The 56,334-nt window shown below is 68.5% G+C and carries 56 protein-coding genes; 22 read left to right on the top strand and 34 right to left on the bottom strand.

Annotation, left to right across the window (positions count from 1 at the left end):
- Positions 1-35: 35 nt before the first annotated feature.
- The 6 genes from B7R24_RS04960 to B7R24_RS04935 form a co-directional block, all read right to left on the bottom strand.
- Complete coding sequence (locus B7R24_RS04960; RefSeq protein WP_253259274.1) at positions 36-992, bottom strand: phosphatidate cytidylyltransferase; 957 nt, start codon at positions 990-992, stop codon at positions 36-38.
- Positions 993-1,021: 29 nt separating this feature from the next.
- A complete protein-coding gene (gene frr / locus B7R24_RS04955; protein WP_116417874.1) occupies positions 1,022-1,576 on the bottom strand; it encodes a ribosome recycling factor in 555 nt (184 codons plus the stop codon).
- 72 nt (positions 1,577-1,648) lie between these two features.
- Positions 1,649-2,374, bottom strand: coding sequence for a UMP kinase (gene pyrH / locus B7R24_RS04950; RefSeq protein WP_116417873.1), 726 nt, complete (start codon positions 2,372-2,374; stop codon positions 1,649-1,651).
- Between the two features lie 105 nt (positions 2,375-2,479).
- A complete protein-coding gene (gene tsf, locus B7R24_RS04945; RefSeq protein WP_116417872.1) occupies positions 2,480-3,307 on the bottom strand; it encodes a translation elongation factor Ts in 828 nt (275 codons plus the stop codon).
- A gap of 100 nt (positions 3,308-3,407) precedes the next feature.
- A complete protein-coding gene (rpsB, locus tag B7R24_RS04940; protein ID WP_116417871.1) occupies positions 3,408-4,460 on the bottom strand; it encodes a 30S ribosomal protein S2 in 1,053 nt (350 codons plus the stop codon).
- A gap of 233 nt (positions 4,461-4,693) precedes the next feature.
- Complete coding sequence (locus B7R24_RS04935; RefSeq protein WP_116417984.1) at positions 4,694-6,205, bottom strand: sugar porter family MFS transporter; 1,512 nt, start codon at positions 6,203-6,205, stop codon at positions 4,694-4,696.
- A gap of 170 nt (positions 6,206-6,375) precedes the next feature.
- Here B7R24_RS04935 and B7R24_RS04930 point away from each other — a divergent pair, with 170 nt between their 5' ends.
- Positions 6,376-7,095 carry a M23 family metallopeptidase gene (locus tag B7R24_RS04930; protein ID WP_116417983.1) on the top strand — a complete coding sequence of 240 codons (720 nt, stop codon included), beginning with the start codon at positions 6,376-6,378 and terminating at the stop codon, positions 7,093-7,095.
- A 154-nt stretch (positions 7,096-7,249) separates the two neighbouring features.
- Here the strand turns inward: B7R24_RS04930 and B7R24_RS04925 are convergent, their stop codons facing one another.
- The 10 genes from B7R24_RS04925 to B7R24_RS04880 all read right to left on the bottom strand — a co-directional run bounded on the left by B7R24_RS04925 (position 7,250) and on the right by B7R24_RS04880 (position 15,622).
- Positions 7,250-8,245 (bottom strand): tyrosine-type recombinase/integrase, encoded by a 996-nt coding sequence (locus B7R24_RS04925; protein ID WP_116417870.1) that lies wholly within the window; start codon positions 8,243-8,245, stop codon positions 7,250-7,252.
- 31 nt (positions 8,246-8,276) lie between these two features.
- Positions 8,277-9,203, bottom strand: coding sequence for a phosphodiesterase (locus tag B7R24_RS04920; protein WP_116417869.1), 927 nt, complete (start codon positions 9,201-9,203; stop codon positions 8,277-8,279).
- 37 nt (positions 9,204-9,240) lie between these two features.
- On the bottom strand, positions 9,241-10,605 hold the full coding sequence (dprA, locus tag B7R24_RS04915; protein ID WP_116417868.1) for a DNA-processing protein DprA: 1,365 nt from the start codon (positions 10,603-10,605) through the stop codon (positions 9,241-9,243).
- Positions 10,602-12,137 carry a YifB family Mg chelatase-like AAA ATPase gene (locus B7R24_RS04910; RefSeq protein ID WP_116417867.1) on the bottom strand — a complete coding sequence of 512 codons (1,536 nt, stop codon included), beginning with the start codon at positions 12,135-12,137 and terminating at the stop codon, positions 10,602-10,604. Before B7R24_RS04910 ends, dprA begins: the two co-directional genes overlap by 4 nt.
- Positions 12,134-12,490, bottom strand: a complete 357-nt coding sequence (locus B7R24_RS04905; protein ID WP_116417866.1) for a YraN family protein — start codon at positions 12,488-12,490, stop codon at positions 12,134-12,136. Before B7R24_RS04905 ends, B7R24_RS04910 begins: the two co-directional genes overlap by 4 nt.
- Positions 12,491-12,590: 100 nt before the next feature.
- Positions 12,591-12,914: a DUF2469 domain-containing protein gene (locus B7R24_RS04900; RefSeq protein ID WP_104244363.1), complete on the bottom strand. Its 324-nt coding sequence runs from the start codon at positions 12,912-12,914 to the stop codon at positions 12,591-12,593.
- 12 nt (positions 12,915-12,926) lie between these two features.
- Complete coding sequence (locus B7R24_RS04895) at positions 12,927-13,646, bottom strand: ribonuclease HII (protein ID WP_116417865.1); 720 nt, start codon at positions 13,644-13,646, stop codon at positions 12,927-12,929.
- On the bottom strand, positions 13,643-14,407 hold the full coding sequence (lepB, locus tag B7R24_RS04890) for a signal peptidase I (protein WP_116417864.1): 765 nt from the start codon (positions 14,405-14,407) through the stop codon (positions 13,643-13,645). The genes B7R24_RS04895 and lepB overlap by 4 nt, the downstream gene beginning before the upstream one ends.
- 160 nt (positions 14,408-14,567) lie before the next feature.
- Positions 14,568-14,915 (bottom strand): 50S ribosomal protein L19, encoded by a 348-nt coding sequence (gene rplS / locus B7R24_RS04885; protein WP_116417863.1) that lies wholly within the window; start codon positions 14,913-14,915, stop codon positions 14,568-14,570.
- A gap of 212 nt (positions 14,916-15,127) precedes the next feature.
- Positions 15,128-15,622: an MFS transporter gene (locus tag B7R24_RS04880; protein ID WP_116417862.1), complete on the bottom strand. Its 495-nt coding sequence runs from the start codon at positions 15,620-15,622 to the stop codon at positions 15,128-15,130.
- A gap of 76 nt (positions 15,623-15,698) precedes the next feature.
- On the opposite strand from B7R24_RS04880, the gene map reads away from it, so the two are divergent.
- A complete protein-coding gene (gene map, locus B7R24_RS04875) occupies positions 15,699-16,466 on the top strand; it encodes a type I methionyl aminopeptidase (RefSeq protein WP_116417861.1) in 768 nt (255 codons plus the stop codon).
- 238 nt (positions 16,467-16,704) lie between these two features.
- Here map and B7R24_RS04870 read toward each other — a convergent pair whose 3' ends face one another.
- From B7R24_RS04870 to rpsP, 5 genes are read right to left on the bottom strand one after another with little or no spacing between them, the layout of a single operon-like run.
- A complete protein-coding gene (locus B7R24_RS04870) occupies positions 16,705-16,977 on the bottom strand; it encodes a hypothetical protein (protein WP_116417860.1) in 273 nt (90 codons plus the stop codon).
- 46 nt (positions 16,978-17,023) lie between these two features.
- A complete protein-coding gene (gene trmD / locus B7R24_RS04865; protein WP_116417859.1) occupies positions 17,024-17,740 on the bottom strand; it encodes a tRNA (guanosine(37)-N1)-methyltransferase TrmD in 717 nt (238 codons plus the stop codon).
- A 22-nt stretch (positions 17,741-17,762) separates the two neighbouring features.
- Positions 17,763-18,491 carry a ribosome maturation factor RimM gene (rimM, locus tag B7R24_RS04860; RefSeq protein WP_116417858.1) on the bottom strand — a complete coding sequence of 243 codons (729 nt, stop codon included), beginning with the start codon at positions 18,489-18,491 and terminating at the stop codon, positions 17,763-17,765.
- The gene (locus B7R24_RS04855) at positions 18,448-18,684 is read right to left on the bottom strand and encodes an RNA-binding protein (RefSeq protein WP_116414116.1); all 237 of its coding nucleotides are present in this window, start codon (positions 18,682-18,684) and stop codon (positions 18,448-18,450) included. Before B7R24_RS04855 ends, rimM begins: the two co-directional genes overlap by 44 nt.
- Positions 18,685-18,687: 3 nt before the next feature.
- Complete coding sequence (rpsP, locus tag B7R24_RS04850) at positions 18,688-19,122, bottom strand: 30S ribosomal protein S16 (protein WP_116417857.1); 435 nt, start codon at positions 19,120-19,122, stop codon at positions 18,688-18,690.
- 237 nt (positions 19,123-19,359) lie between these two features.
- On the opposite strand from rpsP, the gene B7R24_RS04845 reads away from it, so the two are divergent.
- Complete coding sequence (locus B7R24_RS04845) at positions 19,360-20,496, top strand: glutamate--cysteine ligase (protein ID WP_116417856.1); 1,137 nt, start codon at positions 19,360-19,362, stop codon at positions 20,494-20,496.
- A gap of 112 nt (positions 20,497-20,608) precedes the next feature.
- Here the strand turns inward: B7R24_RS04845 and B7R24_RS04840 are convergent, their stop codons facing one another.
- The 3 genes from B7R24_RS04840 to ftsY all read right to left on the bottom strand — a co-directional run bounded on the left by B7R24_RS04840 (position 20,609) and on the right by ftsY (position 24,028).
- Positions 20,609-21,430, bottom strand: coding sequence for an LLM class F420-dependent oxidoreductase (locus B7R24_RS04840; RefSeq protein ID WP_116417855.1), 822 nt, complete (start codon positions 21,428-21,430; stop codon positions 20,609-20,611).
- A gap of 90 nt (positions 21,431-21,520) precedes the next feature.
- Positions 21,521-23,113 (bottom strand): signal recognition particle protein, encoded by a 1,593-nt coding sequence (gene ffh, locus B7R24_RS04835; RefSeq protein ID WP_116417854.1) that lies wholly within the window; start codon positions 23,111-23,113, stop codon positions 21,521-21,523.
- Positions 23,114-23,152: 39 nt separating this feature from the next.
- A complete protein-coding gene (ftsY, locus tag B7R24_RS04830) occupies positions 23,153-24,028 on the bottom strand; it encodes a signal recognition particle-docking protein FtsY (protein WP_116417853.1) in 876 nt (291 codons plus the stop codon).
- Between the two features lie 128 nt (positions 24,029-24,156).
- Between ftsY and B7R24_RS04825 the strand changes: the two genes are divergently transcribed.
- A complete protein-coding gene (locus B7R24_RS04825; RefSeq protein ID WP_116417852.1) occupies positions 24,157-24,468 on the top strand; it encodes a hypothetical protein in 312 nt (103 codons plus the stop codon).
- A gap of 4 nt (positions 24,469-24,472) precedes the next feature.
- Here the strand turns inward: B7R24_RS04825 and smc are convergent, their stop codons facing one another.
- Together smc and B7R24_RS04815 are read right to left on the bottom strand one after the other, a co-directional pair.
- Positions 24,473-28,084: a chromosome segregation protein SMC gene (gene smc, locus B7R24_RS04820; RefSeq protein ID WP_116417851.1), complete on the bottom strand. Its 3,612-nt coding sequence runs from the start codon at positions 28,082-28,084 to the stop codon at positions 24,473-24,475.
- Between the two features lie 138 nt (positions 28,085-28,222).
- The gene (locus B7R24_RS04815) at positions 28,223-28,468 is read right to left on the bottom strand and encodes a hypothetical protein (protein ID WP_116417850.1); all 246 of its coding nucleotides are present in this window, start codon (positions 28,466-28,468) and stop codon (positions 28,223-28,225) included.
- Between the two features lie 82 nt (positions 28,469-28,550).
- Between B7R24_RS04815 and B7R24_RS04810 the strand changes: the two genes are divergently transcribed.
- Positions 28,551-29,780, top strand: a complete 1,230-nt coding sequence (locus B7R24_RS04810) for a ThiF family adenylyltransferase (RefSeq protein ID WP_116417849.1) — start codon at positions 28,551-28,553, stop codon at positions 29,778-29,780.
- Between the two features lie 50 nt (positions 29,781-29,830).
- Here B7R24_RS04810 and B7R24_RS04805 read toward each other — a convergent pair whose 3' ends face one another.
- Genes B7R24_RS04805 through moaA form a run of 3 tightly spaced genes read right to left on the bottom strand, consistent with a single transcriptional unit; the run spans position 29,831 to position 31,952 of the window.
- Positions 29,831-30,550 (bottom strand): 3-keto-5-aminohexanoate cleavage protein, encoded by a 720-nt coding sequence (locus B7R24_RS04805; protein WP_116417848.1) that lies wholly within the window; start codon positions 30,548-30,550, stop codon positions 29,831-29,833.
- 12 nt (positions 30,551-30,562) lie between these two features.
- Positions 30,563-30,853, bottom strand: a complete 291-nt coding sequence (locus tag B7R24_RS04800; protein ID WP_116417847.1) for a MoaD/ThiS family protein — start codon at positions 30,851-30,853, stop codon at positions 30,563-30,565.
- A gap of 1 nt (position 30,854) precedes the next feature.
- The gene (moaA, locus tag B7R24_RS04795; RefSeq protein ID WP_253259285.1) at positions 30,855-31,952 is read right to left on the bottom strand and encodes a GTP 3',8-cyclase MoaA; all 1,098 of its coding nucleotides are present in this window, start codon (positions 31,950-31,952) and stop codon (positions 30,855-30,857) included.
- Between the two features lie 108 nt (positions 31,953-32,060).
- Here moaA and B7R24_RS04790 point away from each other — a divergent pair, with 108 nt between their 5' ends.
- From B7R24_RS04790 to B7R24_RS04765, 6 genes are all read left to right on the top strand, one after another.
- Complete coding sequence (locus tag B7R24_RS04790; protein ID WP_172582709.1) at positions 32,061-33,587, top strand: molybdopterin molybdotransferase MoeA; 1,527 nt, start codon at positions 32,061-32,063, stop codon at positions 33,585-33,587.
- Entirely contained in the window at positions 33,580-34,131 is a 552-nt protein-coding gene (moaC, locus tag B7R24_RS04785; RefSeq protein ID WP_116417844.1) for a cyclic pyranopterin monophosphate synthase MoaC, read from the top strand. The genes B7R24_RS04790 and moaC overlap by 8 nt, the downstream gene beginning before the upstream one ends.
- Positions 34,128-34,625 (top strand): MogA/MoaB family molybdenum cofactor biosynthesis protein, encoded by a 498-nt coding sequence (locus B7R24_RS04780; RefSeq protein WP_116417843.1) that lies wholly within the window; start codon positions 34,128-34,130, stop codon positions 34,623-34,625. The genes moaC and B7R24_RS04780 overlap by 4 nt, the downstream gene beginning before the upstream one ends.
- A gap of 100 nt (positions 34,626-34,725) precedes the next feature.
- The gene (locus tag B7R24_RS04775; protein WP_216363617.1) at positions 34,726-35,187 is read left to right on the top strand and encodes a molybdenum cofactor biosynthesis protein MoaE; all 462 of its coding nucleotides are present in this window, start codon (positions 34,726-34,728) and stop codon (positions 35,185-35,187) included.
- Between the two features lie 167 nt (positions 35,188-35,354).
- Complete coding sequence (locus B7R24_RS04770) at positions 35,355-36,158, top strand: FAD binding domain-containing protein (RefSeq protein ID WP_116417841.1); 804 nt, start codon at positions 35,355-35,357, stop codon at positions 36,156-36,158.
- Between the two features lie 28 nt (positions 36,159-36,186).
- Positions 36,187-39,228, top strand: a complete 3,042-nt coding sequence (locus B7R24_RS04765; protein ID WP_116417840.1) for a molybdopterin-dependent oxidoreductase — start codon at positions 36,187-36,189, stop codon at positions 39,226-39,228.
- A 30-nt stretch (positions 39,229-39,258) separates the two neighbouring features.
- Here the strand turns inward: B7R24_RS04765 and B7R24_RS04760 are convergent, their stop codons facing one another.
- Positions 39,259-40,632, bottom strand: a complete 1,374-nt coding sequence (locus B7R24_RS04760) for an XdhC family protein (protein ID WP_116417839.1) — start codon at positions 40,630-40,632, stop codon at positions 39,259-39,261.
- A 54-nt stretch (positions 40,633-40,686) separates the two neighbouring features.
- Here B7R24_RS04760 and B7R24_RS04755 point away from each other — a divergent pair, with 54 nt between their 5' ends.
- A complete protein-coding gene (locus B7R24_RS04755) occupies positions 40,687-42,108 on the top strand; it encodes an amidohydrolase family protein (protein WP_116417838.1) in 1,422 nt (473 codons plus the stop codon).
- 42 nt (positions 42,109-42,150) lie between these two features.
- On the opposite strand, the gene B7R24_RS04750 is transcribed toward B7R24_RS04755, so the two are convergent.
- Positions 42,151-43,116 (bottom strand): PDR/VanB family oxidoreductase, encoded by a 966-nt coding sequence (locus B7R24_RS04750; RefSeq protein ID WP_116417837.1) that lies wholly within the window; start codon positions 43,114-43,116, stop codon positions 42,151-42,153.
- A gap of 125 nt (positions 43,117-43,241) precedes the next feature.
- On the bottom strand, positions 43,242-43,871 hold the full coding sequence (locus B7R24_RS04745; RefSeq protein ID WP_116417836.1) for a helix-turn-helix domain-containing protein: 630 nt from the start codon (positions 43,869-43,871) through the stop codon (positions 43,242-43,244).
- 266 nt (positions 43,872-44,137) lie between these two features.
- Here B7R24_RS04745 and B7R24_RS04740 point away from each other — a divergent pair, with 266 nt between their 5' ends.
- The 8 genes from B7R24_RS04740 (at position 44,138) to B7R24_RS04705 (ending at position 51,983) form a co-directional block, all read left to right on the top strand.
- The gene (locus tag B7R24_RS04740; RefSeq protein ID WP_116417835.1) at positions 44,138-45,400 is read left to right on the top strand and encodes an amidohydrolase family protein; all 1,263 of its coding nucleotides are present in this window, start codon (positions 44,138-44,140) and stop codon (positions 45,398-45,400) included.
- Positions 45,401-45,407: 7 nt separating this feature from the next.
- Entirely contained in the window at positions 45,408-46,193 is a 786-nt protein-coding gene (locus tag B7R24_RS04735; protein ID WP_116417834.1) for an ABC transporter ATP-binding protein, read from the top strand.
- The gene (locus B7R24_RS04730; RefSeq protein WP_116417833.1) at positions 46,190-47,074 is read left to right on the top strand and encodes an ABC transporter permease; all 885 of its coding nucleotides are present in this window, start codon (positions 46,190-46,192) and stop codon (positions 47,072-47,074) included. Before B7R24_RS04735 ends, B7R24_RS04730 begins: the two co-directional genes overlap by 4 nt.
- A gap of 89 nt (positions 47,075-47,163) precedes the next feature.
- A complete protein-coding gene (locus tag B7R24_RS04725; protein WP_116417832.1) occupies positions 47,164-48,333 on the top strand; it encodes an ABC transporter substrate-binding protein in 1,170 nt (389 codons plus the stop codon).
- Between the two features lie 4 nt (positions 48,334-48,337).
- The gene (locus tag B7R24_RS04720) at positions 48,338-49,099 is read left to right on the top strand and encodes an SDR family NAD(P)-dependent oxidoreductase (RefSeq protein WP_116417831.1); all 762 of its coding nucleotides are present in this window, start codon (positions 48,338-48,340) and stop codon (positions 49,097-49,099) included.
- 54 nt (positions 49,100-49,153) lie between these two features.
- The gene (locus tag B7R24_RS04715; RefSeq protein ID WP_116417830.1) at positions 49,154-49,957 is read left to right on the top strand and encodes a creatininase family protein; all 804 of its coding nucleotides are present in this window, start codon (positions 49,154-49,156) and stop codon (positions 49,955-49,957) included.
- Between the two features lie 56 nt (positions 49,958-50,013).
- Complete coding sequence (locus B7R24_RS04710; protein WP_116417829.1) at positions 50,014-51,363, top strand: FAD-binding oxidoreductase; 1,350 nt, start codon at positions 50,014-50,016, stop codon at positions 51,361-51,363.
- Positions 51,363-51,983, top strand: a complete 621-nt coding sequence (locus B7R24_RS04705; protein WP_116417828.1) for a pyridoxamine 5'-phosphate oxidase family protein — start codon at positions 51,363-51,365, stop codon at positions 51,981-51,983. The genes B7R24_RS04710 and B7R24_RS04705 overlap by 1 nt, the downstream gene beginning before the upstream one ends.
- Here the strand turns inward: B7R24_RS04705 and B7R24_RS04700 are convergent.
- Positions 51,980-53,077, bottom strand: a complete 1,098-nt coding sequence (locus B7R24_RS04700) for a methylenetetrahydrofolate reductase C-terminal domain-containing protein (protein ID WP_301182460.1) — start codon at positions 53,075-53,077, stop codon at positions 51,980-51,982. The genes B7R24_RS04705 and B7R24_RS04700 overlap by 4 nt on opposite strands.
- A 53-nt stretch (positions 53,078-53,130) precedes the next feature.
- Here B7R24_RS04700 and allB point away from each other — a divergent pair, with 53 nt between their 5' ends.
- Entirely contained in the window at positions 53,131-54,528 is a 1,398-nt protein-coding gene (gene allB, locus B7R24_RS04695) for an allantoinase AllB (protein WP_116417826.1), read from the top strand.
- 10 nt (positions 54,529-54,538) lie between these two features.
- Complete coding sequence (gene pucL, locus B7R24_RS04690) at positions 54,539-55,447, top strand: factor-independent urate hydroxylase (RefSeq protein ID WP_116417825.1); 909 nt, start codon at positions 54,539-54,541, stop codon at positions 55,445-55,447.
- A 39-nt stretch (positions 55,448-55,486) separates the two neighbouring features.
- Here pucL and B7R24_RS17275 read toward each other — a convergent pair whose 3' ends face one another.
- The gene (locus tag B7R24_RS17275) at positions 55,487-56,137 is read right to left on the bottom strand and encodes a hypothetical protein (protein ID WP_116417824.1); all 651 of its coding nucleotides are present in this window, start codon (positions 56,135-56,137) and stop codon (positions 55,487-55,489) included.
- Between the last annotated feature and the right edge of the window lie 197 nt (positions 56,138-56,334).

The raw sequence follows: 56,334 nt of genomic DNA, 5'->3' as shown, positions 1-56,334 counted from the left end.
CGGGGCTCGCCGCGGGGCTGGAACAAGCCGCGGGGCTAGGAGAACACGATGAAGAGCACGTAGGCCGCCGCAGCCGACGGCAGCATCGAGTCGAGGCGGTCGAGGAACCCGCCGTGGCCGGGCAACCACGTGCTCATGTCCTTGATGCCCATGTCCCGCTTCAGCAACGACTCGGCGAGATCGCCGAAGGTCGCCGTCAGCGTGAGTACGGCACCGAAGATCAGTCCGAACCACCACGGCTGGTGCAGCATGAAGATCGAAAGGAGAACGCCGGCGACGAGGGCGACCAGCAGGGCACCGGCGAAGCCCTCCCAGGTCTTCTTCGGGCTGATCCGGGGCGCCATCGGGTGCTTCCCGAAGTTCAGGCCGGCGGCATAGGCACCGGTGTCGACGCAGATGACGACGAGCATGAACGCCAGAACCCACCAGCGGCCATCGGGCTGGGCGACGAGCAGGATCGAGATGCTGGCGAGGAAGACGACATAGGTCTGCACGAGAACGGCCGCAGCGAGGTCGCGCAGCAACTGCTTCGCGTCTGCGCGATGGGCAGGGTTTGCGAGCATCCCGAGTCGCCAGACGAGCACGAGACCCGTTCCGGCGAGCAGAGTGAGCCACTGGCCGGATGCGCCCGCGTAGAACGAGGCGATCGACACTCCGGCGGCCGAGATCACCGAGGGAATGACGGGCACGTATCGCCCCGACCGTTTCAGCGCACCGACCAGCTCCAAGGTACCGATGCAGGCGATCAGCCCGACGAACACGAGGAACAGCTCGGTCACGAACAGCAGGCTCACGAACATCAGGCCGCCGAGCACCAGGCCGATGGCCACGGCGCTCAGCAGGTTACGGCCCGAGCGGGCGGTGATTCGTTCGTTCGCCTCTTCGAACTGCTCACGGCGGGCGCGAACGCGATCTTCGAGTTCGGCCCGCGAGATGCCCGCAGAGGCACGCCTCTGTTTCGACGGGCCTCGCGAACCCGAGTCGTCTGTCACGACCGCTCCCCTGGGACTCTGCCGACCCTCTAGATCTCCAGCAGTTCTGATTCCTTGCGCTTCAGTGCGTCGTCAATGGCGTCGACGGTGGCCCTGGTGCTCGCCTCGAGCTCCTTCTCGGCCCGGGCGACCTCGTCGTCGCCGACCTCGCTCTTCAGGGCGTCGAGGTCGTCTTTCGCCTTCCGCCGGATGTTTCGCACCGAGACTTTGCCGTCTTCGGCCTTGCCCTTCACGACCTTCACGAACTCCCGGCGTCGCTCCTCGGTGAGGTCGGGCAGCGTGACGCGGATGATCGTTCCATCGTTGGTCGGGTTTGCCCCGAGGTTCGGCATATCGCGGAGAGCCTGCTCGATGTCGCGCAGGGCACCCTTGTCGTAGGGCGTCACGAGAATCGTGCGGGCCTCGGGATTCTGCAGCGAGGCGAGCTGCTCGAGCGGCGTCGGCGAACCGTAGTAGTCGACCAGGAGCTTCTGGAAGAGGGCAGGGTTCGCTCGCCCGGTGCGCACGGTCGCGAAGTCGTCTTTGGTCGACTCCAGCGCTTTGCGCATCCGCTCGGCGGCATCGGTCAGTACATCGGCAATCACAGTAGCTCCTTCAAGATCTGGGCCCAGTTTAGTTCGAAGAGCGCGGGGCACCCGACCCCGGCACCGGCCCCGTCACTCATGCGAGGTGTGAACCAGGGTACCGATCCGCTCGCCGAGGATCGCCTTGGTCACATTGCCCATCGGCTCCATGCCGAACACCATCATGGGCATGTCGTTGTCCATGCAGAGGCTGAACGCGGTGGAGTCGACGACCTTGAGTTCGCGCTGCAGAGCATCGATGTAGGTGAGCCTGTCGATCTTCTTCGCGTCAGGGTTCGATCGAGGGTCGGAGTCGTACACGCCGTCGACCCCGTTCTTCGCGACGAGAACCACGTCGGCGCCGATCTCGAGGGCCCGCTGGGCGGCGACCGTGTCGGTGGAGAAGTAGGGCAGGCCGGCGCCTGCACCGAAGATCACGACACGCCCCTTCTCGAGGTGGCGCTCAGCGCGGCGCGGGATGTACGGCTCAGCGACCTGGGTCATCGAGATGGCCGACTGAACCCGGGTCGCGGCGCCGGCCTGCTCGAGGAAGTCCTGCAGGGCGAGGGCGTTCATCACGGTGCCGAGCATGCCCATGTAGTCGGCGCGGCCTCGATCCATGCCGCGCTGGGAGAGCTCCGCGCCGCGAAAGAAGTTGCCGCCGCCGACGACGATCGCGATCTCGACCTGCTTGGCGGCCTCGGCGATCTCGCGGGCGAGTTCGCCGACCACGTCGGGGTTCACGCCGAGCGAACCCCCGCCGAAGGCTTCACCCGAGAGCTTCAGCAGAACCCGTCGTCGTCCGGTTGCTTCTGACATGTGGTGGTGTCCCTTCGTTCGTTCGCTGTTCAGGCTACCGGTAAACAAAAAGCCCCGACGCCGGGAAGGGCGTCGGGGCTTTCGTTCGTCAGGCGTCGGTGCCGGTCAGGCGCCGACCTTGAAGCGGGCGAAGCCGGCGACGGTCAGACCGGAGTCTGAGAGCACCTTGGCGACGGACTGCTTGTTGTCTTTCGCGTAGTCCTGGTCGAGCAGGGCGACCTGCTTGAAGTAACCGGTCAGGCGGCCTTCGATGATCTTGGGCAGCGCCGCGGCGGGCTTGCCCTCGTTCTCGGCGATCTCGGTGACGATCTTGCGCTCGGCGTCGACAGCCTCGGCAGGAACCTCGTCGCGGGTCACGTACTCGGGGTTCGCGAAGGAGATGTGCTGCGCGATGCTGCGGGCGGTGTCTGCGTCAGAACCGGCGTAGCCGACGACGACACCGACCTGCGGGGGCAGGTCTTTGCTCGTGCGGTGCAGGTAGATGGCGAAGTGCTCGCCGCTGATCTTCGCGACGCGGCGCAGCTCGAGCTTCTCGCCGAGGATTGCGGCCTCGTCGGAGATGAGCTCGCCGACGGTCTGCGATCCGGCCGAGGCGACAAGCGCCTCGTCGACGGTCGAGGCGCCGGAAGCGGTGACCGCCTCGAGCACCTTCTCGCTCAGGTCGATGAAATTCTGGTTCTTCGCGACGAAGTCGGTCTCGCAGGCGAGCTCGATGAGCGTGGCGGTGTCGCCATTCTCCTTCGCGGCGACGAGGCCCTCACTGGTGGCGCGGCCCTCGCGCTTCGCGACGCCCTTCTGGCCCTTGAGACGCAGGATCTCGATCGCCTTGTCGATGTCACCATCGGCCTCTACGAGGGCGTTCTTGCTGTCCACCATTCCGGCGCCGAGACGGTCGCGCAGAATCTTGACATCGGCAACGTTGAAGTTTGCCATAGTGCTTCTCTTCTCCTAGCTGAATAGCTCTGCCCGGGCCTGTGGCGAAGACGCCGCAGTTCCCGGGCAGTGCATGGGTGTTCTGGATTACCGGAAAGGGCTAAACGGTCTGCTCGGGGTCTTCCGTGCGGGCCTCGGCGACCGGGTTCGCGATAGGGTCACCGATGTTCTTGCCGACGAGCTGCGCGTCAGCGTCGTTCTCCTCGGTGGGCTCCTCGACCTCGGTCGCGTCGGCGGCGGGTGCCTCAGCCGCGGGTGCCTGAGCGGCGGGTGCTTCAGCGGTGTCGTCTGCCGAAGCGGTGGCCGCAGCATCCGGAGTCGTCGTGGCGGCGTCATCGGTCGACGCACTGTCGGTCGATGCGCTGTCGGTCGATGCACTGTCGGTCGATGCGCCGAGCAGCTCGCGCTCCCACTCGGCCAGGGGCTCGACGGCCGACACGTTGCCGGTCTCCTCGGGCTTCTGGTGGCGCTGGATGAGGCCCTCGGCGGCAGCGTCGGCGATGATACGCGTCAGCAGGCCGACCGAACGGATGGCGTCGTCGTTGCCCGGGATCGGGTACTGCACTTCATCGGGGTCGCAGTTGGTGTCGAGGATGCCGATCACGGGGATGCCGAGCTTCTTCGCCTCGTCGATCGCGAGGTGCTCCTTCTTGGTGTCGACCACCCAGAGCGCCGACGGGGTCTTCGCGAGGTTGCGGATGCCACCGAGGCTCTTGTGCAGCTTGTCGAGCTCGCGCTTCTTGATGAGCAGCTCCTTCTTCGTGAAACCGCTCTTCGCGGTGTCTTCGAAGTCGAGCTCCTCCAGCTCCTTCATGCGCGCGAGGCGCTTGGAGACCGTCTGGAAGTTGGTGAGGAGGCCACCGAGCCAACGCTGGTTGACGTAGGGCTGGCCGACGCGGGTCGCCTGCTCGGCGATCGCTTCCTGGGCCTGCTTCTTGGTGCCGACGAAGAGGATGGTGCCGCCGTGGGCGACCGTCTCCTTGACGAAGTCGTAGGCCTTGTCGATGAAGCCCAGCGACTGCTGCAGGTCGATGATGTAGATGCCGCTGCGCTCGGTGAAGATGAAGCGCTTCATCTTCGGGTTCCAACGGCGGGTCTGGTGCCCGAAGTGCACGCCGCTGTCGAGCAGCTGGCGGATGGTTACGACGGCCATGAGCCGTTCTCCTGTTCTCTCAGCCGGCGCGCACGGATGCGCGGCTCAGCCGAATCGGTTCTTCAGCGACGATCGGATGATCGTCTCTCCTGGTGCCCGGCGCAGACCCGCCCGTTCCCCTAAGAGGAACAAGACCGAATGGGAGTGGTGGCCGAATGGGCACGCGTAGTCACCGCGACGAGCGCGGTGCTACGAAAAGAATAGCACCGATTGAGGGAGCCTCGACCTGTGCGCTAGGCCGACGCCTTGAGGGCCGCGGCCGCCTTGGCCGCCCGTCCCCCGCGATCGACCTTGAGATCGTCCATGCTCTCCAGCGAACGCCCCTTCGTCTCGGGCACCGCGAAGAAGACGAACACGAACGACACCAGAGCGAAGAACGCATACATGCCATAGGTGAAGGGCAGCGAGAAGGCCGACAGCGCCGGGAAGGTCTCGGTGATGGCGAAGTTCGTCAGCCACTGGGCCGCAGCGGCGATGCCGAGCGCCTTGCCGCGGATGCGGTTCGGGAAGATCTCGCCGAGCAGCACCCACACCAGTGGGCCCCAGGTCGCACCGAACGAGATCACGAAGAGGTTGGCGGCGACCAGGGCGATCGGCCCCCAGGCACCGGGCAGCGACGGGTTGCCGTCGACCTGTACGGACTGCGCGAAAGCGAGCGCCATGACGCCGAGACTCACGAACATCCCGATCGACCCGATGAGCAGCAGCGGCCGGCGGCCCGCCTTGTCGACAGTGAAGATCGCGACGAAGGTGACCAGAACGTTCACGACGGCGGTCACCACCGAGATGGTGAGGCTCGTGCCGGCGTTCCCCGTGTCGAAACCGACCGAACTCCACAGTGACGTCGAGTAGTAGAAGATCACGTTGATGCCCACGAGCTGCTGGAACATCGACAGCAGGATACCCACCCACACCACAGGCAGCAGGCCGAACAGCTTGCCGCGAAGACTGGCCGTGCGAGCGTTTTCCTTGTCCTCCTTGAGCGACTGCTCGATCTCGGAGAGGGCATCGTCGACCTGCGCCTTCGGCATCACGCTCGCCAGAACGTCACGCGCATCCTCGTGGCGCCCCTTGCCCGCGAGATACCGCGGTGATTCGGGCAGGCGCCAGGCCAGCACGCCGTACACGATGGCCGGGATGGCGCAGACCACGAACATCCACCGCCAGGCATCCGCGCCGAAGAAGAGCGGGCTGTTCGCATCGCCGGCAGCGTTCGCCAGAATGGCATCGGAGAGGAGGGCCGCGAAGATGCCGAGAGTGATGGCGAGCTGCTGGAGCGACCCGAGGCTGCCGCGCACCGCCTTGGGAGCGATCTCGGCGATGTAGGCCGGAGCGATGACGCTCGCGATGCCGATCCCGAGGCCGCCGAGCACCCGCCAGAGGATCAGGTCGGTGACCGAGAAGGCGAACGCCGAGCCGATGGAGCTGGCCAGAAAGAGGCCGGCGCCGATCAGCATGACCGGAATGCGGCCCAGCCGGTCGGCGATGCGCCCGGCGAAGTACGCGCCGACCGCGCAGCCCAGCAGGGCGGATGCCACGGCGAACCCGCTCAGGAACGGCAGGTTGTCGAGGCCGAAGTCGGTCTTGATCGCGTCGACCGCGCCGTTGATGACCGACGAATCGAACCCGAACAGGAACCCGCCGAGCGCTGCGGCGATCGACAGCGCGATCACCTTTCGATTGAGACGCTTCTGCAGAGTCTGCTCTGACTCCTGCTTCGACGAACTTCTGGCTGTTTCAACCATGGCGTGCCCCTTTGGAACGTGAACATCGCGGCCCTGTGTGGTCGTGACCCGTGGGTTCGTTTCTCGGCCGCCGTGGGCGAGCACTCCCTCACACCTACGATCTTGCCACCGTTTCCCACAGATGAAGCTATTGCGACGGGGACTTGCGCACGAACCGCAAGGCTGCCCTCATGTACAGACTCACACCATTCGCGCTGCTGCTCGTCGTGCTCATCGTGCCCGTTCTGGTCGTTCCCGGCCCCGGGTCGGGTGGCGTGGGGGCGGGCGGCGCTGGCGCGGGTGGCGGTGGTGCGGGTGCGGGTGCGGGTAGTGCTGGTGTGCGTGGTGTTGGTCTGGGTGGTGCTGGTCTAGGTGGTGCTGGTCTGGGTGGCGCTGGTGTGGGTGGCGCGGGTGTGGGTGGTGCTCCTGGGGGGCGCGTGCCCTCGATCGTCGCCGTGTGGCCGACGGAGGCTCCGCACGCCGTTCTCCGCCCCTTCGAGGCCCCCGCCACGAGATACTCCGCCGGGCACCGCGGAATCGACATCGCGGCCACCCCGGGCCAGCCGGTCTACGCGATCGCCGCCGGCACCGTCTCCTTCGCCGGCACCGTCGTCGACCGCCCGGTCGTGTCTGTCGTGCACGCAGACTCCCTCGTCTCCGCTGTCGAACCGGTCACCCCCAGTGTCGTCGCGGGCCAGACGGTGGCGGCGGGCGACCAGATCGGCGTCGTCGCCTCCTCCACCCACTGCGAACTGGGCTGTGTGCACCTCGGCCTCCGCCTTCGGGGGGACTACGTCTCTCCGCTGTTGCTCCTCGGTGGCATCCCCCGCGCCGTCCTGCTCCCCTCCACCCCGGCTGAAGCCTGGCGCGCACTGCCGCCGTCCGTGCTGCTCCCTCTCCACCCCGGCTGAAGCTTCGCGTGCACTGCCGCCGTCTGTGCTGCTCCCCCTCCACCCCTCTGAAGTCCCGCGCGCTCAGCCGCCGCCCGTGCTGCTCCCCCTTCACCACTCTGAAGCGGGGCGCTCTGACGCGGGTCGGGCTGGGCCGGGCCCGGCGCAAAAGCCGTCAGGCGCGCGGGTGGGCCCCGAGGTAGGTCGCGCGCAGGCGCTCCGTCGTCACGTGGGTGTAGATCTGCGTCGTGCCGAGGCTCGAGTGCCCGAGCATCTCCTGCACCGCCCGCAGGTCGGCTCCTCCGTCGAGCAGGTGCGTCGCTGCTGTGTGCCGAAACGCGTGCGGACCCGCCGGCCCCGACCCCGGTACCCCCGCGAGCACCTCAGACACGATCGAATAGACCGATCGCGTGCCGAGCCGAGCACCGCGCGAGTTGAGGAAGAGGGCCGCCGACACGCGCACCTGCGAGGCCTCCCTCGGCGCTGTGTGCACGAGAAGCTCCCGCCGGCCCAGGTCCCGGTACTCGATGATCGCCGCGAGCGCCGGCGCGCCGAACGGCACCACCCTCTCCTTCGAACCCTTCCCCATCACCAGCACCGTTCTGCGTTCGACGTCGAGATCGTCGAGATCGATGCCGACGATCTCCGACACCCGGAGCGCCGACGCGTAGAGCAGTTCCACGATCGCACGGTCGCGCTGCGCGATAGGGTCTCCATCCTGCGCCCGTTGCTCCAGCACATCGAAGATCGACTGCATGGATGCCCGGCTCAACACCCGGGGAAGGGACCGTTCAGGGCGCGGAGCCCGCAACCGCACCCCCGCGTCACCCGACTGCCGCTGGGTTCGGGAAAGCCAGGCCGAGAAGCTCTTCGCCGTCGCGGAACGCCGCGCGAGCGTAGCTTTCGACAACCCCTGGTTGGACGCCGCCCACAGCCAGTCCCGCAGAAACCCCAGCGTCAGTGAGTGCCCACCTCCCCCGTAACCCTCGCCCGCGCCGTCCGTTTCGCCCGCGGCCTCCGTTCCACCCGCGCCATTCGCTCCGCCCGCCGCGGCCGCAAACGCACACAGGTTCGCGAGGTCGGCGCGGTAGGCGCGCACCGTGTTGGGCGAGTAGCCCCGCTCGAGCTCGAGGTGCGACAGGAAGTCGCGCGCATCCTGTTCGAGGCTCATGGTGTCAAGGATGCCTCAGCCGCACCGCAGCTCACGACGTCGTCGGGGCGTGGCGGGAGAAGGCCTCGCGGCGGCCCTCGGGGCTCAGCGCCTCGATGCGCTTCACCTGGTCTACGGGAAAGTCGTTCACGAACGCGTGATCCCCGATCGGAACCACCGAGTGCACCACCTGCTCCGGATACAGATGCACCAGGTTGAACGACTGCCCGCCGCCGACTCCCGCCAGTCGGTGGGGCCCCGCGGTGAGATCCATCACGTAGCAGGTCGCGGCCGCCACCGAGATCGGCACGCCCGCGAAGAGTGAGGTGGTCGAGTAGTGCAGGTGCCCTCCGAGGATGCCACGAACGTCCGTTCCCCTGATCACCGCCGCAAGCAGCTCCTGCTCCTGCAGCTCGAGGATCGGCATGAGCGGCAGGCTCGTCGGGATCGGCGGATGATGCAGCGCCACCACCGTGCCATGCGCTGCCGGGGTCGACAACTCTGCCGCCAGCCACTCGAGCTGTTTCGCCGTCAGTTCGCCGTGATGGAATCCGGGGACCGAGGTGTCGAGCGCGATCATTCGCAGACCATTCAGATCGAACACCCGGTCGACGGGCTCGTCGCCCTCACCTTCGGCGTCGCCCTCACCGTCGGCCTTGCCCTCACCGAGCAACTCGACCCGCATGCGGCGCCTCGAGTCGTGGTTGCCCATCACCCAGACCAGCTGCGCACCCATCCGCGCCGCGGCCGGCTCGACGATCGCCCTGATGCGCTCGTAGGCGTCCCGCTGGCCGAGGTCGGTGATGTCGCCCGTGAACACCAGCGCATCGAGCGCGATTTCGGAGCGTTCGAGCTGCGCAAGCGCCCGAGCAAGCGTCGAGTCGGTGTCGACCACTCCGTAGAGCCTGGCCGAGTCGGCGAGGAAGTGGGTGTCGCTCAGGTGGGCGATGACGTGGGTGGGAGCGCTCGAGTCGACCATGTCTCCATCCTGCCAAACACATCCGACCCTGAGGCGCTCACCCCGAACCTCCTGAGCACCAGCCGCCCTCGCGCTCATGAACTGCACCATCCACCCCGAGCGTGCCGAGGGCCGCCTGCGTCACGGCGACGCTGAGCCCCGACCGTCTCGCGATGTCGACCGCCCTTCGGGGCGTGCGACGACTGACGGCATCGAGTACGCGCACCTGTTCCGCCGAACGGTGCGTGTCCCTCGGAGGCCCTCCTGCCGCCGACGAAGCACGGGCGCCGACCAGCAGCGGCTCACCGGGAGGCTTCGCCGGGTCGAGAGCGAGCCTCGGCCGCTGGTGAACGCTCGGCCCGATCATCTCGATGACCTCATCGGCCGTGGTGACGCAGGTCGCATCGAATTCCCGCAGTAGGCGATGACACCCGGCCGACGACAGGGAGGTCACCGGCCCCGGCACCGCTCCGAGCGGTCGGCCGAGCGCCGCAGCGTGCGCGGCCGTGTTCAGCGAACCGCTGCGCACCCCGGCCTCCACGACCACCGTGGCCCGGGCTGCAGCCGCGATGAGTCGATTGCGCTGCAGGAACCGCCATTTGGTCGGCGCTGAACCGCAGGGCAGCTCGGAGAGCACGACCCCGACCTCTGCGATGCGGGAGAGCAGGGCGTCATGGCCGCTCGGATAGAAGCGGTCCACCCCACCGGCGAGAAAGGCGAATGTCTGCCCCGAACTCGCGAGCGCCGAGCGGTGGGCCATGCCGTCGACGCCGTACGCGGCACCGGAGACGACTCCGTACCCCCGGTCGGCGAGCCCCGCCGCGATCTCCATGGCCATGTGTTCGCCGTACCCCGTGGCCGCCCGGGCGCCCACCACGGCGATCGAGTTCGACAGACCGCCTGCGGCATCGGGCCGGCCGCGCATCCACAGAGCCAGGGGCTCGTGCGGACCGAGGTCGCCGAGAGCCTCCGGCCACTCCGGATCTCCCGGCACGACGAGGCGAGCGCCGCAGCGAGCTGCCAGTCTCAAGGTGGTGAGTGCCGAGGAGGAGATCAGCCGTGGCCGCCACCGCTCGAGTGCCCCGTCGAGATCTCCCACCGGAATGCCCTCCGCCCCGGCCTCGGCCAGCGCCACAGAGAGCTGGGTAGAGGTTCGATGTTCAACGAGTGCGCTGAGCGCCGCGCCGGCGCCCAGCGCACGCACCAGCAGCCCGGCGAGCGAGTCACCCGGCTCAGCGATGCCGCTCCAGGTCGCGCGCGCGAAACGCTCCGCGACCCGCACCGTGAGCTCGTCATCGGCTGGCGGGCCGTCCCGTTCGTCGCCCGCCACTCCGTCACCCCGCGCCCCGCCACCGGCCAGGTCGGGGCTCACCGAGACGACGGCCTCGACGACCACAGTTTCATCAAGCGAGAAGATGCTCATGTCGACAGGGACTTTCTGAGGTAGAGGGCACGGCCGATCTGGTCGGCGGTGGGGCGGTCGACGCCGTCGAGATCGGAGAGGGTCCAGGCGACCCGGAGGATGCGGTCGTAACCGCGCATGGTGATGAGGCCCCGTTCGAGAGCCCGATCGAGGGCGTCGGTCGCACCTCTCGGCAGCCGCTCGGGACCGGTTCGCAACCACGTTCCTAGAACCTCGCTGTTGAGCCGCCACGGAGTCGCCGCGAGCCGGCGCGCCATGCGCCCACGCGCCTCCACAACGTGTTCGCGGGCGGCCGTCGTTGTCAATCGGGTCTCGCCAGCGCCCATCCGGAGCTGGGCTGCGGTCACCCGCCTGACCTGCACCTGGATGTCGATGCGGTCCAGGAGCGGACCCGACAGTCGGGCCAGGTAACGGCGACGGGTGTTCGGCGTGCAGAGGCAGTTCAGTTCGGCCGTGCCGTACTGCCCGCACGGGCACGGATTGGCCGCGAGTACGAGTTGGAAGCGCCCCGGGAAACGAGCAATGGCATTCGCGCGGTGGATGCTGATGACGCCGGACTCCAGCGGCTGCCGGAGGGCGTCGAGCGCACTCGTGGCGAATTCGGGGGCCTCGTCGAGAAAGAGCACCCCGTGCGACGCCCGGGCGGCTGCACCGGGACGGATCTGCTTCGAACCCCCACCGACGAGCGCGGCCGCAGAGGCCGTGTGGTGCGGACTCTCGAAGGGCGGCCGCACAGCGAGCGAGCGCGGCACAGACGCACCCGACAACGAGCGCACCGAACTCACCTCGAGTGCCGCCGACGTCTCGAGATCGGGCAGCAGCCCCGGCAGACGCATCGCGAGCATGGTCTTGCCCGCACCCGGAGGCCCGAGCATGAAGATGTGGTGACCACCCGCCGCCGCCGCGACCAGCGCGAGCACCGCGTCGTCGTTGCCGATCACGTCGGCGAGTTCGTGGTGCGGCTCGCTCGAATCGCGGGCCTCCGTACCCTCGATGACATCGAGCGGAATCGGTTCGAAGCTCGCTCCGTGGTGGATCGCGGCATCCCGAACCGAAATGACCGGCACAATGCGAACGCCGGGCACGAGTTCGGCCTCGTGCCGGTTGCCCGCCGGCACGACGAAGGTGCGGAAGCCCTCGGCAGCGGCAGCAGCAATGGCGGGCAGCACCCCGTTCATCGGCCGCAGCCGACCGTCGAGGCTCAGCTCACCGAGGTGCACGACGTTCTCGATCGACTCTGCAGAGATCGTTCCGGCGGCCGCGAGAATGGCCATCGCGATGCTGAGGTCGAAGGTCGAGCCGTGTTTCGGCAGCGCCGCCGGGGACAGATTCACCGTGATCTTGCTGGTGGGCAGCGGGCACCCCGAGTTCGCGGCGGCCGCTCGAACGCGATCCCGGGCATCAGACAGTGCCGTGTCGGGCAGACCGATGATCATCAGCGTCGGGAGCCCGTTGCCGATGTCTGCCTCGACCTCGACCATCGACCCGGTCATCCCGAGCAGGGCGACGGAGTGTGTGCGCGACACCATCAGAAGATGCCCGTGAGATGCTCGATCAGCACGGGCTGACGAGGGGCCGCGACCACACCGATGGCGTCGATGCGAATGCGTCGCCTCTTCGACTCGGCCTTATCGCACCAGGCACTCGCGAGGCGTCTCAACCGGGCGAGCTTGGCGATGGTGATCGCCTCGAACGGATGCCCATACCTCAGACCCGAGCGCGTCTTCACCTCGACGAACACCGTGACACCCTCGTGCTCGGCGATCACGTCGATCTCGCCCTGGCGACAGCGCCAGTTGCGCTCCAGGATCGTGTACCCGTGTTCGACCAGGTAGTCGGCGGCGAGTGTTTCGCCGCGTCTGCCCAACTCGTCTTTCGCTCTCATTTCGACCTCCGCCACCAGCGTGGCCGAGCCGGAACGAAGCGGAAGGAGCGATGTCTACATCTGTGGAGAACGCCTACGCAGGAGCGATTGTGAGGGAGTGCTACTCGTCGAGCGCGAGTTCCTTCGGCAGCTCGAAGTCCTTCGACGACAGCTCTTCGATGTTCACGTCTTTGAAGGTGAGCACGCGCACCGACTTCACGAAACGGTCGGAACGATACACGTCCCACACCCAGACGTCGCTCATCGTCAGTTCGAAGTAGAAGTCATGCTCGGTGTCGCGCCTGACGAGGTCGACATCGTTTGCCAGGTAGAACCGGCGTTCCGTCTCGATCACGTACTTGAACTGCGACACGACGTCACGGTATTCGCGGTAGAGGGCCAGCTCGACCTCACGGTCGTAATCCTCGAACTCATCTTCTTCCATGGTGAGCCAAGTCTACCCGCCCGACCCCTCGAGCATCCGCTCGCCCTTCAGCCAGGTACGCCGGTGGTGGTCGGTCGCGCCGAGAAGGTCGAGCCCCTCGAAATGCGCGGCGCTCGCGTACCCCTTGTTGCGGGCCCAGCTGTACCCGGGCGCGACAGTGTCGAGCTCGATCATGATGCGGTCGCGGTGTACCTTGGCGACGACGGATGCCGCGGCCACAGACGCGCAGTCACGATCGGCTTTGATCCGCATCACCACCCGGGCATCGTGGGCCACGTGTGTGGCCAGCCAGTTGTGCGACCCGTCGAGCAGGATCACGGAGCCGCCGGTCTGCACACCCAGGGCAGCGAGCTGAGCGAGCGCGCGGGCGCCGGCGAGCCCGAGGCAGGCGATGATGCCCAGCCGGTCGACCTCGTCGGCACTCGCCAGCCCGACTGCGGAGGCACTGGCCCAGGCCGAGGCGAGGGGTGCGAGCTGTTCCCGCTTGGCTTCCGAGAGCATCTTCGAGTCGCGGAGCCCCGCCGGGAACGTACCGCGCCGATGGGGATCGATCACGCACATACCTACAGCGACCGGGCCGGCCAGGGCTCCGCGGCCGACCTCGTCGACGCCGATGACGAGGCGCGCGCCATCCCGACCGAGCCTCCGCTCATGGCGAAGAGAGGGGTCGCACACACCGGAGTGACGTTGCTTCGCGGCACGAACCGCGACGACACCCGAGTCCCCGGTCATCCGGAGCCCCCCGATGAGGCCGCCGCGTCTTTCGCCCCCCGGAACACCGATGAGAAGTTGTCGAGAAAGGTCCACCGGCCGACGGGGAAGGTGATCCAGAGCGCACGACCCACAACGTCGCTCTCCGGCACGAAACCGCCCCCGGGATTGGTCTGGTTGTAGCGCGAATCGGCTGAGTTGTAGCGGTTGTCGCCCATCACCCACAGCGAGTCCTCGGGCACCGTCACATCGAAGGCCAGGTCGGAGACCTTCGACACCCCGCTGGGCAGTTTCAGGTAGGGCTCGTTGAGCGGCACTCCGTTGACCATCATCTGTCCGACCGCATTGCAGCACTCGACGTGGTCGCCCGGCAGGCCGATCACCCGCTTGATCAGGTGGTCGTTGCTGTCGGTCGCCGCGAGCCCGACCGCGTCGAGCACCCAGTTGACGGCGCCGACGAGCGGAGAGACGGGAGCATCGGTGTGGGCCGGCAGCCACCCGCCCGGATCTTTGAACACGACGACGTCGCCGCGCTGGATCGGGATGAGGCGTGGCTCGAGCTCATTGACCAGGATGCGGTCGCCCACCTGCAGCGTGTTCTCCATCGACCCCGAAGGAATGTAGAACGACCTGACGAGGAAGGTCTTGATGAGCACGGAGGCGAGAAGGGCGATCAGGAAGATGACGATGATGTCCCGGATGAAGAGTGCCGCACTCTTCTGGCGTCGCCCCCGACGCCTGCCACCACGATCCGATCGTGGCCGCAGCGATGTTTCTGTCATTTAACCACCTGAGCTCCCGACCCATTTTATGGGTCAGGAGCTCAGGGGAATGTTCGTGTCGCAGAGCGAAACCGGCGTTTTCCCAGCCCAGTCATCCAAACGTCAGGACGACCACAGGAATACCGCTCGATTGCCTGGACCCGAACGAGAAAGCGAGGGCCTAGGCGTCGCGCTTCTCTTTGATCTTGGCCTTTTTGCCGCGGAGACCGCGCAGGTAGTACAGCTTGGCGCGACGCACGTCGCCGCGCGTGACGACCTCGATGTGGTCGATGATCGGGGAGTGCACCGGGAAGGTACGCTCGACGCCGACCTGGAAGCTGACCTTGCGAACGCAGAATGTCTCGCGGATGCCTTCGCCCGAGCGGCCGATGACGACGCCCTGGAAGACCTGCACGCGCGAACGCGTACCTTCGATGATGTTCACGTGGACGCGAACGGTGTCACCGGCGCGGAAGTCGGGAACGTCGCTCCGCAGTGAGGCCGCGTCGACGCTGTCGAGAATGTGCATGGTGTATCGCTCTCTGTAACCGCCACAGGTCGACTACGTTCTAGAGGCCCAGTGGGGGCCAGTCAGTGGAGTGGTGTGCGATCGTAACTGCAGGACTCCCCTGTGGCAGAGTCTGGCGGCGGCACAATCGAACAGTCTGCCATGAGAACGCATGATTCCGCAAAGACATCGGCCGTACACCCGGTTGCTTCAGGCGACGGGATGCCGCATTGCTACTTCTGGGCGGTGCGGCCGGTCTCGATGACGATGTACTCGCCCTCGGCCAGGGGTTCGCGGGCCATCTGGGGCGAAGCTCCCATTTGCGCGGCGTACTGGAACGAGTCGAACACGCCCTGCACCCTCTGGCGGGTCTCGCGAACGAGCTGGTAGATCGCCGCCCAGAAGGCACCGAGGCCGAGCAGCACCGCAGCGACCGCGACCAGCGAGGCAGCCGGGGTGAAGAAGCCCAGAACGATGATCGAGACGTGCCAGAGAGCGACCATCATGACATCCAGCCACGACAGCGTCTTCGTCGCCCGAACACCCTTGCGCGCCCAGATGAGAACACCGACGGCTGCCATCGCCAGCGCCAGAACGCCGCACGCGAGCATCACGAGGAGAAACTGCCAGACCTGGCCGCCGAAGACCGACCATCCGATCAGCACCCAGAGGGGCAGCAGAACGACGGCAGCAACCTGCCAGTAGAAGAAGGCCCGACGTACGAACATGGCTCAAGAGTACGGCGAGTAGCCTAGGCGGAGTCTCACGGCCAGAAGAAAACACAGGCAAGTCAAAGGAACCACCATGATCGAGCTCCGAACGCCCGCCGAAATCGAGCAGATGCGGCCAGCCGGCGCCTTCGTGGGCGACGTGCTCACAGAACTCGCGGCGCGCGCCGCCGTGGGCGTGAACCTGCTGAAGCTCGATGCGATCGCGCACGAGATGATCCGGGCGCGCGGCGCCGAGTCCTGCTACATCACCTATCATCCGTCGTTCGGAGCGAGCCCGTTCGGCAAGGTGCTCTGCACCTCGGTGAACGACGGCGTTCTGCACGGCCTCCCCCATGACTACCGCCTGCGCGACGGCGACATGGTGTCGCTCGACTTCGCGGCCTCCGTCGACGGCTGGGTCGCCGACTCGGCCGTCACCGTGATCGTCGGTACGCCGAGGCCCCAGGATGTCCGGCTCATCGACACCACGACGCGCGCCCTCGCGGCGGGCATCGCTGCCGCACAGCCCGGCGGGCGTGTGGGCGACATCTCGGCCGCCATCGCCGCCGTCGCCCTGGCCGACGGATACTCGATCAACACCGACTTCGGGGGTCACGGTGTCGGCCGCACCATGCACGGAGACCCGCACATTCCGAACAACGGCCGGCCGGGCCGGGGCGTTCACCTCGACCCCGGGCTCGTCATCGCCATCGAACCGTGGTTTCTCGAGAGCACCGACAGAATCGTGACCGATCGCGACGGCTGGACCCTGCGGAGCGCTGACGGCTCACGCGGGGCCCACATGGAGCACACCGTCGCCATCACCCCCGACGGCCCCCTCGTTCTGAGCGCCCGCGCCTGACCGCGCCCGGCCCCGCCGCCGCACCGGTTGGGCAGCCTACGCGATGCTGATGTACCGGTCGAAATCTCGACCGTGTCGTCGTCCAGCGACTGCCGCACCTCTCGGATGACCCGGGGCCGGTTGTCGTCCCAGGGCGGAAACCCCAGGAACTCGAACAGTGCGGTCTCTGCCCGGTCATCGCCCGCATCGATGCTGGCGAGCAGGGAGACGACGGTTTCGACGAGAGCGCTGTGCTCCATCAGCAGTCGACCCAGCGGAGGGCATCGGGGAACGGGTGCCCGAAGACCGCTGCATTCTCGAAGTGTCGCTGGGCGAGACCGAGGTCACAGGCCACGCCTTCTCCGTCCAGGTAGCGGAGGGCCAGGGAATACTCGATCGCGGCAAGACTCCGGCCGGCCGCCGGATCAGCTTGCGCGAACTCGATGAGTGCCTGCTCGGCGCACGGCGACCCGCGGTCTTCGGCCACGAGCAGAGTCGTGAGCGAGGTCGAGAAATCAGGGCGTGAGTTCATCCCTGAACATTCGCATTCCTCAACTCTCGAACAAGCGTCTGAGCAGCTACTCGGGCGGCAGAAGGTCGGGTCGAACCCGGCGCGTGCGCTCGAGCTGGGCCTCACGCCGCCATGTCGCGATCGCCCCGTGGTTGCCCCCGATGAGCACCGGCGGAACCTCGTGCCCGCGCCACGTCGAGGGCTTCGTGTAGCTCGGGTACTCCAGCAGCCCGTCTTCGTGAGACTCTTCGACGAGGCTCTCCGGGTTGCCGATGACGCCCGGGATGAGCCGCCCGACCGCCTCGATCATGGCCATCACAGCGACCTCGCCGCCGTTGAGGACATAGTCGCCCAGGCTCACCAGCCGAACGGATGCCCGGCTGCCGGCGTACTCGAAGACCCTCTGGTCGATACCCTCGTAACGCCCGCAGCCGAAGACGAGATGCTCCGCGCCGCTCAGTTCGCGCGCCATCGCCTGCGTGAACACCTCCCCCGCCGGGGAGGGGAAGATGACCATCGGGGAACCCTCGACGCCGCCCGCGACATCCGGAACCGCCTCGCCGAGGATCGCGTCGAGCGCCTCGCCCCACGGCTCCGGCTTCATCACCATACCGGCGCCACCGCCGTAGGGCTTGTCGTCGACGGTGCGGTGCCGGTCGTGGGTGTAGTCACGCAGCTGGTGGACGGTCACATCGAGGATGCCGTCTTCACGCGCCCGCCCGAGCAGCGAGATGTCGAGCGCATCGAAGAACTCGGGGAAGATCGTGACGATGTCGATTCGCATCGGAGAACCCTGGCGGGCGGCCCTATTTCGCCGGCTCGGCGTCGTGCGCATCGTCAGACCCGGCGTCGCGCGCGTCGTCAGCCTCGGCCTCACCGTCACCGTCGTCGTCAGCGTCGGCCGTGGCCTCAACCTCTCCCGGAGCTTCAGTGATCGCGGCCGCGTCGTCGTCGTCAGACGACGGCAGCTCCTCGAAGAGCCCGGGGGGCGGTGTGACCGTGATGGTGCCGCCCGCAACATCCACCTCCGAGACGATCGCCTTGACGAACGGAACCAGCACTTCGCCCGAAACGGTCGACACGTGCAACAGGTCCTGGGCGGCGAGGTGATCGATCTGCGTCATGGTTCCGATACGCACACCATCCCGAATGACGGCCAGGCCGACGAGCTGGTGGTCGAACCACGCGTCTTCTTCGTCGGTGGTCTCGCTGAGGTCGTGGTCGATCCAGAGGATCGCCTTCGCCAGCGACTCGGCCGCCGTGCGATCGGGCACGCCCACGAAGAAGCCGACCGGATGCCCGTTGTACCAGCGCAGTTCAGCCAGTTCGAGGGTCTTTCCGTGCCACGGCGAGGTGCTGGGCACCTGCAGCGTGAACACCGAGCCCGGAACGAAGCGTCGTTCCGGGTCGTCGGTGAACAGTTCGAGTTTGATCGCGCCCTTCAGCCCGTGGGCCTTCGTGAGGCGACCGACTCTCAGTTGCGTCTCGTTCCTAGAAATCTGTATCAACCACGTCGACGCGCACGCGCTTGCCATCGGCAAGGGCGGCGACCAGGGTGCGCAGCGCTTTCGCGGTGCGACCCGAACGGCCGATCACGCGGCCGAGGTCGTCGGGGTTCACACGAACCTCGAGAACCTCGCCGCGTGGAGAGTTCTTCGCCACGACGCGCACATCGCCCGGATTGTCGACAATCCCTTTGACGAGGTGCTCGAGTGCTGGTGCGAGCAAGACTTACGCCTCGGTCGTCGCAGCGTCGTCGGCCGGGGCCGACTCGTCGGCAGCGGGGGCGGCAGCGACGGGTGCCGCGGGGGCCTCAGCCTTGGGGCGGAGCACAGGCTTCTTCTTCTCGTCGGCGACGAAGGCCTCTTTCGGTGCCTTGACGCGAACGGTCGACACCGACGTCGCGGCATCTTTCTTGAAGATTCCCCAGTCACCGGTGAGCTTCAGCAGCGCAGCGACCTGCTCGGTCGGCTGAGCGCCGACGCCGAGCCAGTACTGTGCCCGGTCGCTCTCGATCTCGATGAGCGAGGGCTCCTCGGTCGGGTGGTACTTGCCGATCTCCTCGATGACACGGCCGTCACGCTTGGTGCGCGAGTCGGCGACGACAATACGGTAGTACGGAGCGCGGATCTTGCCCATGCGCTTCAGACGGATTTTTACAGCCACAATTCTCCTGGGTAATTTGTATGGGGCGAACTGCCGGCCGTGAGCGTGGGGAAGCACACTCGGCCAAGAAGAAGTTCTAAGGTTCTGCGCGACGCCTGATTAGAGGGTCGGGCGGGGGCAGACTCGACTGACCATTCTGTCAGAAAAATAGGCCATAGAGTAATCAGACCGCGAAATCCCACCGGGAATGTGCCGGGACATGCCCCGCACCGGCGAAGACCAGACAGAGGAACGTTCATGGAGATCACCTTTGCTCAGTCCGAGCGCTCCACTCTCGGCATCGAATGGGAGATCGCGCTGGTCGAGAAGACGTCGGGCGACCTGGTGTCGGTGGCCGGCGAGGTGCTGGAGGAGCTCCGTCAGAGCGACGGCTCCGAGCATCCGCAGATCACGGGCGAACTCCTCCTCAACACCGTCGAGTTGGTGACGAAAGTGCACAGATCGGTTCCGGATGCTGTGGCCGACCTTCTGGGCATGTTGGATGAAGTGCGGGCCATCACCGACCCGCTCGACGTGGAGTTGATGTGCGCAGGAAGTCACCCGTTCGCCCAGTGGTTCGACCAGCAGGTCACCGACAACGAGCGCTACCACCGGCTGGTCGACCGCACCCAGTGGTGGGGGCGCAACATGCTCATCTGGGGAATCCACGTGCACGTGGGCATCGAGAGCCGCGCCAAGGTGCTCCCCCTGCTCGACGGGCTGCTCACGTACTACCCGCACCTTCAGGCGCTGAGCGCCTCGAGCCCGTTCTGGGGCGGGGTCAACACGGGGTACGCCTCGAACCGGGCACTGATGTTCCAGCAGCTGCCGACGGCCGGGCTGCCCTACCAGTTCGCGAGCTGGGAGAAGTACGAGGAGTACGTCGCCGACATGATGACCACGGGCATCATCGACGACCACACCGAGGTGCGATGGGACATCCGACCCTCACCGAAGTGGGGAACGGTCGAGATGCGGGCGTGCGACGGACTGTCGACGCCGCAGGAGATCGGGGCCGTGGCCGCGCTCATCCAGTGCCTCGTCGACCAGATGAGCGACAGGCTCGATGCGGGTGAGGAGCTCACGACGCTGCAACCGTGGTTCGTTCGCGAGAACAAGTGGCGCGCTGCGCGCTACGGGCTCGATGCGGAGATCATCCTGAACCGGGCGGGCGACGAGCGGCTGGTGACCGACGACATCCGTGAGCTGCTGGTGACCCTGGCGCCGACGGCTGAGAGACTCGGATGCTCGGCGGAGCTGTCGCAGGTGAACCTCATCCTCGACCGGGGCGCGAGCTACCAGCGCCAGTTGCGTGTCGCCGAGCAGAACGGCGGCAGCCTGCAGGCGGTGGTCTCCTCGCTGACCCACGAACTGCGGCACGGCCTCAGCGCCTGACCCGCCCTCGCCAAGCCCGGGCGGCGAACGCGGGGCAGCGAACGCGGAGCGGTGAATGCGGGGCAGTGAACGCGGGGCGGCGAATGCGGAGCGGTGAATGCGGCGGCGGGGGCTAGGCGTTCTTGGCGTCGCGCCAGGCCAGCAGGTCGCGCACGGGCGCCACATCGAGGCCCGGGCCCGTGATGCCGAGGGTGAAGAGGGTAGCGCCGAGGGCGTGCTGCGCCTCGAGGGCGTCGGTGTCGGCGTTTCCGATCCCCGCACGCACGCTCGCCCCGGTCGAGATCTCGATCCGTGAGAAGTCACGACCGATCTCCTCGCAGTGCCCGCGCAGAATACCGAGCTTGCGTTCGAGCGTCTCGGTGTCGGCGAAGCTGTGCCAGATGTCGGCGTGCTTCGCCACGATGCGCAGCGTCTTCTTCTCGCCGCCGCCGCCGATCAACACGGGGATCTTGCGCGTGGGGGCGGGGTTCAGCACCGACCAGCGCGATTCGATGCGCGGCATGGCGTCGGCCAGGGCATCCAGTCGCTGCCCGACCGTGCCGAATTCGTAGCCGTACTCGTCGTAGTCCCGCTCGAACCAGCCTGACCCGATGCCGAAGACGAGCCGGCCCTCGGCACCGTTCTTGGCACTGATGTGGTCGACCGTGCGGGCCATGTCGGCCAGCAGGTCGGGGTTGCGGTAGGTGTTGCACGTGACGAGCGGGCCGAATTCGATCGTCGTGGTCTGCTCGGCCCAGGCCGCGAGCATGCTCCAACCCTCGAAGTGCGTACCCGCCGGGTCACCCGACAGCGGAAAGAAGTGATCCCAGTTGAACGCGACGTCGACCCCGAGCTCCTCGAGCGTGGTGAGGGTGTCGCGGATCTCGGTGTAGCTGGAGTGCTGCGGGGCGATCTGCACGCCGATGCGCACCGGGCGGAGGGTCGAAGAGGTCATGGCTGAATCCTACGACCGCGTGGCAGATTCAGGATGCGGGTGTGGCTCAATGGCGGGCTCGGGCACCCGCTCAGGATGCCCGGCAGCGGCTCAGCGCCGCAGGAACTTCTGCAGCGACTCGAGCTCCTTCTCCGACGGGCCGCCCGCAGGGGCCTCCCCGCGACCGCCGCCGAGGCCGAACCCCGTACCGGCGGGCGCCGGAGTGCCGCCGCCCGCGCCCGGCACCTTCTCTCCCGACAGGATCGCGGCGTTCTCCGTGGCACGCTTCGCCGGATTGCCTGACTTCGAGCCCTTCTTCTTCGGCGGCTGCTGACGCCCCCGGCCCCCGCCGAACGCGGCACCCGGCATCGGGCCCATCCCCGGAATCTGCGGAACGCCGCCCTTGGCCACGGTCTTCATCATCTTCGAGGCCTGCTCGAAGCGCTGCACCAGCTGGTTCACGTCGGTCACCGTCATACCCGAACCGCGCGCGATGCGTACGCGGCGCGACCCGTTCAGCAGCTTGGGGTTCGTCCGCTCGGCCTTGGTCATCGACTGGATGATCGCCTCGGTGCGCACGATCTCGCGCTCGTCGAAGTTGTTCAGCTGCTCTTTCATCGCGCCGGCGCCCGGAAGCATGCCGATCATCTTCTTGAGCGACCCGGCGCCCCGCAGCTGCTGCATCTGCCCGAGGAAGTCGTCGAGGGTGAACGAATCGGTGCGGAACTTCTCCGCGACCTTCGCCGCCTCCTCTTCGTCGAACGCGCCCTGCGCCTGCTCGATGAGGGTGAGAATGTCGCCGAGGTCGAGGATCCGGGATGCCATGCGGTCGGGGTGGAACGGTTCGAAGTCGTCGAGCGACTCACCGGTCGAAGCGAAGATGATCGGGCGACCCGTGACGGAGGCGACGGACAGCGCTGCACCACCGCGAGCATCACCGTCGAGCTTGGTGAGCACGACACCGGTGAAGTCGACACCGGCCTGGAACGCCTTGGCGGTGGCCACGGCATCCTGGCCGATCATCGCGTCGATGACGAACAGAACCTCGTCGGGATCGACGGCCTTACGGATGTCGGCGGCCTGCTTCATCATGTCGGCGTCGACACCCAGTCGGCCGGCCGTGTCGACGATGACCACGTCGTACTGCTTGTCGATGGCCCACTTGATGCTGTCTTTCGCGACCCGCACCGGGTTGCCGACACCGTTGCCGGGCTGCGGCGCATACACCGCGACACCGGCCTGGCGGGCGACGACCTCGAGCTGCTGCACCGCGTTCGGGCGCTGGAGGTCGGCCGCGACGAGCAGCGGCGTGTGCTGCTGCTTCGCGAGCCATTTCGCCAGCTTGCCGGCGAGCGTGGTCTTGCCCGCACCCTGGAGGCCAGCGAGCATGATGACGGTCGGCGGCTTCTTCGCGAACTGGATCTGCCTGGCCTCACCGCCGAGGATGGTGATGAGTTCTTCGTTGACGATCTGAACGACCTGCTGCGCCGGGTTCAACGCCCGGTTGACCTCGCCGCCGAGGGCGCGTTCGCGCACCCTCCCCGTGAACTCCTTCACCACGTCGAGCGCGACGTCGGCGTCGAGCAGGGCGCGGCGGATCTCGCGAACGGTGGTGTCGACATCCGCCGGGCTCAGTTTGCCTTTGGTGCGGAGGTTTCTGAACGTCTCCGCCAAGCGGTCAGACAGGTTTCCAAAAGTTGCCATGGTGAACCCAATCTTAACGCGTCAGAGGGTGCGGTGCTCTCAGCCGATCAGGTTCTGTACGAAGACGTGCGGGGTGAAACCGGTGAGGTCGTTGATACCCTCGCCCTGGCCGATCAGCTTGATCGGGATGCCGGTGCGCTCCTGCACGGCGAGAACGAAGCCGGCCTTGGCCGACCCGTCGAGTTTCGTCAGCACCAGCCCCGTCACGCCGGCGTGCTCGATGAAGGCCTCCGCCTGCAGCAGCCCGTTCTGCCCAGTGGTGGCGTCGAGCACGAGCAGCACCTCGGCAACCGGCGCCTGCTTCTCGATGACGCGCCGGATCTTCGTCAGCTCATCCATCAGCCCGCCCTTGGTCTGCAGGCGCCCGGCGGTGTCGATGATCGCGATCTCGATGTTGTTGCGCTTCGCGTAGTCGACGGTCTGAAAGGCGACGGACGCCGGATCCTGCCCCTCCTGCTGCGGCCGCACGATGTGCGCGCCGGCCCGTTCGGCCCAGGTCGCGACCTGCTCGACCGCGGCGGCGCGAAAGGTGTCAGCCGCTCCGACCACGACGGTGCGGTTGTAGTTGGCGAGGAACTTCGCGAACTTCCCGATGGTGGTGGTCTTGCCGACACCATTCACTCCGACAACCAGGACGATCGCGGGCCGCTCGGTGAGTTTGAGGGTCGAGTCGAGCGTGGAGAAGCGTTCCTCGAGGGTCTCGCGCAGCATCCGCTGCAGGTCTTTCGGGTCGGTCGTGTTGTACCGGGCGACCTTGGCGCGCAGGTCGCCGACGATCTGGTCGGTGACATCGATGCCGAAGTCGCCGGTGATCAGGGCGGTCTCGAGGTCGTCCCACGTTTCATCGTCGATGGTTCGCTTCGCGAACATGCCGCGAAGGGCACCGGAAAGCGACCAGGGAGTTCGTTCAGCCATGGGTCCAGACTATTCGCCGGCGGGTATTGTCGGAGCCGCCGGCGACGGCACCCGCGTGTCATCTTCGTGGGTGATTGACGCGGCCTGTCGAAAGGTTCAGGCTGGGGATATCCGGAAAGGGGGCACTGATGCCCGCTGCACGTACTGCATACGACTACTTCCCCATCGTCTTCTCCGTGGCCGCCGTCATCGTGGCCGTCAGCATTGTCATCGCGATCATCCTGGTCGCGCGCCAGCACCGCAGCGCGAGATCGGCCGATCGCGAGCCGATGCTTTCGTATCTCGATACGTCGGCACCCGCTCACGCGAGCACCCAGCTCGGGGCGGAGAGCACCGAGGAGCGGCTCCGCGAACTCGACGAACTCGACCATCGCCGCGCGATCTCGCCCGAAGAGTACGTGCGTGCCCGCTCGAAGGCGTTGGACGGCAACGGGGCCTAACCCGTCAGGTCGCGACGCTGACCCGCTGCCCGATGACGGCCGAAACGCCGTCCTGGCGCATCGAGACGCCGTAGAGGGCATCGGCTATCTCCATCGTGCGCTTCTGGTGCGTGATGACGATCAGCTGCGAGGTCTGCCGCAGGTCTTCGAAGATCGTCAACAGACGCCCCAGGTTGGCGTCGTCGAGCGCCGCTTCGACCTCGTCCATGATGTAGAACGGGCTGGGCCGGGCCTTGAAGATGGCGATCAGCAGCGCGACGGCAGCAAGCGACCGCTCGCCGCCCGAGAGCAGCGACAGCCGCTCGATCTTCTTGCCCGCCGGTTTCACCGACACCTCGACGCCGGTCGTGAGCAGGTCGTCGGGGTTCGTGAGTGAGATACTGCCCGTTCCGCCGGGAAAGAGCACAGGAAACACCTCGGCGAAGGCGTCACGAGTGTCGGTGAAGGCGCTCTCGAAGATGAACTTCATCTTGTCGTCGATCTCGTCGATGATCGTCAGCAGGTCTTTTCTCGTGTTCGTGAGGTCGGTGAGCTGCTCCGTGAGGAATCTGTGGCGCTGCTCCAGCGCCTCGAACTCCTCGAGCGCCAGCGGGTTGACCCGCCCGAGCTCGGTCAGCATTCGTTCGTACTTCGCGAGCCGACGCTTCTGATCGTCTCGGTCGAACGGGATGCCCTGCGGCGCGTTCGCGTTCGCGTCGGAGGAGCGCGCATCGGAGGAGCGCGCGTCGGCTGGGCCCCGCCCGGCTGCCTCAGCCCCCGCGCCCTCCACCGGAACCAGCTCCTCGGGCCCGTACTCCGCGACGAGATCCGCCTCGATGAGCCCGAGCTCCGACCCCACCCGCTCCAGCACGCTCGAGAGGTGCAGCTTCTTCTCGTAGATCTGCAGCTCGAGGCCGTGCACATTCTCGGTGATGCCCTGCAACCGCTCGCGCAGAACCGCCTCCTCGCGGCGCAGCTCCCCCAGCTCGGCGTTCTGCTCGGCGCGCTCGGCTTCCCGCCGGGCCAGCTCGAGCCGCGCCGTCGCAACGGAACGGTCGACGGAGTCCAGCACTTCGGGCAGGCTCCCGACGACGGCGGTGGCCCGGTCGACCTGGCGACGCCGCAGCACCTCACGGCGCGCAGCCTCCTCTGCGGCGGCGCGCTCAGCGGTCAGCTGCCTCTCGAGGGCCTGCACGCGAGCCTGTTCGCCTCTCACGCGCTCGCGCACCGTCTCGAGCTGCAGCCGGGCATCCAACTCGCCCTCGCGGGCTGCTTCGACCGCGCCCAGCAGATCGTCGCGCGAGCTGACGTCGAGAATCGGGCGCGGGCGCGACCGTGCCGCGTCGAGTTCGGCGCGGGCCTTCTCAGCAGCGGCCAGGGCGGTGGCGACGGTCTCGCCGGCGAGCGCCCGGCTGCGGTCGAGGCGGTCGTACTCGCCCTGGCTCGCGTCGACCTGCGCCCGGAGCCGCGAAAGCCGCTCGGTCTGGGCCGCCAGCCGGGAGTCGAACTCACGGAGCGCGGCGAGCGCCGCCTGGGACTGCTGCTTGGCGTTCTGCAGAATGCCTCGCTGCTCGGCCAGCGCGAACTTCGCCCGGTCGATGTCGGCCGTGACGACCTCGAGGCGAGCGGCAGCGGAGTCGCGCTCGGCCACCAGCTCCAGCCGGGACCGCTTGGCGCCCGACCCGCCGCGCAGCACGTACTCGGTGAGCACGTCGCCGACGCGCGTGATGACGGTGAGCGGCGGGGTCGGCCGGCCCGGGCTGTCGGACGCCAGGCTCCGGATGCTCGGCCACGCCGCTCGCGCAGCATCGAGGTCGTCGGCGATGAGGGTCGCCGCGAGCAGCGCATGCACCCCCTCGGGCGCGGTCACGACCTCCCCCGCGAACCTCAGCCCGTCGCCCGCGAACGCCTTGGCGCTGCCTGTTCCGGAGCCCCCGCCCCGCGCCACGATCACCTCGACGCGGCCCATGTCGCCCTCACGGGCCCGTGCCAGGGCCGCGAACGCGTCATCCGTCGTCTCGGCCAGCACGCCGTCGGCGAGTGAACCGAGCGCCGCCGCGATCGCCACCTCGAACCCCGGTTCGACCTGCACGTGGTCGGCGACCAGGCCGCGCACCCCCGCGACTCCGGATGCCGCGAGCTCGCTCGACCCGTCTTTCTGCCCGAGCGCCATCGAGAGGGCACTGGTCTTCGCCGCCAGGGCGTCGCGCTCACGCTCGTGCGTGTGCAGTGCATCCCGAAGCTGTTCGATCCCGCCCTCGGCCTCGAAGACCGCCGCCTGCGCGAATTCGTAGATCTCGTCGAGGTTGGTCTCGCCGGCATCCGCGGTCGCGGCCTGCGCCTCGAGCGCCGTGAACTCGATCTGCAGGGCTTCACGGCGGAGGGCCGCGGCGTCGAGCGCGTTCGCCTGCCGGAGGTCTTCACCCCGCACGGCTGCGAGCCGGGAGTTCGCGGATTCGAGCTGCCCCGTCAACTTCGAGATCTCGAGATCGTGCCGCGAGACAAGCGCGCTCTGTGCGGCGATCTGCTCGTCGGCCGCATCCAGTGCCAGCCGGGCCGCTCGGGTGAGCTGCTGCGCCGTCGCGAACGCCTGCTCGGCCACGACCACGTCGCCGGTCAGCCGCACCACCTCGTCACGGGGAGCGGCGACCATCGTCGGAGTGACGCCCGGCCCGGTCTCGCGGCCGCCGGGCTCGGAGCCGAGCAGCGCCAGACGCTGGTTCGCGAGCGTATAGAGGCCGCGCAGGCGCTCCTGCACCGATTCGAGCCCGAACGCGGTGCGTCGGGCGAGGTCGACGGCGTCGCCGTCCTGTGCCTCGACGATGCGGCCGAGTCGCAGCTGGTTCTGCTCGAGCCGCTCCTGCAGAACGATCCGCTCGGTGCGGCGCTCGTTCTCGGTGCGCGAATGGTCGTCGAGGGCCGTTCGGAGGGTGACGACCTCGTCGGCGAGCAGGCGTGCCCGGGCATCCCGCACCACGGAGGCGATCGACTGGGCCTCCTTCGCCACCTCGGCCTGGCGACCGAGCGGTTTGAGCTGCCGGCGCAGCTCACCCGCCAGGTCGCTCAGCCGGGTCAGGTTCGCCTGCATCGCCTCGAGCTTGCGCTCGGTCTTCTCCTTGCGGCGACGGTGCTTCAGGATGCCCGCGGCCTCCTCGATGAAACCGCGTCGCCCCTCGGGGGTGGCGTGCAGCACCGCGTCGAGCTGGCCCTGCCCGACGATCACGTGCATCTCGCGGCCGAGCCCGGAGTCGCTCAGCAGCTCCTGCACGTCGAGCAGGCGGCAGGAGTCTCCGTTGATCGCGTACTCGCTGCCCCCGTTGCGGAACAGCGTGCGCCCGATCGTGACCTCGGAGTAGTCGATCGGCAGGGCGCCGTCGGAGTTGTCGATCGTCAGCACGACCTCGGCGCGGCCGAGCGGACCCCGGGTGGAGGTGCCGGCGAAGATGACGTCCTCCATCTTGCCGCCGCGCAGGGTCTTGACGCCCTGTTCGCCCATGACCCAGGCGAGGGCGTCGACGACGTTGCTCTTGCCCGACCCGTTGGGGCCGACCACGCAGGTGACGCCGGTCTCGAAGGCGAACGTGGTGGGCTGGGCGAACGACTTGAAACCCTTGAGGGTGAGGCTCTTGAGGTACAACGCCCACCCTTCCCGGTCGTCGATGGCGGCGCTTTCGCGTGTTGGTCTACGCTACCCAATCGGATGCCCCGCCCCGCGGTGCCGCGCCCGCGAGGGCGCCGCACCGCGGGCGCGTACCGCTTCTGGCCACCCACGCGCTCAGTCGACCCAGGTCAGCGGAGCTGACGCGGCGGGCACCTCCCCGAGCCGACTCCGCACGTACTCGCAGAGCGCGAGCCCCACCTCCTCCTTCAGCTTCGGAACCGGGAAGTACGGTCCAGCGATCCTCGCCCGGTACGAACCGAAGTGAGCCGCAACACCGCGTTCGACAGACCCGTCGGGTTGTTCGGACTCATACGACTCGAGGTGGTCTGCCAGCTGGGCGATGAGCGCCCCGTTCCCCACCGCTCCGACCTCGGTGAACGTCTCAGCGATCTCCCGAGCCCGCGCAGGGGGGCGGGTTGGGGGGCGGCGGTAAACTCGGGGGATGGCACGCACCTCCCTCGTCGAGCTCGGGCCCGAGTTGGATGAACGGGAACTCAGCCGCTACTCCCGGCAGCTCCGGATGCCGCAGATCGGCCTCGAGGGGCAGCGACGGCTGAAGGGCGCGAGGGTTCTGGTGCTCGGGGCGGGCGGCCTCGGATCGCCCATCCTGCTCTACCTCGCCGCAGCGGGAGTCGGAACGCTGGGAATCGTCGACGACGACACCGTCGACGAGTCGAACCTGCAGCGGCAGATCATCCACTCGTCGACCGCGCTCGGCACCGCCAAGGCTCGGTCCGCGCGGGCGGCCATCGCCGAACTGAACCCTCTCGTGGCGGTCGAGCTGCACGAGACCCGGCTCGAGGCGGGCAACGCGGCGGGTCTCTTCTCGTCCTACGACCTCGTCATCGACGCAACCGACAACTTCGCGACCCGCTACCTGGCGAACGACACGGCGGCGGCCCTCGGAATGCCCTACGTCTGGGGCTCGGTGCTGCGCTTCGACGGGCAGCTGTCGACGTTCTGGCGCCGCCCGGGGGCGGGTGACGCCGGAGTTTTCCGGGACGCAACAGGTGCGAGTGGCGGGCTCACCCTGCGCGATCTCTTCCCCGTCGAGATCGCGGACGATGCGGCCGAGTCGTGCTCGGAGGCGGGCGTGCTGGGTCCGCTCTGCGGAGCCGTCGGATCGGCCATGGCGACGGAGGCGATGAAGCTCCTGGTCGGGTTCGGCGTGCCGTTGTTCGGGCGCATCCTGGTGATCGATGCGCTGGAGGGCAGCTACACCGAGGTGCCCTTCGCGGCGGCATCCACCACCACGCCACCGGCTGTCACGCCGCCCACCAACGCCGCGCCACACATCGCCACCGCACCACATATCGCCACCGCGCCGACGCGACGCGCCGCGTCGCTCGGGGTCACCGAGCTCCGGGCGCGACTGGATGCCCGGGCATCCGGTGCCGACGACTTCGTGCTGGTCGACGTACGGGAGCCCTGGGAGCGGGAGCTGGCCGGCATCGACGGGTCGGTGCTCGTGCCGCTGGCGTCGCTGCTGTCGGAAGCGGCAGCCGAGGTACTGCCGAAGACCGAAGAGATTCTCGTGCACTGCCATCACGACACACGGTCGCAGTACGCCCGTGACGTGATGCTCCAGTCGGGGTGGGAGAACGTGACGTTCGTCGAAGGCGGCATCGAGGCGTGGTCGCTCGGGATCGACCCCGACGTTCCTCGCTACTGAGCCGACGCACCCGCACCCCACCGAACCCGCACGCCCGCCGTCGCCCCGCCCTACTTCCGCGCGCCCCCCGCGATTCCCATCGCAGCGCGCACCAGGTCGGCGTTGGTATATGCCATCGACCCGTCGGGAAGCGTGAACGTGTCTTCGAAGCCGACTCGCACGTCGATTCCCCGCCGCACCGCGTCTTCGAGCAGCACCCACGTCGCCTCGCCGTCACCGTGCTGCAGCCGCGGCACCTCCACACCGCCGCGGTCGAGGATCTCGTGGATCGTTCCAACGATCTCCAGCGCCTTGGGAGTGTCGAGTTCGACAGGCTCCACCAGGATGCGCGCCAGCGACCCGACGACGTCGCTTCGAACCAGCACCTCGGCGTCGTCGACCGTCCAGACGCCGGCCTCGATGTCGATGCCGAGGATCGACAGGCGCCGCATGACCTCGAACGCCCCTTCTTCGGCCACATTGACCGACGCGAAGTCGGGAACCTTCCAGCCGGAGACGTTGGCGAGTCGCCGGGCGATGCTCCCCTCGATCCAGGCACCGGTGCCGACCCCCACCGGGTAGGGCTGGCTGCTCTTCACCGCCGCCACGACGGTGTCGATGACGTCGGCCGCGAGGGTCTCGACGCCCGCCTCCGTGCGCGGGTGCACGTGGAACGACCGCGCGCCCGCCGCGGCACACTCGGCCGCACTGGCCGCCAGCTCAGCACCGGTGATGGGGAGCGCGGGATGGTCGTCTTTCGTGAAGGGACCGTTGAGGCTTGCCTGGATCATCTGGGCGCCAGTTTAGCCACCGGCGAACGGCGGCAGGACGTCGAGCTGGTCCGCGTCTCTGAGAAGATGTGCACGATCGGTGGTGGCGACGCCGTTGACCAGAAAGGTGCTTCTGCCGAGAACGGGATGCCCGCCCAGGCCGGCCTCGCCCAGGAGTGCGTCGATCGTGCTTCCGTCGCCCACCTCGCACACCTCCTCGGCCACGCCCGCCGCTGCCTTCGCTGCGGCGAAGTACCGCACGCGCACGCCTACCCTCGAGCGACCGTCGGCGCCTTCCGTGACGGCCTGGGAACGCGCATCCATCTCAGCCACCGATGGCGCTCATCGGGCGGGCGGGCTGCTCGAAGCCGGCGGAGTTCATGCTGTGGCCCGAGGGCTTTGCCCACATCGCCCGTCGCCAGAGGTCGGCCACCTCGGCGTCGCTCGCACCGGCGCGCATCGGCCCGAGCAGATCGGTCTCGACATGCGAGAAGAGGCAGCTCCGAACGCCGCCCTCAGCCGTGAGGCGGGTTCGGCGGCAGTCGGCACAGAAGGCCTCGGTGACCGAGGCGATGATGCCCACCTTCCCGAGAACCGGGTCTTCGACGGATGCGCCCCGGTGCTTCACCACGTACAACTCCGCGGGGGCGCCGTCGCGCGCCACGGTATCGGGCGTCAGGTCGAACCGTTCGGAGAGCCGGCGCCGAATCTCGCCGGCGGTGATCATCACGTCGCGATCCCAGATGTGGTCGGCGTCGAGCGGCATCTGCTCGATGAACCGCAACTCGTGCCCGCCCGCGAGCGCCCACTCGAGGAGGTCGGGGCCGTGCGTGTCGTTCACGCCGGGAATGAGCACCGCGTTGATCTTCGTGTGACGGGTGCCCGCCGCCGCCAGCGCATCGATACCCTTCAGCACCCGCTCGAGGAACGGGCGGCGGGTGATGATGGCGAAGGTCTCGGGGCAGATCGTGTCGAGGGAGACGTTGACGCGGTCGAGCCCGGCGTCCGCCAGGGCCTGGGCGCGACCGGTGAGGCCGATGGCGTTGGTGGTCAGCGAGATCTCGGGCCGGGCATCCAGGGCGGCCACATCGCGGATGATCTCGACCAGGTCTTTGCGAAGCAGCGGCTCGCCCCCGGTGAAACGGATCTGCCGCACCCCCAGCTGCCCGGTCGCCAGGCGCGCGAGCCGTACGATCTCGTCGCGCTGCATGAGCTTCGACGCCGGCTGGAACGGGAGACCCTCCGCCGGCATGCAGTAGGTGCAGCGCAGGTTGCACCGGTCGGTCAGCGAGATGCGGAGGTCGGTCGCCGTTCTCCCGTAGGTGTCGAGCAGGCCCGGAACGTGCGGGCGCGGCTGTGCGGGCGCGGATTCTTCGCCCGACGCGGTGCCGGGTGCGAGCCTCAGCTGCGGAACACCCAACATGACGGTCATCCCCCAATCCTAGAAGCGCCAGCGGGGCCCGAGGGCCCTCGCGCGCATATTGTCGACTCCGGCAGTGGGCATGTCGGTGGAGTGCGGCAGGATGGACGTGTGAACCGCCGTCCGATAGAAGAACACCGCGCTGCCGTCGAACGCCTGCTCGCGCCGCTCGCCGACAACCGGCCGAGTGAGCGTCTCGTCGTCTCGCCCCAGCGCATGGCGGCGCGCCCCGGCGAGTACCGCGGTCGCGTGCTCGCCACCGAGGTGGTGTCGCCCACCGACCTGCCGGCGTTCGACAACTCCCAGATGGACGGCTATGCCGTCTCGTGGTTCGATCTCGTCACAGCGTCGCCCGAGCATCCGGTCACCGTCTCCGTGGCCGCCCAGATCGCGGCGGGCGACGGCGGGTCGCCCCTCATCGCGGGCACGGCCGCGCCGATCATGACCGGCGCACCGGTGCCGGTGGGAGCCGATGCGGTGGTGCCGATCGAGCAGGCGCTGCCTCCGGTGTTCCCCGACCAGGCGCTGGTCGACGGCGGGCCCGACCAGCAGCCCGACCTCATTCTCGGCAACGGAGTGAGCGACGGGTCGGTACGGCCCTCGGCCCAGGATGCTGCGACCAGCGGTTCAGGCGCACAGAGCACCGCCACCGGCAGAGCTGACGTGCCCGGCGCCCCGGAGTCGGCGGCGGCCGCGCCGTCGGCGGCCGTCGGCGACGCGACCGACGTGCCCGCCCCTGACGCGCCACGCGACGGCCACCCGGGCGGCCCCACGGTCGCGTTCACCTCACCCGTGACGCCGGGGGCGTTCATCCGTCGTGCCGGCAGCGACGTTGCGGCAGGCGCGGTTCTCCTGCCTGTCGGCACCACGCTCGGGCCGGCCCAGTTCGGCGTCATCGCCGGCACCGGGCTCACCGAGGTGGAGGTGGTCAGGCGCCTGCGGGTGCTGCTCGTGTCGACGGGGCACGAGATCCGCGACCCCGGTACGGCGCTCACCGAGGGCCAGATCTTCGACGCCAACAGCATCGCGCTGAGCAGCGCCCTCCTCGACGCGGGCTGCGAGGTGACAGCGGTCGCCTGCCGCTCGGATGACGCTCCGGTGCTTCTGGGCATCCTGAACCAGCACGGGCCGGCGGCAGACCTCATCATCACGGTCGGCGGGGTGAGCGCCGGCGCGCGTGAGGTCGTTCGCGACGCCCTGGCCCCGCTCGGGGTCGAGTTCAGCACGATCGCGATGCAGCCGGGTGGGCCACAGGGGTTCGGGCTGGCCGTGATTCCGTCGTCGGCGCCGAGCACCCCTCTCACCCGCCCGACGCTCTGCCTGCCGGGCAATCCCGTGAGTGCACTCATCTCGTTCGAGATGTTTGTGCGCCCGGTGCTGCGCAGGCTCTCCGCGTTCGAACCCGCCGAGCGGGTGCGCGAGGTCGCGATGCTGTCCGAAGCCGCCGACTCCCCTCCCGGCATCTACCAGGTGCGCCGTGGCTTCGTCGGCGACGACGGAACGGTCGCGCTCGTCGGTGGGCCGAGTTCGCACCTGCTGCACTCCTACGCGTCGTCGAATGCGCTGGTGCACCTGCCCGTCGAGGTCGAACACCTCGATGCGGGCGATCCCGTGATGGTGTGGAGGATCGATGAGTGACGAACAGGTCGCGCCCGACGGCCCCGACGCTCTCACCCATGTGACACCCGACGGCGCCGTGCTCATGGTCGACGTCAGCGACAAGGCGATCACGAAACGGCAGGCCCACGCCGAGGCGACGCTGAACACGCGCCCCGACGTCATCGCGATGCTGGTCGCCGGTTCGCTGCCCAAGGGCGAGGCCCTGGCGACGGCCCGCATCGCCGGCATCATGGGCGCCAAGCAGACCTCCAGCCTCATCCCGCTCTGCCATCCCCTGCCCCTGTCCGGTGCCACCGTCGATTTCACAGCCGAGACCGGGCGGGTGATCATCCGCACCATGGTGAAGACCACCGGCGTCACCGGGGTCGAAATGGAGGCGCTGACCGCAGCCTCGATCGCGGCGTTGACGCTCTACGACATGATCAAAGCGGTCGACCGGCACGCGAGCATCACCGACATCCGCGTGGTCTCCAAGAGCGGCGGCAAGAGCGGCGACTGGGTCCGTCCGGTGGGGTCGGATGCTGCAACCGCACCCGCTCGGCCCGGGGACGCCGGCGCATGACCGCAGAGCGCAGCGGATCGGTTCGCATCCTCATCGTGTCGACCCGAGCGTCGGCCGGTGTGTACGACGACGTGACCGGTCCGCTCATCGAGACCTGGGCGACGAATCGCCGGTGGTCGGTGCCCGAGCGCCTCGTCGTCGCCGACGGTCCCGAGGTGGGGAGTACCCTCGCCCGCATGATCGCGCTGGGGCCCGACCTCATTGTGACCAGCGGTGGCACCGGCATCCACCCCAGCGACCGCACCCCCGACCACACCCGCGACCTGCTCGACTATGAGATCCCCGGATTCTCGGAGGAGCTTCGCCGCCGCGGTGGTACGAAGGTGGCGAGTGCGTTGCTCTCCCGAGGAATCGCCGGCGTCGCGGGCTCGACCATCGTCGTCAATCTGCCCGGATCGAGCGGCGGAGTGAAAGACGGCCTCGGCCTGCTCGACGAGATCCTCGACCACATGGTCGACCAAGTGCACGGAGGCGATCATCGACGCATCGACTGACTCCCCAGACCCGGCGCCCACAGGCCCGGCCGCGCCCACAGGCCCAGCCGCCGCATCGCCCGAGCCCGCCATCCCGGCCCCCGGTAGCCCGACGGCGCCGGTGAGGGGAGGGTTCGACGTCGACGAACGCAGCGCTTCGGGCCGGGTCGCCTTCGCCGAGGTCAGCGCCTCCCCCCTCTTCGTGGAGTGGTGCGTCGACGCTGTCGCCTCCGACAGCGCCGGTGCGGTCGTGACCTTCAGCGGCGTCGTTCGCGACCACGACGACGGGCGGAGCGTCGCCCGCCTGAGCTACACCGGGCATCCATCGGCCGGCGATGTCATCCGCCAGGTGGCCGACGACATCGCGGCCGCTCACCCGGGCGTCCGTCTCGCCGTGGCGCACCGCATCGGAGACCTCGCAATCGGCGATGTCGCGCTGGCCTGCGCCGTCGCATCCGCCCATCGCGGCGTCGCCTTCGCGGCCTGCGCGGCGCTGGTCGACGAGGTGAAGGCGCGCGTGCCCATCTGGAAGGAGCAGTTCTTCGAGGGCGGCACCTCGGAGTGGGTCGGCTCGATCGGCTGACATCCCCGCCCCCCTTCGCCCGCGGCATGCGCGCCGGTTCGGAGCATCCGCGTGCCCGTTTACACATTCGTCATCTGCATGCTGTTCACTGAAGCCGGGGCAGCACAACCGGCGCGCAGAGCCTCATGCTCCGGCGATCGAACCCCTCAACCCCGTGAAAGGTCGGCGTGGATCTCAACACCGTCACCGAAGTGCACCTCGCCCGTGACCGCGCCGATCTGCGGGCACTCGGTGAGAGCGTCGCTGCGGTCGCCGGCGGATCCGCCCTCTACGGCGAACCCCAGCACCACCTGACCGCGCTCGTCGACCTCACCACCATGGGCTGGCCCGCACTCACCCGCACCGACGATGGCCTCGAGATCGCCGCCACCTGCACCCTCGCCGAACTCTCACAGATCCCCGCGCAGCCCGGCTGGGCCGCCCACCACGCGTTCTTCGACTGCTGCACCGCGCTCTACGGCTCCTTCAAGGTCTGGAACGTCGCCACCGTCGGCGGCAACCTCTGCGCCGCCCTCCCCGCCGGCCCGATGACCTCTCTCACGGCCGCCCTCGACGGCGAGGCCCTCGTCTGGCGCGCCGATGGCAGCGACGAACGGATGCCCGTGGCCGCGTTCATCACGGGCAACAAGACCACGGCGCTGAACCCCGGCGACGTTCTGCGTTCGATCACCCTGCCTGAGGATTCCCTGCTCTCCCGTGTCGCCTACCGGAAGATCGCCCTGTCACCGCTCGGCCGCTCCGGCGCGGTGCTGCTCGGCCGGCTCGCCCCCGGCGGCGCCTTCGTACTGACCGTCACCGGCGGCACCGTGCGGCCGATCCAGCTGCGTTACGAGACCCGCCCGCCCGCTGCCACCCTCCGGAGCGACGTGCTCGCCATCAGCGAATGGTTCACTGACGCACACGGGGCCGCCGACTGGCGCCGCGCCGTCAGCGCCCTGCTGGCCGAGGAGATCCGGGAGGAGCTCTCATGAACGCCACCGAGATTCGCGAGGAGCCCGCATGAGGTTCGACGTCAACGGCCGTCCGCTCGAGGTCACCCCGCGCCCGGGCCAATCCCTCCGCACCCTCCTTCGCGACACCTCGCACTTCGAGGTCAAGAAGGGCTGCGACACCGGCGACTGCGGGGCCTGCTCCGTGCTCGTCGACGGCACCCCCATCCACTCCTGCGTGTTCCCCGCCCACCGCGTGGAGGGCCGTGACGTCACCACCGTCGCCGGGCTCGGCACCCCCGACGACCTCCACCCCGTGCAGCAGCAGTTCGTGAACGCGGCCGGCTTCCAGTGCGGCTACTGCACCGCCGGCATGGTGGTCACCGCCTCGACCCTGACCGACGCCGACCCCGCCGACCTGCCCCGCCTCATGAAGGGCAACCTCTGCCGGTGCACCGGCTACCGAGCGATCAACGATGCCCTGCATGGCGTCTCGAACATCGCCAACCCCGGCTGCTCCGCCCGCGCGGCCGCGTCGGGCTCCCCCTGCTCGGCACACGCGGGCTCCGGATGCCCGTCCCGCTCCGCCTCGGCCGACACCGCACCCCCCGCCGTGCCCGGCACAGCCACCCGCGAACCCGTGACCGGCGCCACCGCCCTCCTCGCCGACACCGCGGCCGCGGCGGCCGCCGGAACCGCCGACGCCCCCACCGACACCGGCCGCACGGCGCCGACCACGATCATCCGCTCGGTCGGAACCTCCGTCAGAGCCCCCGCCGGCACCGACATCGTCACCGGCCGAGAGCGCTACACCCTCGACCTCGCCGTGCCCGGCCTGCTGTACCTCGTCGTGCTGCGGAGCCCCCACCCGCACGCCCGCATCACCTCGATCGATACGGCAGCAGCCCGGGCCCTCGACGGCGTGGCGGCCGTCTTCACCCACGAGAACGTTCCCACCACCCTCTTCTCCACCGCACGCCACCAGAACCGCACCGAGGACCCCGACGACACGCGCATCCTCGACAGCGTCGTCAGGTTTCGCGGCCAGCGCGTGGCCGTCGTCGTGGCCGAGTCGATCGCGATCGCCGAGGAGGCCTGCCGCCTTCTCGACGTGACCTACGAGGTTCTGTCTGCGAACTTCGACCCGGCCCGCGCACAGCTGCCGGGCATCCCGCCCCTGCACGCCGACAAAGACGCGGCCGCCTCCCGCATCGCCGACCCCACCCGCAATCTCGTCGCCGAGCTGCACGGCGAGTACGGCGACCTCGCCCAGGGCCTCGACGACGCCGACGTCACGGTGAGCGGCACCTGGCAGACCGCTCGCATCTCCGCCAGCGCCCTCGAGACCCACGCCACCGTCGGCTGGCTCGACGACGACGGCCGACTCGTGCTGCGCACCAGCTCGCAGGTACCGTTCCTGGTGCAGAACGAGATCGCGCGCATCTTCGACCTCGACCTCGAGAAGATCCGCGTCTTCACGACCCGCGTCGGCGGCGGCTTCGGCGGCAAACAGGAGATCCAGACCGAAGACCTCGTAACCCTCGCCGTGCTGGCGACCGGCCGCCCCGTTCAGTATGAGATGACGCGCACCGACGAGCTCACCGTCGTGCCCTGCCGCCACCCGATGACGACCAGCGTCACCCTCGGCGCCACCCGCGACGGGCGCCTCACCGCCATGCACGTCACCGTCCTGAGCGACACCGGAGCCTACGGAAACCACGGCCCCGGCACCATGTTCCACGGCTGCGCCGAGTCGGTCAGCCTCTACAACTCCCCCAACAAGCGCGTCGACGCGGAGGCTGTCTACACGAACAACATGCCCTCGGGCGCCTTTCGCGGCTACGGTCTGGGGCAGGTCATCTTCGGTATCGAGTCGGCGATGGATGACCTCGCCATCGCCCTGGGCATGAACCCCTTCGACCTGCGGCGCCTCAATGCGGTCGGTCCGAACGATCCCCTCGTCATCACCCACGTCGAGGGCGACGACCTCGTCTTCGGCGGGAGCTACGGTCTCGACCAGGTGCTCGATCTGGCACAGTCGGCTCTCGCCAGGGGAAACGGTGTTGCCGCACCGGAGGGCGACGAATGGAAGGTCGGCGAGGGCATGGCGACCGCGATGATCGCCACGATTCCGCCGCGCGGGCACTTCGCGACAAGCTCCGTCACCCTCGGGCTCGACGGCGTCTACACGCTGAGCGTCGGCACGGCCGAGTTCGGCAACGGCACGACCACCGTGCACTCGCAGCTGGCCGCGACCGCCCTCAACACCGAGCCCGGTTCGCTGGTCATCCGCCAGTCCGACACCGACGTCGTGCCCTACGACACCGGCGCCTTCGGCTCGGCGGGAACCGTCGTGGCCGGCAAGGCCGTACTCGCCGCGGCCACAGCCCTCGCGCTGAAGCTCCGCGAGGCCGCTGCCGCCCTGACAGGCACGGCAGCAGCCGAATGGATGCTCGAATCCGAGGGCCTGCGTTCTGGTGGGCGTTTCGTACCCCTCACCGAGGTGGCGGCCTCGGGCGCGCACGCAGAGAACATGGCCGCGACCTCCCCGGACGACGGGCTCACCGCCACCTCTGAACCCGGCACCGTGACCATCCCCGGGGGCCGCGCCCGCGTCCTCGCCACCGCCTTCGGGATCACCGCCACGGGCGAACACGACGGGGCGCAGCGCTCGCTAGCGTTCAACGTGCACGCGTTCCGGGTGGGAGTGCACACCGGCACGGGTGAGATCCGCATCCTCCAGTCGGTCCATGCCGTCGACGCCGGCTTCGTCATCAACCCCGAACAGTGCCGCGGCCAGATCGAGGGCGGAGTCGCCCAGGGGCTCGGAACCGCGATGTTCGAAGAACTCCTCATCGGCGAAGACGGCGAAGCGCTCACCTCGGTGCTGCGCAACTACCATCTGCCCTCGATCGCCGACCTCCCGGTCACCGAGGTCTATTTCGCCGAGACCACCGACGGACTCGGCCCCTTCGGCGCCAAGTCGATGAGCGAGTCGCCCTACAATCCCGTGCCGGCCGCCCTGGCCAATGCCGTGCGCGACGCCATCGGCGTGCGTCCCCACGAACTCCCGATCTCGCGCGACCGGGTCTGGCGCCTGTTGCACGGCTGACGCCGCACCCCACCTACGTGCACCGGAGGGTTATATGCCTGTAACGGCATGGATGGGCGGTGGGCGGTGGATCGGGCCCTCCAAGGCTCTCAGGCGCGCCCCGGAAGCCGCATTCCTCACGGCGACGATCTCCGCGAGAATGGATAGCGCGGTCTCTTCGGGCGTACTCGCTCCGATGTCGAGCCCGATGGGCGAATGCAGCCGGGCCAGTGAGCTGTCACCCACCAGGGGCCGCAATGACTCCAGCCGACGGTCGTGGGTGCGCCGCGAACCCATCGCCCCGACATAGGCCACCGGCAGGGCCAGCGCCACCTCGAGCAGCGGGATGTCGAACCTGTCGTCGTGCGTCAGCACCACCACGGCTGTGCGCGAATCGATCTCTGTGCGGGCGAGATAGTGCGCCGGCCATTCGACGACGACCTCGGCGGCGGCCGGAAACCGTTCCGGGGTCGCAAAGACGGGCCGGGCGTCGCAGACAGTCACTCGGTATCCAAGCAGGGCCGCCGCGTTCGACAGCGCCACCGAGAAGTCGACCGCGCCGAAGACGATCATTCGCGGCTGCGTCGACGCCACGACGAACAGTGCCTCCACCGGCCCGTCTTCGCAGTCCACGACCGCGACCCCCGATCGCCCGATGCGGATGCGCGCCGCCAACTCCGCGAGCAGCCGCCGCCGCGCATCGACCCCGAGCGTGCCACCGCCCGTCCGGCCGGCACCCTCCACCGACTCACCCCCCGCACCACCGCCGCGGCCTTCGTCCTGCCCGCCGCTGGCCAGCCCGCCATCAGCCAGCCCAGCACCAGCCAGCCCACCACCAGTCAGTCCGCCACCAGTCAGTCCGCCACGAGCCAGTCCACCATCCGTCAGTCCGCCACGAGCCAGTCCACCATCCGTCAGTCCGCCACGAGCCGGCCCACCATCAGTCAGTCCGCCACGAGCCGGCCCGCCACCGGCGGCCGCGCCGTCGGCCTCAGCCGGATCGCTCCCTGCCGCCAGTAGCGTCCCCAGCGCGGCACCCGCGGTCACCAGCAGCACCCCCGCCGCCGTTCCACCCGCGGCTGCGACCAGCTCGGCGTGCAGCGAGGGCGACGGTGCCTCCACCTTCTGAACCATGACCTCGATCCGGCCCCCGCACGCCAACCCCACCGCAAACGCATCATCGTCGGAGTACCCGAACTCCTGCACCACCGGCATCCCGGTCTCGAGAACCTCGAGGCACGCCTCGTACACCGCGCCCTCGACACACCCGCCCGAGATGCTGCCGATCACCGCGCCCGCCGCGTCGACGGCCATCGCCGTTCCGAGGGTCCGCGGGGCGCTTCCGTCGATGCGCGTCACCGTGGCGACCGCCACAGCCTCGCCGCGGTCGAGCCGTTCCAGCAGCGCAGCAGCCAGCTCGAGCATGCGAAGTCCCTCCCGCGTCACGAACGCGACACAAAAGAATGTTAGAACTCATTCATGCTCACCATTCACAACGCCATCGCGACTTTCGTCGACGAATCGACCGAGACGACCGCCGATCTGCACCTCGACGGCGGCCGCGTGGTGGCTGGCGCGGGCTACTCCGACCAGCCCTCCAACGATGACCGCAGGGCCGCCGCGGGCCATTCCGACCCGGCCTCCAACGGTGACCGCAGAGGGCCCGCGGGCCACTCCGCAGACTCCTCCGACGAGACCCTCGACGCCACAGGCTGCGTCGTCACCCCCGGTCTCGTCAATGCCCATCACCACCTGCTGCAGTCGGCCTTCCGCACCCTGCACGGCACGCGTGGCGTTCCCATGGCGAGCTGGCTGCCGACCATGGCCGCCGCATATGCCGAGGTCGGCATAGACCCTGAGCTCGAACACGCTGCTGCCCTCGTCGGCCTCGCCGAGAGTCTGCTCTGCGGTGTGACGACGGTCGCCGACCACCACCTGAACTGGCCCGGGGGGCCGGGCAACACCGACAATGTCCTGACCGTGCAGATCGCGAGTGCCGCAGCGCAGGCCGCCGCAGAGCTCGGCGCCCGACTCGTCTTCGTGCGCGGGTCAGCCCGAGACGATGCCGAACAGGCGGCCCTCTCGGCGGAATCGATCGTGCAGGCCCTCGTACCGGGCGCGGAGGGCGGGGTACGCGCCGACGGGATGCTGCAGGTGGCGGTCGGCCCGGCAGGAGTGCACAGCGACAGCCCCGAGACGTTCCGCCTGCTCGCCGAGGTCGCCGAACGCTTCGGACTGAGACGCCGCAGCCAGGCGAACGAACAGGTCGACGTGGCGATCGCGCTCGAGAAGTACGGTCGACGGCCCATCGACCTGCTGGACGACTGGGGCTGGCTCACCCCCGACGTGACCCTTGCCCACCTCTGCGCGGTCACCGAGAACGAGATCGCCCGGCTGTCGGCGGCCGGCGTGACCGCGACCCATGCTCCCGCCTGCGATCTGCCGATGGGATGGGGTATCGCACCCGTGGCGGCGCTCCGGGCATCCGGAATCGCCGTCGGCCTCGGCACCAGCGGCGGCGGCAGCAACGACGCCTCGAACCTGCTCGCCGACGCCCGCCTTGCGATGCAGGTCGCCCCGCTGGTCGGTGCGCCGATCCCGGCCCGGCAGATTCTCGGCATGGCCACCCGCGGATCCGCCGCCGGTCTCGGCCGCCCCGAACTCGGCTCGCTCACCCCCGGCAGCGCCGCCGATCTCTGCGTCTGGGACGTCACCGGTGCGTCCGACGCAGGCATCGCCGATCCCGTGGCGGGCCTTCTCTGGGCCAACCCGGGCCGCCGCCCGAAGCACGTCGTCGTGGCGGGCCGCGTCGTGGTGCGCGACTACCGCCTCGTCGCCCACGACGAGCGCAACATCGCCGCCGACCTCACGACCCTCCTCACCGCCCGCCGCCCCGCGTGACCCACGGCATCCGCGCCCGTCGTTCGACGCGTAGCGCAGACGCTAGAGCTCGAGCACCAACCGCGGGCACGCTGCCCGTGACACGCAGATCATCATGACCTCGTTGTCGGCCTGCTCTTCGGGCGTCAGTACCGAGTCGCGGTGGTCGACCTCGCCCGAGACGACCGGCGTCTCGCAGGTGCCGCACGTTCCTTCGCGGCACGACGACAGAACCAGCACGCCCGCCTCCTCCACCACGTCGAGGATGCTCCGCTCCGGCGGCACCGTCAGCGTCATCCCCGAAAGCTCGAGTTCCACGTCGAACGCATCGGCGAGCACCGGCGCGCCGGCCGCCTTCGCCTCGAACCGCTCCAGATGCAATCGCCCCGCCGGCCATCCGGAACCGTCTGCGACCGCCTGCGCGGCATCGAGCAGACGCGACGGCCCGCAGCAGTACACGAGCGCCCCGGCAGCAACCGATGCGAAGCGTTCGTCGAGCGCGAGCCGTTCGCCCGCTTCGCTGGAGTACACCGACACCTGCAACGGATGATCGGATCGAAGCTCGCGGACGAAAGCCATCGAGCCTTCCGACCGTCCGGCGTAGTCGAGCGTCCACGGCACCCCGGCCGCTTCGGCAGCCCGGATCATCGGCAGCAGCGGCGTGATCCCGATCCCTCCGGCGACGAACGCGTACTCCGGGGCCGTGTCGAACGCGAAGTGGTTCAGGGGGCCACGCACGCGCAGGGTCTCGCCGACGGCAAGCGTGGAGTGAACGTATTCCGAACCGCCTCGACCTGCGGCCTCACGAAGCACCGCTACACTCCAGCGAGCCGTGTCAGCGGGGTCGGAGCAGAGCGAATACTGGCGTTCGATACCGTTCGGCAGCATCAGGTCGATGTGCGCCCCCGGAGACCACGACGGCAGCGCTTCCCCGCCGGCACGCTCCAAGGTCAGCAGCACGATGTCGCTCGCGATCTCGGCGCGGCCGGTGACGACCACGTCGAAGGCGGGCAGGGGATGAAGGTTCACGTCGGACTCTCTCTCAGGGGCGCCGGTTCCGAGGTTACGGCACTGCAGCGTCGATGCCGAGGGGCCGGCACTGGAAGCGCCGGCTCAGGAAGGCGGGCACAGGGGGGCCGGCTCACGGGGCCGGCTCAGAGACGCTGCTTGACGATCAGCAGGCGGTAGGCCCCGCTGTCGAGCGACCGCCACCGGTGCGCCGTGCCACCCTGGTAGTACACCGAATCGCCGGCCGCCAGAACGAATTCTCCGTCACCGGAGAGGTCGACGACGACTCCACCCGCGATCACCGTGACGAACTCGTCTTCGGCGTGATGGTAGAAGTCGCCGAACCCTGCATTGCTGGCCGTGAAATCCATCGGCTGGAACCGGGCCCGCGCATCGACGAGCAGGCGTCCCTGCCCTTCGGCGTACGGGCCCCGCGTTCCCTCACTCGCCCTCACGACGTGTGCCCGGGTCTCGACGCGGGGGGCCGACCGGCCGTGGGCCGACACGGTGACCTCACCCCACGCATCCGTCGCATCGAAATCGGCAGCGCCCGCGAGCAGGTCGAGCTGGCTCGTCTCCAGCGCGCGCGCAATGCGTTCGAGCGACGCCATGCTGGGCCGCGCGTGCCCGCGCTCGAGCTGGCTGAGGAACGGATGCGAGAGGTTCGAGAGTCGGGCCAGCTCCACGAGCGTGAACGCCTTGGCGAGCCGTGCCGCCCGGATGGCAGCCCCCAGCTGCAGGGTCTGCGGGTCGAGGGCTCCGACTACCTGCGGCATCACGGCCTCCTCTCAACAGCGATCAACGTCGACGGATCTCGCGACGGGAACGACACGCGCACGAAGCGGGGGCAGACGCCCCTGACGAACAGTAACCGCCCCGACCACCCGTTCGACAAACCGGATCGCCCCTTCTTAACACTCCGAAATGTTCGTGTTACACGTTGGAAACGCGCCAACCGTAAGTTTTGACATGTTGAACACATCAACATCCGCGTGCCCTTCGCAGCGGGCCGCAACCCGTCGTCGCCAGGAGTGTGAATACCGTGAACGCACTGCCTCGTCGGGTCACTCTGCTGCAGAACGCAACACTGCCCGACGGCTCGACCTGCGACGTGAGACTCGATGGCGACACGGTCGGCGCGATCGGTCCGGCGCACAGCGTGCCCGTCGAAGCGGGCGGCGACACCCTCGACCTCACCGGGTTCCTGCTGCTCACCGCCCCCGCCGACCCGCACGCTCACCTCGACAAGGCGCTGTCGTGGGACGCGATCGACCCGCCGATGGGCGACCTCGTCTCGGCGATCCTCGCGTGGCGCGCGTACGCCCAGACCATGACCACCGAGAGCATCGTCGAGCGGGCCCGAAAGGCAGCTCTGCTGATGCTGCGCCAGGGCACCACCGCTGTGCGCAGTCACGTCGACGTGCTGCTCGGTGACGAACCCCTCCGCGGAGTGCGGGCGATCCTCCAGGTGCGGGAGGAGCTCCGCGACCTGATGCACATCGAGATCGTCGCCCTCGCCGGCTCCGACGTTCCCGACGCCGACATCGAGGCCGCGATCGACCTCGGAGTCGACCTGGTCGGCGGCTCCCCGCACCTCGCGATCGACCCCAGCGCCGATCTGCAGCGCCTGCTGCGCCTCGCCGAGCGCAAGGGCGTGGGCGTCGACATCCACACCGACGAGAACCTCACCGGCGCGCTCACTCTCGCCGAATTCGCCCAGAGCGTTCGTGACTGGCCCACCGAGCGCAACCGCAGCGCCGGACACTGCGTGCGGCTCGGCACACTGCAGCAGGATGATCTGGCCGCCGTTCTCGACGAGGTCGAAGCCTCCGACGTGGGCATCATCGCCAACCCGATCACCAACCTCTACCTGCAGGGCTGGGAGCACCCGGTCTCGACGCCCCGCGGACTCACCGCAGCCCGCGCCGTGCTCGACCGCGGCGGCATCCGTTTTGCCGCTGGCGCCGACAATGTGCGCGACCCCTTCAACCCGGTCGGCCGAAGCGATGCGCTCGAGACCGCCTCACTCCTCGTCATCGCGGGCCACCTCACGCTCGACGAGGCGTACACCGCGGTGAGCGATGGAGCCCGCGCCGTCATGGCGCTCCCCTCGGCCGGTGTCGCCGTCGGTGCCCGCGCCGAGCTGCTCGCCATCAGGGCCACCAACCTCTCGGATGCCGTGGCCAACGCCTCGGCAGACCGGTACGTGATCCATGCCGGCAACCTCGTTGCCCAGAGCACTGTGACGTACGACGTCGCCCTGCCCTCCCCCGCACGCCAACCGTCACTCCTGCAAACGAGGTAGAGCTGCCATGACTCTCACATCCCCCGCACCACGCGCCACACATTCGACCCCGACCGACACTCTGCTCGACTTCCGCGACGTCGAGATGACCTTCCCCGACGGCACCATCGCGCTGCAGGGCGTCGATCTCGTCGTCAAGCGCGGTGAGTTCGTGACCGTCGTGGGCCCCTCGGGCTGCGGCAAGAGCACCCTGCTGCGCATCGCGTCGGGCCTCGAACACGCCTCGCACGGCACCGCAGAGCTGGGCACCGACCGCATCGGCTACGTCTTCCAGGATGCGACGCTGCTGCCCTGGCGCACGGTGACCGACAACGTCGAACTGCTCGCCGAGCTGCACGGCGAGAAGAAGAAGGCCCGCGCCGAGAAGGCCGCAGAGGCCATTGAGCTCGTCGGCCTGAAAGGCTTCGAGAAGCACCTGCCGCGTGCTCTCTCGGGCGGCATGAAGATGCGCGCCTCCCTCGCCCGCTCGTTGACGCTCGACCCCGAGCTCTTTCTCTTCGATGAGCCGTTCGGTGCTCTCGACGAGATCACCCGCGAGCGCCTGAACGACGAACTCATCCGGCTCTTCAACGCCAAGAACTTCGCCGGGCTGTTCATCACCCACTCCGTCTCCGAAGCCGTCTACATGTCGACCAAGGTCGTCGTCATGTCGGGCCGGCCCGGAAAGATCGTCGAGACGTTCGACGTGCCCTTCCCGCAACCCCGCGATCCCGAGATCCGCTTCACCCCCGAGTACGCCGCGCTCGTCGGCGAGGTCTCGCACGCTCTCCGGAAGGGACACGGCCACTCATGACCACCATCTCGAACGAAACGGCGGTCGGAGACGACGTCGACACGCTCCAGTCCCACCCCACCCCCGGGCTCCCGGTCACCGCGACGGTCGCGAAGCCGAAGGGCAAGAACCGCATCACCAAGTGGCTGCCCCCGCTCATCGTCTTTCTCGCGATCGTGGTGGTCTGGTACCTGATCAGTCTCTTCGTGCTCAACCCGGCCCTGCGTTTCCTGCTGCCGCTGCCGCAGGACATCATCATGAAGGGGTTCATCGATCCGCTGTCGTTCAACGCCCTGATCGTGGCACTCTGGCAGACGGTCATCGTCTCCATGCTAGGGCTCGCGATCGCCATCGTCATCGGTGTCGCCTGGGCCGTCGCCATGTCGCAGGCGAAGTGGATCGAACGCTCACTCTTCCCCTACGCCGTCATTCTGCAGTGCATCCCGATTCTCGCCCTCGTTCCGCTCATCGGCTTCTGGTTCGGTTACGAGTTCCAGTCGCGGGTGCTCGTCTGCGTGATGATCGCCCTGTTCCCGATGGTCAACAACACGCTGTTCGGTCTGCAGTCCGTCGACAAGGGCCACAAAGAGCTGTTCAAGCTGCAGGATGCGAGCCGCACGACCACGCTCCTGAAGCTGTCGTTCCCTGCCGCCCTTCCGGCGATCTTCGCGGGCATGCGCATCTCGGCCGGCCTCGCCGTGGTCGGCGCCATCGTCGGCGACCAGTTCTTCCGACGCGGAACGCCCGGTCTCGGCATCCTGATCAGCAACTACAGCTCGCGCCTGCAGGGTGAACAGCTGTTCGCAACGATCATCACAGCCGCCCTCTTCGGCGTCGTCATCTTCTGGCTCTTCGGACTGCTCGGCCGACGCGCCGTCGGCAAGTGGTACGACTTCAACTGATTCCCCCCTCAACTGTCCCACCGCACCACCCGCACAGCACCTCCCGCACCAGCACAGCACTTCCCCTGCACACATCCCAAGGAGAACTCATGCGCAAACAGTCCAAGAGAGTCGTTCTCGCGAGCGGCCTCGCCATTCTGAGCATGGCGGCCCTCGCCGCCTGCAGCTCGGGCGGCGCCACCACCACCCCTGCGGCGAGCGCTGCAGCCGGCGGGGTCGACCTCGCGGCTGCGGGTTGCCCGGCCACGGTCGTCATCCAGACCGACTGGAACCCCGAAGCCGAGCACGGCCATTTGTACGAACTGCTCGGCCCGAACCCGGTGGTCGACGCCAACCAGAAGTCGGTCTCCGGCCCGCTGTACTCGAATGGCGCGGCGACCGGCGTCAACGTCGAGATCCGCTCGGGCGGCCCTGCCATCGGTTTCCAGACCGTGACCAGCCAGATGTACGCCGACCCCGACATCACCCTCGGCTATGTCACCACCGACGAGGCCGTGCAGCTCTCGGCCGACCAGCCCACGACCGCCGTCTTCGCGCCCCTGGACAAGACCCCGCTGATGATCATGTGGGACCCGGCGACCTACCCGAACGTCAAGACGATCGCCGACCTCGGCAAGACCGACGCCGTCGTTCGCTACTTCGGCGGCTCGGCCTACATGGAGTACCTGATCAGCGCCGGCCTCCTGTCGAAGGACAAGACCGACGGCAGCTACGACGGCACCCCCGCCAGCTTCGTCGCCGACCAGGGCAAGGCGGGCCAGCAGGGCTTCGCCAGCGCCGAGCCGTACCAGTACCAGTACGAGGTGCCGGCGTGGGGCAAGGCCGTGAACTACCAGACGATCGGTGACGCCGGGTACCCGGTCTACGCATCCGCTGTCTCGATCAAGACGGGCGACAAAGAGAAGCTCTCGGGCTGCCTGAAGGCCCTCGTACCCGTGCTGCAGCAGGCGGAGGTCGACTACTTCGACAGCCCCGACGCCGTGAACACGATGATCCTCGACCTGGTCACGCAGTTCAACACCGGCTGGGTCTACTCGCAGGGCATGGCCGACTACTCGGTCAAGACCCAGAAAGACCTCGGACTCGTCGGCAACGGCGACAACAGCACGATCGGCGACATGGATGAAATCAACGTGCAGAAGATCATCGACGTCGACACCCCGATCTATGCCGCCGGAGGCAAGGCGGTCAAGTCGGGCCTGACCCCCGCCGACATCTTCACCAATGAGTTCATCGACACCTCCATCGGTCTGAAGTAGTCCGATGACACACGCTTCGCCGGTGCCCACCGCTCGCCTTTCGGGGCGCCGTGTCGTGGTCACCGGCGGAGCCCGTGGCATCGGCGCCTCCATCGCCCGGCGTTTCAGAGGCGAGGGGGCGGATGTCGCGATCCTCGACCTGCTCGAAGAGCAGGGCCGGGCCACCGCCGCTGAGATCGGCGGCACCTTCCACCGGGTCGATCTCTCTGACGAACAGAACACCCGCGACGCGCTCGGCGAGGCGATGGATGCGCTCAGCGGTATCGACGTGCTCGTCAACAACGCGGGCATCCTGCGCTTCGCCCCCCTGCTCGAGATCTCCGTCGCCGACTGGGACGCGATGTTCCAGATCAACACGCGCGCCATGCTGGTCACCACGCAGGTGGCCGCGAAACGGATGATCGCCCAGAAGTCGCCCGGAAAGATCATCAACATGGCGAGCATGGGCGGCAAGACCGGTGGTGCCGGCCAGGGCCACTACGCCGCCTCGAAGGCCGCCGTCATCGCCCTCACCCGGGTCACCGCGCTCGAACTGGGCGCCCACTCGATCACGGCCAACTGCCTCTGCCCGGGTTATGTGCTCACCGAGATGGGTGCGGCAACCCGCACGGAGGCCGACATCGCCCAGTGGTCGAGCTACTCCCCACTCGGCAGGCTGGCGCAGCCCGACGATGTCGCCGGGGTCGCCGCTTTTCTCGCCAGCCCCGATGCCGACTACCTCACCGGCCAGTCGTTCAACGTCACCGGCGGGATGATCATGCACTGACGAACGACCGCCCCACCCGTCTCACCCGCGAACCACCCCCCAAGGATTGAAGCCATGCCGCGCAACCTCGTCGAACTCTCCAGCCTCGCCGCCGTCGAGGCCCTGCGCACCGACTCCGTCGTCGTACTGCCCACCGGGGCGATCGAGCACCACGGGCCGCACCTGCCGCTGTCGACCGACTTCCTCGTCGCCGAGGAGTCGGCGAAAGCCGCTGTCGACCTCGCGGCTGCGAACGGTGTCAACGCCTGGCTGCTCCCCGGCCTCGCCTACACGAAGTCCGACGAGCACCACTGGGCGCCCGGCACCGTCTGGCTCAGCTGGGAGACGCTGATGCAGACGATCGTCGAGATCGGCGAGTCGATCGCCCAGACACCCTGCACCAGGCTCGTCTTCTACAACGGCCACGGCGGCAATGTCGCCCTGCTGCAGGTCGCCTGCCGGGAGCTCCGCCGCCGGTTCGGCCTGCAGACCTTTCTGATCGGCGGCCAGATGCCGGCCAACGGCGGTGCGAAGTCGGGTGAGACCGAGTTCGGACTCGGCATCCACGGCGGTCACGTCGAGACCAGCGTGGTGCTGCACCTCCGCCCCGAGCTCGTCGACATGAGCCTCGCCGTGCGGAGCGTTCCCGAGCACCTCCTCGACTACGAGTACGTCGGTTTCGGCAAGCCCGTCAGCTTCGGCTGGGTGAGCCGTGACTTCGCGGCCTCCGGCGTCATCGGCGACCCGACCACCGCGACCGCTGAATTCGGCAGGGCCCATTTCGAGAACAACGTCGCCCAGGCCGCGGCCGCCCTCGCCGAGATCGCCCGCTTCACCCCGACAGCACCCCAGAAGCGTATCGGCTTCTCTGCGGGCTGATCCCCGCGACATCCGTCCCTTCACCCCTGAACACCTGAGGAACCCGAGGAACCCGAATGACCGACACCACCTCCGCCCCCACCATCGAAGCCACCGATGACCTCGCCGTGGAACTCCGCGAACTGCTCGGCGACCGCGGCGTCACCACCGAACTCCGCGCGCGCGAGAAGGCCTCCATCGACGGCGCCTACCTCTCCCCCATCCTGATGGCGCAGCTGCCGCTCGGTCTGGCCGACCTCGTCGCGTTCCCCACCTCTGCCGAGCAGATCGCCGCCGTGATAGCGGCCGCCGTGCGCCACCACGTGCCCATCACCCCCCGCGGCAAGGGCACCGGCAACTACGGCCAGGGCATCCCGATGCAGGGCGGCCTCGTGCTCGACATGTCGAAGGCCCGGGGCGTGATCGAGGTCGGTGATGGCTTCATCACCGTCGAAGCCGGCACTCCCATGGTGATGATCGAGCAGGCGGCGAACGCCGCAGGCCAGCAGATCCTCATGTACCCCTCCACCGCACAGTCCTCGATCGGCGGCTTCCTCTCCGGCGGCTCCGGCGGCACGGGGTCGATCAAGCACGGCTCGAACCACACCGGCTTCGTCAAGGCGCTCGATGTGGTGCACGCGGTTCCGGATGCCCGGCTCATCCATGTCGACGGCGAGGCCGCGGAGCCCTACGTGCACACGTACGGCACCCTCGGCATCATCGCCCGCGCCACCCTCGCGCTCGAGCCGCTGCAGAACTGGAAGGGCCTCTACGCCAGCTTCGACACCTTCGCCGACGCGCTGAGCGTCATCCGTGAGATCGGGCGCCTCGAGCCCACCCCCCGGCTCGTCTCCGCCGACCTGCCCGTGCTCGCCAACGCTCTGCCGGATGACCCGGCCATCCCGAAGGACCGCGCCAGCCTCCGCGCCATTCTCGACGACTCGACCGTCGAAGCGGCGACCGCGCTCATCTTCGGCGCCGGCGGCCGCATCGAAGATGTCCGCGAGGGCGCCCAGGCTTCGATGAAGATCAGCATGCTCTCGTACAACCACCCCATCGAGTGGCTGCAGAAGAGCGACCCGGGCAAGTACTTCCACATCGAGGTGGCCGGTGACGCACTGGTCGACCGCATCGACGAGGTGCACGCCGTGTACAACGGAGGGATGCTGCACATCGAAGCCCAGCACAATCGCCCCATCGGCATGCTCGCCGGAATCTATGAGAGCCCCGAACAGGTCTACGCGGGCTTCGCGGCCCTCGACGCGCTCGGCGTGGGCTCGCACAATCCGCACCACTGGGAGGTCGACCACGAGGTCGAGCGCACGCGCCGCCTCGCGGTGCAGACAGACCCCGAGGGCCTCTTCAACCCGGGAAAGCTGCCGGCTGAGGGTGCCGAGGCCGTGGCGGGCGCCGGCAAGGTCACCTGATGGCCTCGGGCAATCCGCTGGGCGCCTCGACCATCCCGGTCGGCCTGTCGTCGGCTCCGTTCCTCAGCGAACTCCGTGAGTGGCTGCCGACGAACGACGAGTTCGTGCGTCCGCTCGTCGCGCTCGCCACCCTCGGCGAAGACGGCTACCCCGACGTGCGCCATGTGCTGCTGAGCGAATTCAGCGAGGAGGGGTTCTTCTTCCACACCGACTCCCGCTCGCGCAAGGTCGCCGAACTCGCCCGCGCGCCCCGGGCATCCTTCACCATCGCCTGGCCGGAATTCGGCCGCCAGCTCAGCGTCACCGGTGACACCGAGATGCTCACCTCCGATGCGGCAGCGCACGTCTTCGCCAAGCGCTCGCCCTACCTGCAGGTGCTCGCCCATCTGAACGACTCGGCGTTCGCCCAGCAGGCTCTGGATGATCGGCTCTCCCACTGGGCTGCCTTCACCGCCGCGCACGCCACCGGCACGCTCTCCCCGCCCGAGACCTGGGCCGGCATCCTGCTCCGCCCCCGTCGCGTCACCCTGTGGCACGGTCGACCCGACACCGCCAGCCGGCGCACCGAGCACACCCGGGAGGCCGACGGAACATGGAGCACTGCCATCCTCCCCGGCTAGCCGCGCGCCGGGCGCTGCCGCACGCCGATGCCCGCCGAGATGCGGGCGAGCGCATCGGCGAAGTGACCTTCGCGACCCGGCGTCGCCCCGCCCGAGAGATTGACCCCGATCATCCCGCTCAGCTCGAGCAGCCCCTGGCTGAACTCGATCGCTGCAGCGACACCCTCGGCGTACACATCGCGGGCGCCCAGAATGCGCTCGAGATACCCCTCGGGCAGCACCAGCGTGGTGAACGTCGCGAGCAGCTCGGCGCTCCCGCGGTCGACGACGACCGGAACGCACCCCACGAACCCGAGCCCGCCCGTGCCGCGCACCCGCAGCCCGGCCGCCTCCTCGTGCCGCCGCACGTCGCGGATGAAGCTGGCCACGGGCTCCACGCCGCCCGCGTGGTTGACGAACGCGATCTCGGCCCCGGCTCGCTCCTTCTCGACCAGCCGCGCCGCTCGCTCACCCACGGGCGGAGTCGCGGGCGAGTCTCCCACCGATACCAGGTGCCCCGCCGCACGGGCCAGGGCCGCGACCCGGGTCGAGTCGAGATCGAAGACCGGCAGGGCATCCGGCCGGGAACCCGTCAGGGTGTGATCCCCCGTCACGCAGTGCACCCCGCCCACCCCGACGTCTGCGAGCCCGGCCAGTTCACCCTCGATCGCCACCCGGTTGCGGTCGCGGCAGTTGAGGCCGCTCCACACGGCAAGCCCCTGGCTCTGGATGAGGGCGGCCCGGTAGGTGGGCGAGAACTGTACCCGTTCGGCCCCGGAGTCTCCGGCCAGCACCGCATCGACCTCACCGGCGAGCAGGGCGGCGCACTCGGCGATCGACGCCGCGTCGAGCGCGCGAGCCGGAAAGTCCGCCACGACGATCTGGCGCTCGGCGATCACCGCACGCATGGCCTCGGCACCGGCGTTCGCCGCCGCGACGCCCTGGCTCGGGGCCGGTTCGCCGGGCATCCGACCGTCGCCGGCTACGCCCGGCCACCGCACCGTCGGGGCATCGACGAACACGCACCGGTGATCAGACACCTCGCAACAGCCGTCGAACCCCACCCCGCCGCACGGGCCGTACTCCATCTTCTTGGGGCACGTGAAAACTCCCACCACAGCTGTCACGGGCAGCACTCCTCACAACGTTAGGGCGAGACAACAGCATTATGGCACCACAGTCCCCCACCCCGGCCGACAGCACCTACGATCTCGTCGTGCGCTCGCAGCGCGTACTCGTCGACGGAACGTTCCGCCCGGCTGCCGTCGTGGTGCGAAACGGCACCATCCACGCGATCGCCGACATCGCCGCCCCGTTCAGCGCTGTCGCTGACGTGACCCTCCCCGACAGCCAGGTGCTCCTCCCGGGAATCGTCGATACGCACGTGCACGTCAACGAACCCGGCCGCACCGACTGGGAGGGCTTCGCCAGCGCCACCCGCGCAGCCGCCGCCGGCGGTGTGACCACCATCATCGACATGCCGCTGAACAGCATCCCGCCCACCACGACTCCCGAGGCGCTCGCCCTGAAGCGTACGGCCGCCGCCCGCCAGGCCACGGTCGACGTCGGGTTCTGGGGCGGCGCCATCCCGTCGAGCCTCGGCCACCTCCGCGAGCTGCACGACGCCGGGGTCTTCGGGTTCAAGGCGTTCCTCTCCCCCTCCGGCGTCGACGAGTTCCCCCACCTCAGCACCGAGCAGCTCCACCTCGCCCTGGCAGAGCTCGCCGAGTTCGACGGGCTGCTGATCGTTCACGCCGAAGACCCTGCCGTGCTCGCCGAGCATGAGAACGCCGGAGGTGTCGGCTACAGCGACTTCGTGGCCAGCCGCCCGGAATCCTCCGAGCTCCAGGCGATCGAACACCTCATCGAGGGGCTCCGGATGACCGGCGCGCGCGCCCACATCCTGCACCTCTCCGCGGCCAGCGCCCTGCCCGCCATCCGGGCCGCGAAGGCCGACGGCCTGCGCCTCACTGTCGAGACCTGTCCCCACTACCTCAGTTTCGCCGCCGAAGGCATCCCCGATGGCGCGACCCAGTACAAGTGCTGCCCGCCCATCCGCGACGAGAGAAACCGTGTGGCGCTGTGGCAGGCGCTCCTCTCCGGCGACATCGACCTCATCGCCTCCGATCATTCCCCCAGCACCCGCGAGCTGAAACTCGCCCATGGCGGCGATTTCGGCCTGGCCTGGGGCGGCATCTCCGGCCTTGAGGTCAGCCTGGCCGCCGTCTGGACCGCCGCCCACGACCAGCAGATCTCCCTCGAGGCGGTGAGCGAATGGATGTCCGGCAGCACGTCGCGCCTGGCCGCCCTCCCGCAGAAGGGCTCGCTCGCGGCCGGCGCCGACGCAGACTTCATCGCGTTCGCCCCGGACGAGACTTTCACGGTGCTCGCCGACCACCTCGAGCACAAGAACAAGCTCACGGCCTTCGAGGGCTCCGACCTGCGCGGGGTCGTGCATACGACCTGGCTTGCGGGCGCGGCCGTGTTCTCCCGTGACGAGGCACCCCTCGTCTCGACACTCTCCGGCCGTCTGCTCACCCCTCGTTCCACACCGTCACCCGTCTAAGGAGTTCTTCGTGTCCATCGTTCTTGGCCCCAACCGCTACGGCAAAGCCGAAAGCCGCGTCGTTCGCATCTACCGTGACGAATCGCGCCACGAGATTCGAGACATCAACGTCTCGACCGCCCTCCGCGGCGACTTCGCGGGAGCCCACCTGTTCGGTGACCAGTCCAAGGTGCTCCCCACCGACAGCCAGAAGCAGACGGCCTACTCCTTCGCGAAGGAGAAGGGTCTCGTTTCGATCGAGGACTACGGGATGACGCTCGGCGCACATCTCGTCGACACCGTCGAGCACATCGACAGCGCCCGTGTCGAAATCGAGGAGTTCGCCTGGCAGCGTGTGCTGGTCGACGGCACCGAGCACGACCACACGTGGACACGCCAGGGGCAGGAGACCCGCACAGCGGCCATTGTCGTCACCGGCCGGGGCGACGAGCGGCAGACCACCGTCATCGCGGGGTTCAAAGACCTCATCATCCTCAAGTCGACTGGCTCGGAGTTCGCCGGGTTCTACGAAGACGCGTACACCGTTCTCGAACCCACCCATGATCGCATCATGGCCACCTCCCTGGTGGCGCAGTGGCGCTTCACTGAGGCGCCGGCCGACTGGGAGGCGAACTACCCCGCCGTCAAGCAGATCCTCGTCGCGACCTTCGCCACCGTCTACTCCCTCGCGCTGCAGCAGACGCTGTACGAGATGGGCAAGGCGGTACTCGAGGCCTTCGACGAGATCGCCGAGATCCGCTTCTCCGCCCCCAACAAGCATCACTTCCTCTTCAATCTCAGCCCGTTCGGCGTCGAGAACAACAACGAAGTCTTCAATGCGGATGACCGACCCTACGGTCTCATCCAGGCGACGGTGCTGCGCGACGATGTCGCACCCGCCCCAGCAGAGGCCTGGGACAGTTACACCGGGCTCGTCTAGCACTGCGGCCGGTTCTGCAGCGGCGGGTCCTGGATGTGGTCAGTACTGCGTCGGCCAATCGAAGGCGGGGCTCGGTTCTGCAGCTGTTCCGGCCGCCGACACCACCAGGTCGATCTCCATCCGGTTGGTGAAGACGATGGAGGCCGGGTCACCCGTGTAGGGCTTCTTGTCGATGAAGACCGTGAACGTCTCCGTCGGCGACGCCACATACGACCCGATTCGGGTTGGGTCCAACGCCACGTTCCACTCGGTGAAGAACTGGCCGAGGGTGAAGTCGGCAGGGACGGGCGACTCGACGTGGATGATCCCCGTTTCGTCGTGCGTGTGCAGCGGCGACACCGTGCTCGATGGGTTGTCGATACCGATCTCGCCCGGCACGGTCTGAGCCTGTCCGTCGACGCTGATGGCCAGGTGCGCGTGGATGTGCTCGACGGTCCCCTCCGTGCCGAGCATCCGAAGTCCCGCACGTGCAGCCCGATCTGTCGGATCGGTGGGCCGCGCCCACGGCGCCGCCGTGGCAGCTCCGGTCGCCGTCGTCTGCGGAAGGAACGGGCTCTCCGCTGCCGCTGTCTCGGCAACAGGCGGATCCGCCGGAGCGGAGCGGAGCGACCCGAAGACAACGACTCCCCCCAGAGCGACGACGCTCAAAACCCCGAGCTGGATCGTGGTGCGGCGAGGGTGTGCGGGCATTGGCCCAACCTACGTCATCGAGTTGGGCGTCTAATGTAAAAGAGCCCAACCGGGTGGGGTTGGGCCCTGTTCTAGTGGCGGGTTTGTGGTGGCTTAACGAGAACAGCCCAGCCGGTGTGGGCTGGGCTGTTTCGAGGATGGGTCCGGCGGTGTCCTACTCTCCCACAAGGTCTCCCTTGCAGTACCATCGGCGCTGA

Origin of the sequence: Subtercola boreus, from assembly GCF_003399645.1 — a bacterium.
GTDB classification, from domain to species: Bacteria; Actinomycetota; Actinomycetes; order Actinomycetales; family Microbacteriaceae; genus Subtercola; species Subtercola boreus_A.
This window is presented reverse-complemented; position numbering and strand designations above follow the sequence as displayed.

Coding starts and splice junctions, on each gene's coding strand:
- pyrH (WP_116417873.1), bottom strand. CDS start 2,374: ATGTCAGAAGCAACCGGACGACGACGGGTTCTGCTGAAGCTCTCGGGT.
- tsf (WP_116417872.1), bottom strand. CDS start 3,307: ATGGCAAACTTCAACGTTGCCGATGTCAAGATTCTGCGCGACCGTCTC.
- rpsB (WP_116417871.1), bottom strand. CDS start 4,460: ATGGCCGTCGTAACCATCCGCCAGCTGCTCGACAGCGGCGTGCACTTC.
- B7R24_RS04935 (WP_116417984.1), bottom strand. CDS start 6,205: ATGGTTGAAACAGCCAGAAGTTCGTCGAAGCAGGAGTCAGAGCAGACT.
- B7R24_RS04930 (WP_116417983.1), top strand. CDS start 6,376: ATGTACAGACTCACACCATTCGCGCTGCTGCTCGTCGTGCTCATCGTG.
- B7R24_RS04925 (WP_116417870.1), bottom strand. CDS start 8,245: ATGAGCCTCGAACAGGATGCGCGCGACTTCCTGTCGCACCTCGAGCTC.
- B7R24_RS04920 (WP_116417869.1), bottom strand. CDS start 9,203: ATGGTCGACTCGAGCGCTCCCACCCACGTCATCGCCCACCTGAGCGAC.
- dprA (WP_116417868.1), bottom strand. CDS start 10,605: ATGAGCATCTTCTCGCTTGATGAAACTGTGGTCGTCGAGGCCGTCGTC.
- B7R24_RS04905 (WP_116417866.1), bottom strand. CDS start 12,490: ATGAGAGCGAAAGACGAGTTGGGCAGACGCGGCGAAACACTCGCCGCC.
- B7R24_RS04900 (WP_104244363.1), bottom strand. CDS start 12,914: ATGGAAGAAGATGAGTTCGAGGATTACGACCGTGAGGTCGAGCTGGCC.
- B7R24_RS04895 (WP_116417865.1), bottom strand. CDS start 13,646: ATGACCGGGGACTCGGGTGTCGTCGCGGTTCGTGCCGCGAAGCAACGT.
- lepB (WP_116417864.1), bottom strand. CDS start 14,407: ATGACAGAAACATCGCTGCGGCCACGATCGGATCGTGGTGGCAGGCGT.
- rplS (WP_116417863.1), bottom strand. CDS start 14,915: ATGCACATTCTCGACAGCGTCGACGCGGCCTCACTGCGGAGCGACGTT.
- B7R24_RS04880 (WP_116417862.1), bottom strand. CDS start 15,622: ATGTTCGTACGTCGGGCCTTCTTCTACTGGCAGGTTGCTGCCGTCGTT.
- map (WP_116417861.1), top strand. CDS start 15,699: ATGATCGAGCTCCGAACGCCCGCCGAAATCGAGCAGATGCGGCCAGCC.
- B7R24_RS04870 (WP_116417860.1), bottom strand. CDS start 16,977: ATGAACTCACGCCCTGATTTCTCGACCTCGCTCACGACTCTGCTCGTG.
- trmD (WP_116417859.1), bottom strand. CDS start 17,740: ATGCGAATCGACATCGTCACGATCTTCCCCGAGTTCTTCGATGCGCTC.
- rimM (WP_116417858.1), bottom strand. CDS start 18,491: ATGGCAAGCGCGTGCGCGTCGACGTGGTTGATACAGATTTCTAGGAAC.
- B7R24_RS04845 (WP_116417856.1), top strand. CDS start 19,360: ATGGAGATCACCTTTGCTCAGTCCGAGCGCTCCACTCTCGGCATCGAA.
- B7R24_RS04840 (WP_116417855.1), bottom strand. CDS start 21,430: ATGACCTCTTCGACCCTCCGCCCGGTGCGCATCGGCGTGCAGATCGCC.
- ffh (WP_116417854.1), bottom strand. CDS start 23,113: ATGGCAACTTTTGGAAACCTGTCTGACCGCTTGGCGGAGACGTTCAGA.
- ftsY (WP_116417853.1), bottom strand. CDS start 24,028: ATGGCTGAACGAACTCCCTGGTCGCTTTCCGGTGCCCTTCGCGGCATG.
- B7R24_RS04825 (WP_116417852.1), top strand. CDS start 24,157: ATGCCCGCTGCACGTACTGCATACGACTACTTCCCCATCGTCTTCTCC.
- B7R24_RS04810 (WP_116417849.1), top strand. CDS start 28,551: ATGGCACGCACCTCCCTCGTCGAGCTCGGGCCCGAGTTGGATGAACGG.
- B7R24_RS04805 (WP_116417848.1), bottom strand. CDS start 30,550: ATGATCCAGGCAAGCCTCAACGGTCCCTTCACGAAAGACGACCATCCC.
- B7R24_RS04800 (WP_116417847.1), bottom strand. CDS start 30,853: ATGGATGCGCGTTCCCAGGCCGTCACGGAAGGCGCCGACGGTCGCTCG.
- moaA (WP_253259285.1), bottom strand. CDS start 31,952: ATGTTGGGTGTTCCGCAGCTGAGGCTCGCACCCGGCACCGCGTCGGGC.
- moaC (WP_116417844.1), top strand. CDS start 33,580: ATGAGTGACGAACAGGTCGCGCCCGACGGCCCCGACGCTCTCACCCAT.
- B7R24_RS04780 (WP_116417843.1), top strand. CDS start 34,128: ATGACCGCAGAGCGCAGCGGATCGGTTCGCATCCTCATCGTGTCGACC.
- B7R24_RS04765 (WP_116417840.1), top strand. CDS start 36,187: ATGAGGTTCGACGTCAACGGCCGTCCGCTCGAGGTCACCCCGCGCCCG.
- B7R24_RS04760 (WP_116417839.1), bottom strand. CDS start 40,632: ATGCTCGAGCTGGCTGCTGCGCTGCTGGAACGGCTCGACCGCGGCGAG.
- B7R24_RS04755 (WP_116417838.1), top strand. CDS start 40,687: ATGCTCACCATTCACAACGCCATCGCGACTTTCGTCGACGAATCGACC.
- B7R24_RS04745 (WP_116417836.1), bottom strand. CDS start 43,871: ATGCCGCAGGTAGTCGGAGCCCTCGACCCGCAGACCCTGCAGCTGGGG.
- B7R24_RS04735 (WP_116417834.1), top strand. CDS start 45,408: ATGACTCTCACATCCCCCGCACCACGCGCCACACATTCGACCCCGACC.
- B7R24_RS04730 (WP_116417833.1), top strand. CDS start 46,190: ATGACCACCATCTCGAACGAAACGGCGGTCGGAGACGACGTCGACACG.
- B7R24_RS04725 (WP_116417832.1), top strand. CDS start 47,164: ATGCGCAAACAGTCCAAGAGAGTCGTTCTCGCGAGCGGCCTCGCCATT.
- B7R24_RS04720 (WP_116417831.1), top strand. CDS start 48,338: ATGACACACGCTTCGCCGGTGCCCACCGCTCGCCTTTCGGGGCGCCGT.
- B7R24_RS04715 (WP_116417830.1), top strand. CDS start 49,154: ATGCCGCGCAACCTCGTCGAACTCTCCAGCCTCGCCGCCGTCGAGGCC.
- B7R24_RS04710 (WP_116417829.1), top strand. CDS start 50,014: ATGACCGACACCACCTCCGCCCCCACCATCGAAGCCACCGATGACCTC.
- B7R24_RS04705 (WP_116417828.1), top strand. CDS start 51,363: ATGGCCTCGGGCAATCCGCTGGGCGCCTCGACCATCCCGGTCGGCCTG.
- allB (WP_116417826.1), top strand. CDS start 53,131: ATGGCACCACAGTCCCCCACCCCGGCCGACAGCACCTACGATCTCGTC.
- B7R24_RS17275 (WP_116417824.1), bottom strand. CDS start 56,137: ATGCCCGCACACCCTCGCCGCACCACGATCCAGCTCGGGGTTTTGAGC.